The sequence below is a fragment of the Streptomyces sp. NPDC048196 genome (genome assembly GCF_040652715.1).
Lineage (GTDB): Bacteria > Actinomycetota > Actinomycetes > Streptomycetales > Streptomycetaceae > Streptomyces > Streptomyces siderophoricus.
The window spans coordinates 57,672-113,591 of the sequence record NZ_JBEZMM010000025.1 but is presented as its reverse complement, the minus strand read 5'-3'; the positions used below and the strand labels follow the sequence as shown (position 1 = coordinate 113,591).

The window sequence follows — 55,920 nt, the reverse complement described above, 5'->3', positions numbered from 1 at the left end:
CAACAGCGCCACCCGCCGCGACTACCAGGTCGGCTCCACCTTCAAGCCGCTCGTCTTCGCCTCCGCCGTGCAGCACCACGCCACCACCCAGGACGGCGACCCCATCACCCCGAACACCGTCTACGACGGCGACAACAAGCGGATGACCGTCGACCACGGCCACGCCACCGGATTCGCGCCCGCCAACGAGGACGACCGCTCCTACGGGCCGATCACCGTCTCCGAGGCCACCGACAAGTCCGTCAACGCCGTCTACGCCCAGATGGGCATCGACGTCGGCCCGGACAAGGTCAAGGACACCGCCGTCGACCTGGGCATCCCCGCCGACGCCCCCGGCCTCGCCGCCTCCCGCGGCGCGATCGCCCTGGGCACCGCCACCCCCAGCGTCCTGGACATGACCCAGGCGTACACCACCCTCGCCCGGCACGGCGAACGCCGCCCCTACACCCTCATCAACAAGATCACCAAGGGTGACGAGGAGATCGACCTGCCCGACCGCGAGACGACCACGGCGATCCCGCGCGAGGCCGCCGACACCACCACCTCCATCCTGCGCAGCGTCGTCGACGGTGGCACCGGCACCGCCGCCCAGGCCGCCGGCCGGCCCGCCGCCGGCAAGACCGGCACCGCCGAGCAGGACAAGGCGGCCTGGTTCGCCGGCTACACCCCCGACCTCGCCACCGTCGTCGCCGTCCTCGGCCAGCACCCGGAGACCGCCGCCCAGGAGCCGCTGTACGGCGCCGCGGGCCTGGACCGGGTCAACGGCGGCGACTTCCCCGCCCAGATCTGGGCCGACTACACCGCGGCCGCCCTGCGCGGCCGCCCGGCCCGCGACTTCGACCTCCAGCTCGCGGACGGCGCCGAACCCTCGCCCTCGGTGGAACCGTCCGACAGCGAATCGCCGTCCCCCAGCGACTCCGCCCCACCCTCCCTCGAGCCGTCCGCCTCCCCGACGCGGCCCGCCCCGACCACCACCCCGCCGACCCCGCCGACCACCGGGCCGCCCTCCCCCACCTTCCCGACCCCGACCCCGCCGACGACGACCGAGCCCACCCAGGACTTCCCGACCGGGGGCCCGGACGGCGACGCGCTGAGCCGGCGGCTGCGCGCCCGCTGGGGCATGTGACGCACACCGGGAAACCCATCCGGGGTCAGTGGCCGGACGTCGCCTTCAGACCGACCACGGCCACCAGCAGCAGACAGATGAAGAAGATCCGGGCCGCCGTCGCGGGCTCACCGAGCACCACCATCCCGACCACCGCGGCACCGGCCGCCCCGATACCGACCCACACGCCGTAGGCGGTACCGATCGGCAGGGTCCGGGCCGCGTACGACAGCAGCAGCATGCTGACGACGATGCCCCCGCCGGTGAACACGCTCGGCCACAGCCGGGTGAACCCCTCGGTGAACTTCATCCCGATCGACCAGCCGACCTCCAGCAGACCGGCGACCACGAGCAGGACCCACGCCATGACGGCACCTCCGTGAACCTCAGCTTCAACAGGGGTGCGTCGTCTTGTCCTGACCCGGTACGGCGCGTCTCGTCGGGTCTTCCGAGGCTAGCAAAACGGGCAGGTCCGGACAGCGGAACGGGCGGTGACCCCGGTCACCGCCCGCATCCCGTCTCCTGCCCGGCCGCCACCGGCGGCCGGCTACAGATACAGCCCCGTCGCGTCCTCCGCGCCCTCCAGCCGCTCCGCGGCCACCGCGTGCAGATCCCGCTCGCGCATCAGCACGTACGCCACACCGCGCACCTCGACCTCGGCCCGGTCCTCCGGGTCGTACAGCACCCGGTCGCCCACCTCGACGGTCCGCACGTTCTGTCCCACGGCGACGACCTCGGCCCAGGCCAGGCGCCGGCCGACCGCCGCGGTCGCGGGAATGACGATGCCCCCGGACGAGCGGCGCTCGCCCTCGGGGATGTCCGTCCGGACCAGCACACGGTCGTGCAGCATCCGGATCGGCAGCTTGTCGTGGGTGTCCTTGGTGTTATTCGGGCTCACGCCATGACCGTACCTGGCCCGGCGCCCCGATCACGCACCGCAGCCCGCATCGGCCCGGCCACGCGGCACCCCGCGCCGCCGCTCGGTCACCGTCCGGCCCGGCCGCTCGGTCGCGCCGCTCAGTCGCGCCGCCTGGCCCGCAGCGTCAGCAGCCCCACCACGGCCACGCCGACCAGCGCCACCGGAACGATCCGCTCCAGCCGCGGCGCCCCGTCCTCCGACACCAGCTGCCCCCGCACGTCCGCGAGCGCACGGTGGGTGACCACATACGCCCGGCCCGCCGTACGGTCCACCGCCGACATCGCCTTCGCCTTCGCCTCACCCATGATCGTCTTCGGGTGCAGCCGCACACCGATCTCGTCGAGCGTGACGGCGAGCTCCTGCCGCCTGCGGACGATGTCCGCCTCGATCTGCGCCGGGGTCCTGGCCTCCGCCACCGCGCTGCCTCCGTCGTCTCGCGCCATTCGATGATGGACAGTCTGTCAGCTCACACCCGCGCGCGCCCCACAGCACCCCCGTTTCGCGCGCCCGGCACGCCCCACGCACCCCGGCTGTCGGTCCCGGTGGCTAATGTCGAAGGCGTACCGATCCCGCTGACACCGCCGTACGAGGAGAACCATGAGCGAGCGACTGCAGCCCGGCGACACCGCCCCCGCCTTCACCCTGCCCGACGCGGACGGCAAGCAGGTCTCGCTCGCCGACCACAAGGGCCGCAAGGTCATCGTCTACTTCTACCCCGCCGCCCTCACCCCCGGCTGCACCAAGCAGGCCTGCGACTTCACCGACAACCTCGACCTCCTCGCCGGCCACGGCTACGACGTCATCGGCATCTCCCCCGACAAGCCGGAAAAGCTCGCCAAGTTCCGCGAGAAGGAAGACCTCAAGGTCACCCTCCTCGGCGACCCCGACAAAACCGTCCTGGAGAACTACGGCGCCTTCGGCGAGAAGAAGCTCTACGGCAAGACCGTCACCGGCGTCATCCGCTCCACCGTCATCCTCGACGAGGACGGCAAGGTCGAACGCGCCCTCTACAACGTCAAGGCCACCGGCCACGTCGCCAAGATCATCAAGGACCTCGGCCTGTAACCCCTCACCGACCCGACACCGCCGGCCCCACCGCCGCCCGGTCCGGCAACTCCAGCACGGCCTCGGCGCCGCCCCCCGCGGCGGCGCCGAAGTCCAACCGCGCCCCCAGCACCTCCGCCTGCCCCGCCGCGATCGTCAACCCCAGACCGTGCCCGGTCCCCCGCTCCGGCGCCGCCGTACGGAACCGCCGCGGCCCCTCCGCGCACAACTCCGCCGGATAACCCGGCCCGTGATCCCGCACCACGATCCGCGACCCGGCCACCACCACCTCGATCGGCGGCTTCCCGTGCTTGGCCGCATTCGCCAGCAGGTTCACCAACACCCGCTCCACCCGCCGCCGATCCGTCTCCACGATCCGCGGCTCCCCCTCCACGGACACCGACACCTCATCCACCCCACGCTGCCGCGCCGCCCGCTCCACGATCCCCCGCACCAACGACGGCAGCTCACACGCATCAAGATCCGCCCGCTCCACCCCCGCGTCCAGCCGCGACACCTCCAGCAGATCCTCCACCAACCGCCGCATCGCCTGCGCCCGGTCCCGGACCATCTCCACCGCCCGCGGCTGCGGCAACAACTCCGCCGCCGCCACCAGACCCGCCACCGGCGTCCGCAACTCATGCGCCACATCCGCCGTGAACTCCCGCTCGGCCTCCACCCGCGCCGCCAACGACGTCGCCATGTGATGCACACTCCGGCCCAGCTCCGCCACCTCGTCCCGGCCATGGCTCGCCAACGCATCCGCATCCGGCGGCTCCCCCGCCGCGATCCGCCGCGCCGCCGCCGCACTCAGCCGCAACCGCCGCGACAACCGCTGCGCCACGAACCACGACACCACCGCCATCAACCCGACCGTGCCGCACCCCGCGATCAACAACGCCCGGTCCAACGCCAGCTGCGCCGGATCGTCATCCGGATACGCCGCCGACACCGACAACGACCGCGCCGGCCGGCCCCCACCCCCGTCACCGACCCCCGTCGCCGCCCACACCCGCGGATCCTCACCACCACTGACATACGTCCCCGAACGACTCTTGAACACCGCCTCCCGCAACGGCCCCGGCAACGTCGCATCATCCAACTGCGCACCCAGCGCCAGCGTCCCGTCCCGCTCGTAGATCTGCAGCGCAGAACTCAACCGGTCGTCCTGATACGACCGCGCCGAACGCTCCCGCTCCGCATCCGCTATGTGATGCACGGCAAACCCGAGCACCACCACAGCCAGCGCCGTCATACACGAAATGGCCAGGGCGATCCGGCCTCGAATCCCCATCACGCGAGGTTGTACATCTCCGTCGTGTCCCCGAGCGGCGTCGACCCCTCGTACGTCACCTCAAGACCCGTGAACGCCAACCCGCCGTCCACCGACTTCGGGTTGTACAGCCGGAACGTCGCCGGAAAACCCGAATCCGCCCCCACACCGGCACCGGTCTTCTCCACCTGCACCACACCCACCCCCAGCGCATCCCGCGCACCGTACTTCTTCCACGTGATCGCGGTCGCCACCATCCCCGCATCCGCACACGTCAACGTGATCACCTGCGGCTTCACCTCGGGCTCCCCGATACCGCAGTCCCGCACCCCCGGCAGCCCCCCCGACTGCTTGGCGTCCTCCTTGACGTCCTGCACCGCCGCCGTCTTCGGCGCCGCATCCACCGCCGACGCCCGGTCCGACACCTGGCTCCACCACACCCCGCCCGCAGCCAGCGCCGTCACCACGACAAAGGCCACCAGCGCGGTACGCCCCCGCACCCAGCGGGACCCTTCGCGGTCGGTCATCACGATCTCCTCCCGGGGACCACACCCCGTACCCCCACCAGCACACACGACTGCCACGCCCGACCCCGCCACTCTCCCGCCCCCGCGACACAGGCAGATTGCCCGAATACTGCAGTGACCGCGCGGCTGTGTACCAGTCCTGTAACAAGCACCGTCACACCCCTGGCGCACCCCCGATCATCCGCCCCCCACCCTGCCCCCAACGGCCCACCCACACGTGACGTACATCGCTTCGTACCGCCAGAGTGGTTTGATCCGCGCTCCACTGCGCAGGCGCACCTGTCGTATCCGTCGCACCCGCCGCGCCCCGCGCGCCGAACGACCGAGAGGACCGCCTCGTGCCGACCGGTAGCACTGAAGCCGAACGCGCTCCCGACCAGGACCGGGAAGCGCTCAAGCGCCACCGGTGGCTCTTCCGTGCCGTCGCCCGGCGAAGAAACCCCCGACTCCGCCGCACCGACATCACCGTCACCGACGAACGCGTCGTCAAGCGCGCGGTGAAGGCTGCCGCCCTCGGCAACGCCATGGAATGGTTCGACTTCGGCATCTACAGCTACCTCGCGGTCACCATCGGCAAGGTCTTCTTCCCCGGCGGCAGCGACACCACCAGCCTGCTGTCGTCCTTCGCGACCTTCGCCGTCGCCTTCCTCGTACGCCCCCTCGGCGGCGCCTACTTCGGCCCGCTCGGCGACCGCATCGGCCGCAAGAAGGTGCTCGCCCTCACCATGATCATGATGGCCCTGGGCACCTTCTGCATCGGCCTGATCCCGTCCTACGCCACCATCGGCTTCTGGTCCCCGACCCTGCTCATCCTCTTCCGCCTGATCCAGGGATTCTCCACCGGCGGCGAATACGGCGGCGCCTCCACCTTCATCGCCGAATACGCCCCCGACAAGAAGCGCGGCTTCTTCGGCAGCTTCCTCGAACTGGGCACCCTCATCGGCTACACCGGCGCCGCCGGCATCGTCCTGCTCCTGACCACCCTGCTCGGCGACGACGCGATGAACTCCTGGGCCTGGCGCCTGCCCTTCCTCATCGCCGGCCCGCTCGGCCTGGTCGGCCTCTACCTACGGGTCAAGCTCGACGAAACCCCCGCCTTCCAGAAATTCGAGGCGGCCCACACCCACAACGCCACCGGCTCCGTCGTCGAGGCCGAAGCGGAATTCTCCCACCTCTCCGAAAACGCCCCGAAGAAGAAACTGGGCGAAATCTTCGCCCAGCAGTGGCCCACCCTCATCCTCTGCATCGCACTGGTCGGCGCGTACAACATCACCGACTACATGCTGCTCTCCTACATGCCGACCTACCTGACGGACACCCTCCACTACGAGGAGTCCCACGGCCTGCTGATCCTCCTCGGCACGATGGTCGCCCTGATGTGCGTCATCTCCTCGGTCGGCAAACTCAACGACCGCTACGGCCGCAAGCCGCTCCTGATGGCCGGCATGCTCGGTTTCTTCCTCCTGGCCGTCCCGGCCTTCCTCCTGGTCAAACAGGGCACGATCCTCACCGTCTGCCTCGGCATGGCCCTCCTCGGCCTCTCCCTGGTCTGCCTCCTGGGCACCATGTCCGCCGCCCTCCCCGCCCTGTTCCCCACCCACGTCCGCTACGGCTCCCTCTCCATCGGCTACAACCTCGCGGTCTCCCTCTTCGGCGGCACCACCCCGCTCGTCATCACCGCCCTGATGGACGCCTTCGGCCAGAACGTGATGGTCCCCGCCTACTACACGATGGGCGCCGCCCTCGTCGGCGTCATCGCCGTCGCCTGCATGAAGGAAACCGCCCAGCAACCCCTCGACGGCTCCCCACCCTCGGTAGCCACCAAGGAAGAGGCCGTCGAACTCATCACGGCCCAGGTCCAGGAACCCCGCTTCTGACCGGAACCTGCTTTCCCTCTTCCTGACCCTGCGTAACCGCCCCGGCGTTCGACCGTTGTTCTGTTCGAGCGAGCACCGGGGCGGTTCCGGTGCCGGAGGGGATGGCGTCATGCCGGTAAGTCCGTACACCAGGGAGCGACTGGAGGCCGCGGCATCGTCGTCGCGGACGCTGTCGGAGGCGTTGGGGAAGTTGGGGGTGGATCCGAAGGGGGCGTCGCGGCGGTATCTCCATGACCGTATGAGGGCCATGGGGGTTGATACCTCGCACTTTGAACGGGAGGGGGTGCGTTGGACGAAGGAGGTCCTCGAAGCGGCGGTAGCCGGCTCGACGAACATGTGCGAAGTCCTGCGCCGTCTCGGGCTTGAGGTCGTCGGCGGTCACCACACGCACATCAGCCGCCGGATCAAGGCGTACGGGATCGACACCTCGCACTTCGCTTCAACGGCACGCCGTTGGCGTCCTCCGGTGCCGGTTCTGCGTAAGCAGGACCCCGCCGGCAGTCGACGGGTCGCCAGCAGCCGCCTGAAGCGGGCACTGCTGGCCGTCGGTGTGCCCGAACAGTGCGCGCTGTGCGGGACAGAGCCGCTGTGGCGTGGCCGTCCCCTGCCCCTTGAGGTGGACCATATCGACGGCGACTGGCGGGACAATCGCCAGGAAAACCTGCGGCTCCTGTGCCCCAATTGCCACTCGGCGACGGATACGTACCGAGGACGCAGGAAGGCGTCCCGCGCCGCCCGGTCGGGGAGCGACCGATGAGCGACAGCGTGCGCTACACGCGCGAGCTGTTGGCGGAGGCGGCGCCCCGGTGCACGAGTATCGACGAGGTCATCGCCTTCTGTGGCGGCCGCTCGTACCACCAGCTACGGAGGCATCTGACTCAACGCTTCGAGCGCTTCGGCATCGATGTCTCGCACTTCGAACCCGTCGCGCGGCGCGTGATCCACGTCTGCCCCTCCCGGGAGGCACTGCACGAGGCGGTGAGCGCCTCGACATCCATCGCGGCCGCCCTGCGGCACCTGGGGTGCCCCGTCAACTCACGCAGCCGCACGCTCTTCGCCCAGTGGGTCGCCGACCATTCCCTCGACACCAGTCACTTCCTGGGACAGGCGCACCAGCGGGGCAAGGCCGACTTCGACAGGTTGACCCCGACGGACATCCTGGTGAAGCACGAACGTGGACGGCGCACCCCTACCTCACTGCTGCGCCGGGCCCTGCTGGAGAGAGGGACTGCCGAACGGTGCGTGGACTGCGGCACCGGCGCATCGTGGCACGGGCGGTCGATCACCCTGGAGATCGATCACATCAACGGTGACCGTTACGACGACCGTGCCGAGAACCTGCGGTTGCTGTGCCCTAACTGCCATGCCGTGACGGATACTTGGTGCAGAGGCGGGCGACGGCTGCGGTAGCCCTCAGCGAGCTGCACGCCAACCAGTACTATGGCTGTGCGAGCGGCCGTGCTGGAACTGGTGAGACAGGCTGGTCTTAGAAACCAGTGCCTTCGAGGCGTGAGGGTTCGAGTCCCTCCGGCCGCACAGGCTCACGGCCTGCGAATCGAAGGTTTCGGTTCGCAGGCCGTTTCTGTGCGCGCGGGTCCCCGGGCCTCAGCCCAACAACTCCCGCACCACCGGAACCAACGCCCGGAACGCCTTTCCCCGGTGGCTGATGGCGTTCTTCTCGTCGGGGGTCAGTTCGGCGCAGGTGCGGGTCTCGCCGAGGGGCTGGAGGATCGGGTCGTAGCCGAAGCCGCCGGTGCCGGTGGGGGTGTGGCGGAGGGTGCCTTCGAGCTTGCCCTCGACGACACGTTCGGTGCCGTCGGGGAGGGCGAGGGCCGCGGCGCAGGCGAAGTGGGCGGCGCGGTGTTCCTCGGCGATGTCGCCGAGTTGGGCGAGGAGCAGGTCGAGGTTGGCCCGGTCGTCGCCGTGCTTGCCGGACCAGCGGGCGGAGAAGATGCCCGGGGCGCCGCCGAGGACGTCGACGCAGAGGCCGGAGTCGTCGGCGACGGCCGGGTGGCCGGTGGCCCGGGCCAGGGCGTGTGCCTTGAGGAGGGCGTTCTCGGCGAACGTGACGCCGGTTTCCTTGACGTCGGGGACGTCGGGATAGGCGTCGGCGCCGACGAGTTCGACGTCGAGGCCGGCCGCGTCCAGGATGGCGTGGAGTTCGCGGATCTTGCCGGCGTTGCGGGTGGCGAGGATCAGGCGGCGGTGGGTCGCGGGGCGTCCGCCGGTTTCTGGCTGCATGGGAGCGATTATCCCGGCCGTGGTACCAGGAGATCCCTCAGGGCAGGACGCCATCGCCGTGAGCCGGCCGGCTCCCCGGCCCCCGGCCCGCCCTCGTGCCGACGGTTCCGGTCAGCCCGGGGTGCAGATCTTGGTCATCCGGCTGGTGCCGTCGACGATCGGCTGGATGTCGGGGGCCTTGTTGTTCTCGATGTCCTTGCGGGCGTTCTTGATGCCGGCGTTGGTCTTGTCGATGGCCTTGGACAGTTCGGGGTCGTTGGCCTCGTTGCTGAGCTTGCGCAGGTTGCTGTCGATGTTGTCGAGGGCCTGCTGGGTCTTCTGCGGGTCCGTGAGGGCGTTGTCCGCGGCCTGCTGGAGCTTGTCGACGGCGTTGACGACGGAGGTGGCGGTCTTGGCGCAGTCCACGGCCTTCTGGACGGCTCCGCAGGCGGTGAGGAAGGGGACGGTGAGGGTGGCGGCGGCTAACGCGGCGAGGGCGAGGGGGGTGGGTCGGCGGTGGAGGGGGCTGGGGGCCATGGGGTGCGTTTCCTTCCTCGGCGGGGCATGGAGCCGGGGCGGGTGTCCCGGGTCATGTGCAGGCAAAGGAGGAAACGCGGGGCGGGGGGTCTTTGGTTGCCCGGGGGTCCGGCGGCGGCATGATCCGGCCGCCGGACCGCGGGACATTGGCGTGATCCAAGTGATCCGTGTGGTCCACGTGATCCGCGTGGTCCGCGTGGTCCGCGTGGTCCGCGCCATTGACTGATCCGGGCGCGGGGCGACGGCAGGGGCCGCCCCGCCGCCCCTCGGCGTCAGAGTGTGCCGGCCAGTGCCGTCCGCTGGATCGTGTCGAGGTCGGTGCAGCCGCTGACCGCGAGGTCGAGGAGGGCGTTGAGTTCGTCGCGGGCGAAGGGGGCGGCCTCGGCGGTGCCCTGGACCTCGACGAAGCGGCCGTCGCCGGTGCAGACGACGTTCATGTCGGTCTCGGCGCGGACGTCTTCCTCGTAGCAGAGGTCGAGGAGCGGGGTGCCGTCGACGATGCCGACGCTGACCGCGGAGACGGTGCCGGTGAGCGGCTTGCGGCCGTGCTTGACGAGCTTCTTGTGCTGGGCCCAGGTGACGGCGTCGGCCAGTGCCACGTAGGCGCCGGTGATCGCTGCCGTGCGGGTTCCGCCGTCGGCCTGGAGGACGTCGCAGTCGAGGACGATGGTGTTCTCGCCGAGGGCCTTGTAGTCGATGACGGCGCGCAGGGAGCGGCCGATGAGGCGGCTGATTTCGTGGGTGCGGCCGCCGATCTTGCCTCGGACGGATTCCCGGTCGCCGCGGGTGTTGGTGGAGCGGGGCAGCATCGAGTATTCGGCGGTGACCCAGCCCTCGCCGGTGCCCTTGCGCCAGCGGGGGACGCCTTCGGTGACGGAGGCGGTGCAGAAGACTTTGGTGTCGCCGAAGGCGATGAGGACGGAGCCTTCGGCGTGCTTGCTCCAGCCGCGTTCGATGGTGACGGGGCGGAGCTGTTCGGGGGTGCGGCCGTCGATGCGAGACATGGCGTAGACCCTATCGGGGAATGGTGAAGGCCCCGTTCCGGGCGGTGGGCGTCCGGGGGCGGGGCCTTGCGAGGGTGAGCGGGGCGCGGCCTGGGGGGTGGGCCGGCCCGGCGGGCTCAGGTCCTCACATCATGTCTTCGATTTCGGCGGCGATGGGGTCGGCGTCGGTGCCGATGACGACCTGGATCGCGTTGCCCATCTTGACGACGCCGTGGGCGCCGGCGGCTTTGAGTGCGGCCTCGTCGACGAGGGAGGCGTCGGAGACCTCGGTGCGGAGGCGGGTGATGCAGCCTTCGACCTCTTCGATGTTGTCGAGTCCGCCGAGGCCGGCGACGATCTTCTCAGCCTTGCTGGCCATGTCCACTCCTGCTTGTCTCGGCCGCCGGCGGTGCCGCCGTGCGGTTTTCACACCGTAACGCACGTTCAGCCCAACTATGTGGGCGTTTGTCCGCTGTCTGACGAAGGATGGCGATCACCGGGTGGGCGATCACCGGGACGGTGATCACGTGACGGCGGGCGCGCGTTCGGCGACCGCCGCCAAGTGGTCTACACCACCAGTATGCGGTACGCAGCGGGCCGGCCGTCGACGGGGCGGCTGCCGGGAGGACGGCGCGGATGAGTGCGGACGCAGCGGCGGCGGAGCCGAGGAGGAACCGGGCGTCGGACCTCTTCCAGGGGCTGCAGAAGATGGGGCGGAGTCTGCAGCTGCCGATTGCGGTCCTGCCCGCGGCGGGGATCCTCAACCGCCTCGGGCAGCCGGACGTGTTCGGTGCGAAGGGGCTGGGCTGGGACGCGGTCTCCAAGGTCATGATGGGCGCGGGCAGTGCCCTCCTCGACGGTGCCCTGGGGCTGCCCCTTCTCTTCTGCGTGGGCGTGGCCATCGGCATGGCGAAGAAGTCCGACGGCTCCACCGCGCTTGCCGCCCTCGCCGGTTTCCTCGTCTACTACGGCGTCCTGCGGCAGTTCCCCAAGCTTTGCGCCGGCGGCGCGAAGCCCGTGCCAGGGGTCGGCTGTGTGGCTCCGGACGCGACGGCCACGGCGTTCACGTACCAGAATCCCGGTGTGTTCGGCGGCATCGTCATCGGGCTGCTCGCCGCCTTCTTCTGGGCCCGCTACCACCGCACCAGGCTCGTCGACTGGCTCGGTTTCTTCAACGGGCGCCGGCTGGTCCCGATCATCATGGCGTTCGTGGCGATCGCCTTCGCCGCGCTGTGTCTGTGGGTCTGGCCGCCCATCGGGGACGCGCTGGAGAGCTTCAGCCGGTGGCTCAGTGACCTCGGTTCCTGGGGGGCCGGTGTCTTCGGGGTGGCGAACAGGGCGCTGCTGGTGATCGGGCTGCACCAGTTCCTCAACGTGCCCATCTGGTTCCAGTTCGGCAGTTACACCAAGCCGGACGGCACGGTGGTGCACGGCGACATCAATATGTTCCTGGCGGGCGACCCGAACGCCGGTCAGTTCACCTCGGGCTTCTTCCCGATCATGATGTTCGCGCTCCCGGCGGCCGCGCTGGCGATCACGCACTGCGCCAAGCCGCACCGTCGCAAGGAGGTCGGCGGGCTGATGCTCTCGGTGGCGCTGACCTCGTTCGTGACCGGCATCACCGAGCCGATCGAGTACTCGTTCCTTTTCATCGCTCCCCTGCTGTACGCGGCCCATGCGCTGCTCACCGGTGCTTCCATGGCGGTGACCTGGGCGCTGGGGGTGCACGACGGGTTCAGCTTCTCGGCCGGTCTGATCGACTACGTCATCAACTGGGGGCTGGCGACGAAGCCCTGGTTGATCATTCCGATCGGCCTGTGCTTCGCCGCCGTCTATTACTTCCTCTTCCGTTTGGTGATCACGACGTTCGACCTCCGGACGCCGGGGCGCGAACCGGACGAGGTGGGGGAAGCGATGGAGCGGGAGAACGTGAAGTAGGGGCGGGCACGTCCGGGGGCGGAGGGCGCCCGGAGCGCCTTGTGGAGGGCCTCCGGAAGGCGCCCACAGGGGCTTCGGTATGCCCCGGTAGGCCGGTGAGCAGGGCGTTTCGGGGGCCGGTCGCCCTGTGGTCCACACCACTTGGAAGAATGGATTCCTTTATGCCCGGACTACATGCTAAGAATGGTCTAAACCACCGGTGGTGTAGACCAAGGTGTAGACCAACCAGCGGGCCTCCCCCCTGCACATGCCCGCTTCACCAGGAGGAATCCGATGAGTTCGGCCACCGCCGCGAAGGCGGCCCCCGCGAAGAAGCGGGGCTCCGGCCTGTTCCAGGGCCTGCAGAAGATCGGCCGCAGCCTCCAGCTGCCGATCGCCGTACTGCCCGCCGCGGGCATCCTCAACCGCCTCGGCCAGCCGGACGTCTTCGGTGCGAAGGGCCTGGGCTGGGTCGACGTCAGCAAGGTCTTCGCCGCGGCCGGTGGCGCGGTCTTCGACAACCTGCCGCTGCTGTTCTGCATAGGCGTGGCCATCGGCTTCGCGAAGAAGTCCGACGGCTCCACGGCACTCGCCGCCCTGGTCGGCTTCCTGGTCTACAGCAACGTCCTCAAGGCGTTCCCGGTCACCGAGGGCCACATCGAGAAGGGCAAGTGGGTCGAGCCGGTCGTCAACAACCCCGGCGTCCTCGGCGGCATCGTCATGGGACTGCTCGCCGCGGTCCTCTGGCAGCGCTACCACCGCAAGAAGCTGAAGGAATGGCTGGGCTTCTTCAACGGCCGCCGGCTCGTCCCGATCATCATGGCGTTCGTCGGCACCGCCGTCGGCGTGCTGTTCCTCCTCATCTGGGAGCCGGTCGGCAGCGCCATCTCCAGCTTCGGCGAGTGGATGACCGGGCTCGGCGCGGCCGGCTCCGGCCTGTTCGGCCTGATCAACCGGGCGCTGCTGCCGATCGGCATGCACCAGTTCGTCAACACCGTCTCGTGGTTCCAGCTCGGTGACTTCACCGACGCCGCGGGCAAGGTCGCGCACGGCGACATCGGCCGCTTCTTCGCCGGCGACCCGTCCGCCGGCCAGTTCATGTCCGGCTTCTTCCCGATCATGATGTTCGGCCTGCCGGCCGCCGCCCTGGCCATCGCACACGCCGCCCGCCCCGAGCGCCGCAAGGCCGTGCTGGGCATGATGATCTCGCTGGCGCTGACCTCGTTCGTCTGCGGCATCACCGAGCCGATCGAGTTCTCGTTCATGTTCATCGCCCCGGTGCTGTACGCGATCCACGCGGTGCTGACCGCCGTCTCGATGGCGCTGACCTGGGCACTGGGCGTGCACGACGGCTTCACCTTCTCGGCCGGCGCCATCGACTACGCGATGAACTGGTCCCTCGCCACCAAGCCCTGGATGATCATCCCGATCGGTCTGGCCTTCGCGGTGGTCTACTACGTGCTGTTCCGGTTCGCGATCAGCAAGTTCAACCTGACCACCCCGGGCCGGGAGCCCGAGGAGGAGATCGAGGACCTGACGAAGGCGTAGGCCGCCGCGCCCACGGCGTCGGGCCACCACACGGGCGTCACACCGCCACACGGCACAGGGCCCCGGAACCGCAGCTGGTTCCGGGGCCCCGTCGTGTTGTTGTGGCGTGCCGCCCGTGCCGCCCGCTCAGATCTCGTAGACCGCGCCCGCCCGGGCGACCTCGACCGGCCCGTCGTAGACCTTCTGCGCGTCGCGGACGCTGATCTCCGGGTCGGTCCACGGCGGGATGTGGGTGAGCACCAGCCGGCCGACGCCCGCGCGCCGGGCGTGCTCGCCGGCCTCCCGCCCGTTCAGGTGCAGGTCCGGGATGTCTTCCTTGCCGTAGGTGAACGACGCCTCGCACAGGAAGAGGTCACTGCCCGCCGCCAGGGCGTCCAGCGCCTCGCAGGGCCCGGTGTCGCCGGAGTACGTCAGCGACCGGCCGTTGTGCTCGATGCGGAAGCCGAACGCCTCCACCGGGTGGCTGACCCGCTCGGTGCGGATGGTGAACGGCCCGACGGTGAACGTGCCGGGCGTCAGCGTGCGGAAGTCGAAGACCTCGCTCATCGCGCCGTCGTGCGGTACGTCGGCGTGCGCCACGGTGAGCCGCTGCTCGGTGCCGGCCGGCCCGTAGACCGGCATCGGGTCGCAGCGGCCGCCGTCCGGGCGGTAGTAGCGCACCACGAAATAGCCGCACAGGTCGATGCAGTGATCGGCGTGCAGATGCGACAGGATCACGGCATCCAGGTCGTACAGGCCGGAGTGGCGCTGCAGCTCGCCCAGGGCGCCGTTGCCCATGTCGAGGAGCAGCCTGAAGCCGTCGGCCTCCAGGAGGTAGCTCGAACAGGCCGATTCCGTGGAAGGGAACGACCCCGAGCAACCGACGACAGTGAGCTTCATACGGGGGTGAACCTCCGTGGGCGGGGGCGGCGGCCGGCGGTCCGTGCGGGTACTCCCGGCGGGGCCTTTGCCGGGTGCTGCCGGGTCTTGGGCGTTCTGTGCGGTGCCCCCGAGCGTAAGGCGCAAAAGGTCCGGTGGCTCCTCCGGCGGGGCGAGCTGTGGGCGGAATCACCAGTCCGGGCTGACGGCCCGCACGGCCGTGCGACGCCCGCCGCGAGGGCCCGTTGCCGGGCCTGCGACGCCCGCCGGGAGTGCCCCGTCGCCGGGCCGTACGACGCCCGCTGCCCGGGCCGCCCCGGCCCCCGCCGGCGCGGCCCGGTGCCGGGGTCCCGCTACGCCCAGAGCTGCCCGTGCAGCGTGGCGATCGCCGCCTCGGTGGACTCGGCGGTGTAGACGCCGGTCGAGAGGTACTTCCAGCCGCCGTCGGCGACGACGAAGACGATGTCCGCGCTCTGCCCGGCCTTGACCGCCTTCCGGCCCACGCCGATCGCGGCGTGCAGTGCCGCGCCGGTCGAGATGCCGGCGAAGATCCCTTCCTCGGCGAGGAGTTCGCGGGTGCGGCGGACCGCGTCCTCGGAGCCGACCGAGAAGCGGGTGGTGAGCACCGACTCGTCGTACAGCTCGGGGATGAAGCCCTCGTCGAGGTTGCGCAGGCCGTAGACCACGTCGTCGTAGCGCGGTTCGGCGGCCACGATCTGGACGCCGGGGACCTGCTCGCGCAGATAGCGGCCGACGCCCATCAGGGTGCCGGTGGTGCCCAGGCCGGCCACGAAGTGGGTGACCGAGGGCAGGTCGGCGAGGATCTCGGGGCCGGTGGTGGCGTAGTGCGCACCGGCGTTGTCGGGATTGCCGTACTGGTAGAGCATCACCCAGTCCGGGTGCTCGGCGGCCAGCTCCTTGGCGACCCGGACGGCCGTGTTGGAGCCGCCGGCCGCGGGCGAGGAGATGATCTCGGCGCCCCACATGGCGAGCAGCTCGCGCCGCTCGGAAGAGGTGTTCTCCGGCATGACGCACACCATGCGGTAGCCCTTGAGCTTGGCCGCCATGGCGAGCGAGATGCCGGTGTTGCCGCTGGTGGGCTCCAGGATCGTGCAGCCGGGGGTGAGCCGGCCGTCCTTCTCGGCCTGCTCGATCATGTGCAGCGCCGGGCGGTCCTTGACCGAGCCCGTGGGGTTGCGGTCCTCCAGCTTCGCCCAGATACGGACGTCCTCGGAGGGCGAGAGGCGCGGGAGGCGGACGAGAGGGGTGTTCCCGACCGCCGCCAGCGGGGAGTCGTACCGCACGTCAGACCATTCCGCCGGCCACGGCCGGCAGGATCGTCACGCTGTCGCCGTCGGCCAGCTTGGTGGAGATGCCTTCCAGGAAGCGCACGTCCTCGTCGTTGAGGTAGACGTTCACGAAGCGGCGCAGCTGCTCGCCCTCGACGAGGCGCTCGCGGATGCCCGCGTGCCGGCTGTCGAGGTCGGCGAACAGGTCGGCGAGGGTCTCGCCGGTGCCCTCGACGGCCTTCTGGCCGTCGGTGTAGGTGCGCAGGATGGTCGGAATTCGGACCTCGATGGCCATGGGAGTGCTCCTGTGGGAGTGGGTGCGGTGGCGGGTGCGGTGCGTCCCGTTGCACGGCGGCGGGTTGCCGGGTGGGCGGCGGGTGACGCGGGAAGTGCGAAGTGGCGGGGTGCCGGCGGCGGGCGCCGCGGGCCCGGGCGGGCCGGGTCAGCCGGCGGCGCAGCGCGGACAGATGGCGCTGGACAGGCGGCACAGATCGACGTGCAGCCGTGCGGCTCCGCAGCCGAACGCGCCCAGCAGGGCAGATGCGGAGCGACGCGTGGCGAGCGGAGCGAGCAGCAGCATGCCCGGCCTCTTCTCGCTCACGTCGTGGTCAACCATGCGGGCATCGTATCGATTCCCGGTCCGGGTATTGGAACCATGTCCCATCATGCGGACGGTTGGTGTACGCCAGTTGGGACGCGATCTTCCCGGGCCGCCGCACGGCCCGGTGCGCGCCCACCGACCCGGCACCCGCACCGGCTCGAAAGTACCGGGTCAGGGGTACTCCGCAGCGCCAGAATCAGGAGTACTCCGCCACGATCTCGACGTCTTCCTCGGTGACCGTGCCGTCGACGATCCGGAACGAGCGGAACTGGAAGGGCCCGGCGTCGTCGGTGTCGGCGGTGGAGACCAGCACGTAGTGGGCGCCGGGCTCGTTGGCGTAGGAGATGTCGGTGCGCGAGGGGTAGGCCTCGGTGGCGGTGTGCGAGTGGTAGATGATCACCGGCTCCTCGTCCCGGTCGTCCATCTCGCGGTAGAGCTTGAGCAGGTCCGAGGAGTCGAACTCGTAGAACGTGGGCGAGCGGGCGGCGTTCAGCATCGGGATGAACCGCTCGGGGCGGCCGCTGCCGGCCGGGCCCGCGACCACGCCGCAGGCCTCGTCGGGGTGGTCCTGGCGGGCGTGCTCGACGATCTGGTCGTGCAGGGCCTTGGTGAGGGTCAGCATGGCGCCAAGAATAGACACGCGGGCCGGTGCGTACCGAAGAGTGGTACGCACCGGCCCGCATGCTGGACAGCCGGTCCTTTGGGACCGCCGGCGGCGCCGGACGGCCGGTCGATCAGCCCTGGTCCGCCGGGGCGTTGGCGGCCTCGGCGGCGTTCTTGCGCTGGATGCACAGGTAGCCGACGCCCATGATGAGCGCCCACACGGGAGCCGCGTAGAGCGAGATCCGGGCGTCCGGGTCGACACCCATCATCACGATCACCATGGCGATGAAGGCCAGCGCGAACACCGAGGTGTACGGGCTGCCGGGGGCCTTGAACTCGGACTGCGGGAGCTCACCGCGGTTCGCCTTGGCCCGGTAGCGCAGCTGCGAGAGCAGGATGACGATCCAGGCCCACATGCCGGAGATGGTGGCGAAGGAGACGACGTAGTTGAACGCCTCGCCGGGCCACTGGTAGTTGATCCAGACGCCGGCCAGCATCATCGCGACGGAGACGCCGGTGCCCCAGGTGGGCAGGCCGTTCTTGCTGAGCTTGGTGAAGAACTTCGGGCCCTGGCCGTTGAGCGCCAGGTCGCGCAGCATCCGGCCGGTGGAGTACATGCCGGAGTTGGCCGAGGAGAGCGCGGCGGTCAGCACGACGAAGTTGACGATGCCGGCGCCGGCGGGCAGGCCGATCTGCTGGAAGGCGGCGACGAACGGGCTCACGCCCGGCTTGAAGACCGTCCAGCTGACCACGGACAGGATGATGATCAGCGCACCGATGTAGAACAGGCCGATCCGCCACGGCACGGTGTTGATCGCCTTGGGCAGGACCTTCTTCGGGTTCGTCGCCTCACCGGCGGTGACGCCGACGAGTTCGACGGCCAGGAAGGCGAACATCACGATCTGGAGCGTCATCAGCGTGCCGCCGATGCCCTTGGGGAAGAACCCGCCGTGCGACCAGAGCAGGGTGAACGAGGCGGTGTCACCGGCGTCGGAGAAGCCGAGGGTGATCACGCCGATGCCGATCAGGATCATGCCGATGATCGCGGTGACCTTGACCATCGAGAACCAGAATTCGAGCTCACCGAAGAGCTTCACCGAGATCAGGTTGATGCCGAAGAGCGCGACGGTGAAGACCAGCGCCGACACCCATTGCGGTATGCCCTTGTTCCAGTATTGGACATAGGTGGCCGCGGCGGTGACTTCCGTAATTCCGGTGACGACCCAGAAGAGCCAGTACGTCCAGCCGGTCACAAAGCCGATGAACGGACCCAGGAATTCGCGGCCGTATTCCGAGAAGGACCCGGAAACGGGCCGGTACATGAGCAGCTCGCCCAGGGCCCGCATGATGAAGAAGATGACCAGACCGACGATGGCGTAGGCGAGGATGATGCTCGGCCCGGCCATCGAAATGGCCTTGCCCGCTCCGAGGAACAGGCCCGTGCCGATGGCGCCACCAATGGCGATCATCTGGATCTGCCGGTTGCCCAGACCTCGCTGATAGCCCTCTTCGGGGGCCTTTTCAGCTGCCTCGTTGCCGTCGTGCTGCTTGTCGACCTGCACAGAGGTCATGAGTGGTGCGCCTTTCTCCATACCGACCCGGTCTGTCCGGATCGGGTCCCGATCCCCCCGGATGGAGTCCTGCACGCCGACGGTCGGCCGGCTCAGCGCTCCCGCGGCGACAAGGGTGGCGTCACGCGCGGCAGGTCGTGAACATTTATCACGGCGTTAACTTGATCGCCTAGGGATGAGATACGTCACACGCCCGGCAAATACGGACAAGAGGGGTGAATGGCAGCGCACTACCCGGCTGGGTGTGACGCGATCGTTATCCGGATTTGAGCCTCCGCTGAGCGAACACCCAGCCTCCGGCACACCGGGACACGTCGGGCGATATGCCCGACTCCCTCCCCTTCGGTCGGCCTTTCACCCGCCGCCGGCGCCCCGACTCGCGGCCGAAACCGCCCCTACCCACCCCTGCGGGCGGGTTCGCCTGCCGCCGGCAAGCGAACCCCGTGCCCTCTGCAAGTAGATTTCAGGCCGTCAGCGACTCGACGAGCGTCTCCTGCAGCCCGCCCAGCCACAGGTACGCCATCACCATCGGCTTGCGCGGATCACTGTCCGGCAGCCGCAGCAGCTCGCCGCCGTCCTCCTCGTCGGTGACCTCCAGGCGCGTACCGATCGCCAGCCTGAGGTCGTTGAGGGCCCCCAGCCACTGCCGGCACTCGTCGGCGGTCAGCCGCAGCACCGCCGGATCACCACCGGACGGCGAGAGGGTGTCCAGCGCCCGGATCAGCGCGAGGGCGTCCGTCCGCTTACGGGCCCGCAGATCGTTCTCCGTATAGCGGCGGAACTCCGCGGCCGCGGCACGCACGTCGTCGTCCGGAACCAGGTCCGGGCCGCCGTAGGCATCGGGGAAGAGCCGGGCCAGGACCGGGTCGGCGGGCGGCTCGCTGGGGCCGTCGTTGAACACCGACGCCAGCAGGTCCTCACCCTCGTCGTCGGCGGCCTGCTCGCCCGGCCCGATCAGCTCCATCAGCTGCACGGCGAGACTGCGCAGGATCGAGATCTCGACCTCGTCGAGCGGTACCGCCGCGCCGCCGTCGGGCAGCGGCTCGAAGTGTCCGGTCATCGGCGGTCCTGCTGCAGGGTCGCCCACAGGCCGTAGCCGTGCATGGCCTGTACGTCCCGTTCCATTTCCTCGCGGCTGCCGCTGGAGACCACCGCGCGGCCCTTGTGATGGACGTCGAGCATCAACTGGTGCGCCTTGTCCTTGGAGTAACCGAAGTACGTCTGGAAGACATAGGAGACGTAGCTCATGAGGTTGACGGGGTCGTTGTGGACGATCGTGACCCACGGGACGTCCGGCTCGGGCACCTCGAACGGGGCCTCGCTCGACTCGGGACGCTCGATCTCGACCGGCACACTGAGCGTGCAGTGATGCGGCCGGAGCGTGATCGTGGGTGACGGGTGGGCGCTCACAGGCCCCATGCTGCCACCCAGGGGCCTGCCATGCACAAATGCCCCTCACCTGGGCCGCGTCGGGGGATGGGGGTGGGGTGGTGGGGGTGGGCTGGTGAGGGGGGTGAGGGGTGGGCGGTGAGGGGGTGGGGTGGTGAGGGGGAGCGGGGGGCGAGCGGGGGTGGGGGCCCGGGTGGGGGTGAGGGTGAGCCGGGGGGTGGGGTGAGCCGGGGGTGAGGACGTTGCGGGGGCCGGGCGGCTTCGGGGCGGGGGCAGCGCGGGGCCGGGGCGGGAGGCCGGTCGGGGGCAGGGTGGGAGCCCGGGCGGGGACAGTTCGGCGGCCTGGTCGGGTCCAGCGCGGAGGCCCCGGCGGGTCCAGTGCGGGACCCGGCGGGTCCGGCGCGGAAGCCCGGACGGGTCCGGTGGGAGCGGGCCCAGCACCCCTCCACCACTATCGTCAAAGTGACGAGTATTGGGGGTAGCATCTCCCCCATGAACACAGCAGACCTGGGGCTGCCGGTGGCCGTGCCGTCGACTGCGCTCTTCACCGACCAGTACGAACTCACCATGCTGCAGGCCGCGTTGCGGTCCGGCACCGCGGACCGGCGCGCCGTCTTCGAGGTCTTCACCCGCCGGCTGCCCGAGGGTCGCCGCTACGGCGTGGTGGCCGGCACCGGCCGGGTGCTCGACGCAGTGGAGAACTTCCGCTTCGACGCCACGATCCTCGACTTCCTGCGCGAGCGCGGCGTCCTCGACGAGCCGACCCTGGCCTGGCTCGCCGACTACCGCTTCCGCGGCGACATCTGGGGCTACCCCGAGGGCGAGGTCTACTTCCCCGGCTCGCCGATCATGCGCGTCGAGGGCACCTTCGCCGAGGCCGTCCTCCTGGAGACGGTCATCCTCTCGATCCTCAACCACGACTCCGCGGTGGCCGCGGCCGCCTCCCGGATGGCCGTGGCCGCCGGCGACCGCCCCCTGATGGAGATGGGCGCCCGCCGCACCCATGAACTCTCCGCCGTCGCCGCGGCCCGCGCCGCCTACGTCGGCGGCTTCCACGTCACCTCCGACCTGGCCGCCGGCTTCCGCTACAACATCCCCACCGTCGGCACCAGCGCGCACGCCTTCACCCTCCTCCACGACACCGAGCGCGACGCGTTCACCGCCCAGGTGGAGACCCTCGGCAGCGGCACCACCCTGCTCGTGGACACCTTCGACGTCGCCGAGGCCGTGCGCACCGCCGTCGAGGTGGCCGGCCCGGGCCTGGGCGCCGTCCGGATCGACTCCGGCGACCTGCTGCTGATCGCCCACCGGGTGCGCCAGCAACTGGACGAGCTGGGCGCCGCAAAGACCAAGATCGTCGTCACCAGCGACCTGGACGAGTACGCCATCGCCTCGCTGGCCGCCGCCCCGGTCGACGCGTACGGCGTCGGCACCCAGCTGGTGACCGGCAGCGGACACCCGACCTGCTCGATGGTCTACAAGCTGGTCGCCCGCGCCGAGAGCAACAGCCCGGGCGCCCCGCTGCAGCCGGTCGCGAAGAAGTCGATGGGCGCCAAGACCTCGGTCGGCGGCCGCAAATGGGCCGCCCGCCGGCACGATGAGCACGGCGTCGCGGAGGCCGAGGTCATCGGCACCGGGCCGGTCCCGGCCGAACTGGCGGACCACCAGTTGCAGGTCCCGCTGGTGACCGGGGGCGAGGTCGTGGCCCGCGAGCCGCTGGACGCCCCCCGCGACCGCCACATCACCGCCCGCGCCCGCCTGCCCCTGTCGGCCACCCAGCTGTCACGCGGCGAGCCGGTGCTGCCGACGGAGTTCGTGTGACGGTGACGGGGCGAGCGGGCCCGGCGTCGGCCTGACGGGGCAAGCCGGTCGGAGTTCGGGCCACGGGCCGGGGTGAGCCGGCCTGCGGTTCTGTCGGGGTGCGGTCCGTCGGCCCGGCCTGCGGCTGACGGCTTGGCCCGTGGTCCCTGGGCTCGGCCTGTTGTCCGTCAGCTTGGACTTCGGTCCGTCGGCTCGGCCTGTTCTGTCGGGCTCGGTCCTGTCGGCCCTCTTCTGCGGCCCTCAGCCCTGCAGCCCTCATCCCCGCTGGCCTCAGCCCTGCTGGCCTCAGCCCTGCTGGCCTCGGCTCTGTCGGCCTGCTCTGCTGGCCTGTTGAGGGGTCCCGCGAGGGAACTCCTTGAAGGGCGCCCGCTCTTGCTGGGGGGCGCCTGCTCTTGCTCGGGCCGGGCGGGCCTCCTTCTTTTCCGGCAACGATTACGGAGAGTTATTAGTTCCTCGTAAGGTATCACAGTGTGTAGCCGCTGGTGGGCGGGATGGTGGGGCACTCCCGGAAATGCCCGGCAGTGGCTACCCTCGGTCACACCACCGCTCCGCGCTCCGCGCCCTCTTACCGATTCCCAGCCGGAAGGCACGCACCATGCACCGGGCATTGATCGTCGTTGACGTGCAGAACGACTTCTGCGAGGGCGGCAGCCTCGCGGTGGCGGGAGGTGCGGATGTCGCGGCGGCCATCACCGATCTGATCGCCGAGACCGCCGGCAGCTGCTACCGCCACGTCGTGGCCACCCGGGACCACCACATCGATCCGGGCGACCACTTCTCCGACCACCCGGACTACGAGCACTCCTGGCCGGCGCACTGCGTGGCCGGCACGGAGGGCAGCGGCTTCCACCCGAACTTCGCCCCGGCCATCGCCTCCGGCGCGATCGACGCGGTCTTCGACAAGGGCGCGCACTCCGCCGCGTACAGCGGCTTCGAGGGCGCCGACGAGAACGGCACCGGGCTCGGCGAATGGCTGCGGGCGCACGACGTCACCGAGGTGGATGTGGTCGGCATCGCGACCGATCACTGCGTACGGCGTACCGCCCTGGACGCGGTCGGCGCCGGGCTGCGTACGCACGTCCTGCTGGATCTGACCGCCGGGGTGGCCGCCCGTACGACCGAGCGGGCCCTGGAGGAGCTGCGGGCGGCCGGGGCGGAGCTGACGGGCAAGCCCGTCGTTCTGGGCGGGTAGGTCCGGCACCGGCCTGTCGTTCTGGGCGGGCGAGTCCCGCATCGGCCGGCCCGGCCTCCCCGTCGCCCGTCGAGCCCGGTGGGCCGGGCGCCACGCGCCCGGCCCACGGACCGCCGCACCTCAAGCCGCCGCACCCCAGGCCACCCGCCGCACCTCAGGCCACCCGCCGCGCCTCAGGCCGCCGCACTTCAGGCCACCCGCCGCGCCTCACGCCGCCCCACCTCAGGCCCCCGTACCTCACGCCGCCGAGGCCGGGCGGTCGTCCTCGTTCGTGATCAGGGGGGCCGGTTCGGGGGTCGGGTGGGGTGGGCGGGTCGGGTGGACGGGGCGGGGGCGCCAGAGGGCGCGTATGGGGTGCCAGGATTCGGTGTCGTCGTCGGGGGTCTCGCGCCAGACGAGGCCGTCCGGGTGGTGCAGGACGGCCGTGACCTCGTCCGGGGTGGGCGGCTCGGTGTTGCCGCGGAGGTAGACCGCGCGCAGACCGAGGTTGCGCAGCCTGGTCAGGGCGCGCTGGCGGTTCACGGCGTGCACCAGGACCCGGACCCGGCAGCCGCACTCGTACGGGCCGGAGCGCGGGCCGTGGGCCGGTCTGGGCAGGGACAGGGCGACCACCACGCTTCCGCCGGGAAGCCTGGTGAAACCGCCGCCGGACATCTGCATATCTCCCCCGTGAGACTTGGCGTCAACAAGGAACTGTAGTGCGCATCTAAACGCGAATCGGCCGCCGCCCGCTAGGGGGCGACGACCGATCGCGCGTTGACCTGCTGGTTTTATCTTTTATTTACCGGCAGGGGCGACCTTGATCGTCACCGTGGAGCCGTCCCGGGCCTCCTTGGTGATCTTGATCCGGGTGTTGGTGTCAGGAACGATCACACCGCCGGTCGGGTTCGTCTTGTCGTAGTAGACGCCGTGCCGGTCGTCGAAGAGCGTGACGCCCTTCTTCGAGCCGATCTTGACCTCGGCGCCGTCCTTGTGGAGGGTCAGCGCGTCGGTCCGGAAGCGGGTGAAGGTCGAGTCGTAGGTCTGGAAGCGGTTGCGCATCAGCGTGCCGTCGGTCCAGTGCTCGGCCGTCGGGTGCGCGTCGACCGGGAGGATCAGCCCGTGGCCCGGGTGCTGGCCGACGTTGTTGTCCGCCTGCGAGGTGTCCCACAGCCAGATCAGCACACCGTTCTGGAACGGGAAGTGCTCCACCCAGGTCGGCTTGGCCGTCCGCCAGCCGAAGTTGTACGGGCCGACCTTGAGGGTCTTGTCGTACGACACGTACTGGCGGTTCTCGGCGATGTAGTACTGCGGGTAGTCCTTGGTGAAGGACCCGCCGATGCGCGAGAAGCCCTTGGTGGTCCAGCCGTTGTCGTCGCCCTCGGCGTTGTCGCTGAACAGCGGCGTGCCGTCGGCGACCACGCTGATGCTGTCGGCCGCGAAGCCCTTCTGGGCGGCGCCGCCGTCGGTCTGGTAGCGGAAGCGCAGGTCGATCTTCTTGCCCGCGTAGGCGTCCAGCGGGTAGACGAGGTCCTGGTAGGCGGCGACGGTGCCGGTCAGGGCGGGCTTGTCGCTGCCGTCACGCGGGATGGCCTTGCCGCCCGCGGTGCCGTCCAGGGCGGTCCAGTCGGCGCCGCCGTCCGTGGAGACCTCGGCGTAGAGGAAGTCGTAGTCCTTCTCGATGTCCCACCAGCCCTTGAGGTTCAGCGATGCCTTCGCCTTGCCGGTGAGGTCCACGGAGCGGGTGAGGGTGTTCTTCAGGTCGTCGCCCATGCCGCTCCACCACTGCTTGGAGCCTTCCGCGGGCGGGACGACGTCGGTCTTGACGGCCTTGGCGGGCAGTTCGACGACCACCGCCTGCTTGTTCTTGGTGTTGTACTCGGCGACGCCCAGCTTGTGGGCGGACTTCGTCGCGGCCTTCGCCTTGGCGTAGTTGAGCCAGCCCAGCTGGAGCTTGTCCCAGGCGCTCATGTCGCCGGGCAGGTCACCGATGGTGTCCTTGCCGGTGCCGAGCCAGGAGCCGCCCGACATCAGCGACCAGAAGTCGACGGAGGACTCGCCGGTGCCGGTGGTGTCGTACTCGTCCGGCAGGCCCAGGTCGTGACCGTATTCGTGGGCGAAGACGCCGAGGCCGCCGTTCTCCGGCTGCATGGTGTAGTCGCCGACCCAGACGCCGGTGTCGCCGATCTGCGTGCCGCCGGCCTTGTTGTCGGCGGGGCCGGTCTTGCCGGCGTCGCTGCCGTAGGCGTACCAGCGGTGCGCCCAGATCGCGTTGGTCTTCTGGACGCCGCCGCCCGCGGACTCGTCCTCACCGGCGTGCACGATCTGGAAGTGGTCGATGTAGCCGTCGGGCTCGTTGAAGTTGCCGTCGCCGTCGTGGTCGTAGCGGTCCCACTGGTCGTACTTGGCGAGGTCGGCCTTGATCTGGGCGTCGGTGCGGCCCTTGGCCTTCTGGTCCTTGGCCCACTGGTTGACGCCGTCGCGGATCAGGTCCCAGGCGTTGGCGCAGTTGGTCTGGCCGCAGTAGTTGGAGCCGTAACGGGCCTCGTTCCAGTCGACCTTGACCCAGTCGGAGACCTCGCCGTTGACGGAGTAGCGGCCCGAGGACTGCTTCTCGTAGTACTTGGCGAGCGACTGCTTCTTCTTGTCGTGCGAGAAGTACAGGTCCTGGAAGTGCTTCTGGTTGTAGTCCTTCTGCCAGGCCGTGCTGTTGTCCTTGGCACGGTCCGGCTGGGCTATCTGGTTGTGCGCGGGGCCGGCGTCGCCGCCGTACTTCTTGATCGGGGGCTTGGGGCCGTCGCCGTCCGGGTCGAACATCGTGGTGTTGTCGACCTTGTCGCCGAAGTCCACGAGGATGGTGAAGATCTTGTCGGTCTTCTGCCGGGCCAGCTCGACGTACTTGCTGTGGCCGAGCTTGACGACCTTCGAGCCGCCTCGGTCGGTGGCCTTGGCCTCGCCGGAGATGACCTGCTGGAGCGCCTCCTTGCGGGCGGCCTGCTGCCGCTCGCTGTAGGGGCCCTTGAGGTCGTGGTTCACGTTGCGCTCGGGCGCCGGGTCCTGGTGCCGGGCGACGGGCGACGGTCCCTGCGCGTCGGCCGTCGCCACCCCGGAAGACAAAGCGGCCGCCCCGATCACGGCGATCGCCGTGGCCAAGGCGGCCGGTCTGAACGGTCTTCTCTGCTCTCTCACTTGGAGCGGTCCTCCCCTTCGAACACGGTCACTGTTCGAGGGCATTCGACCGGAAGTACGGGGGAAAAGACAGGTCTTGACTTGGTCACGTCACCGAAGTACGTTAACCGGTCCGCCGATTACGGGTATCGGACAGCTGTCCGGATGGTGAACAGGCCGGTCGGGCAGAGGAGTTGGGAGCGGGCCGGAAGGAGTGGGTCCGGATAGCCGGTGCAGAGGCCGGGCGTATATGCCCGCCGGACATGCGCCCCCTTTGTCAACAGCCAGGACGCCCCCGCACATACGTTCACGCGCTCGCCGTGTGCGCCCCCTGTGCCCCCGCCTGGTGGGTTAGGTCACGCTTACTTGCCGTTCCGCTCGGGCAGTAAGGACCGTAGGCTCGTGTGATGGCGCGCCCCTGACCGACCCTCCCTGCCGACCCTCCGAGGACGGATTCCGCCATGCCTCGTCCTACCGCCACCCAGCTCGCCTACGGTTCGGCCACCGTATTTCTCTCCACCCTCGCGATGCTGCTGCTCTCGCAGACGCAGACCGGGATCGGGGTCGCGGTCATCGCCATCGCCGGACTCGGGCTCGGGCTGCTGGTCGCGATGACGGCGCCGATGCCCGGCGTGTCCCGGGTCGTCCGCCGGCACGTCGTACGGGCCAAGTCACCCGCGTCGCCCGCCCCGTTGAGGGCCGTTCCGTCGCCGTACGACCGGGTGCCGCGGAGGCTGACCGGGACGGCCGGCGCGCCGGAGGCCCGGGTCGGCGAGCACTCGCGCTGAACGCCGAACGCCGAACTCCGGGCCCTTGGCTCCTGGTTCCTGGTTCCGGGGCCATGACGGGCCCCCGGTTTCCGGCTACCGCGGCTCCGTGGAGACCACCACCGTTTTGGCCGCCTTGTCGTGCAGGCACTGCTGGTACGGCTTGTCCCAGGTGCACCACAGGACGTTGACCAGCCAGAAGATGAAGCCGCAGCAGGGCACGATCTCCGGCAGGGTGTAGACGGCGGCGCGGATCCAGGCCGCCTGGCCGGTCGGGATCGAGCCGTTCGCGAGCATCGCCACCCGGATCTTCATCGCCATCTTGCCGACGGTCTGGCCGCGGTTGGCGAGCATCAGCCCTTCGTAGATCAGGTAGGCGAGCATCGTCACGCCCGACACCGTGGACTGTCTGCCGGCCTGGGTGCTGCTGGTGGAGAAGTAGTCCACCCCGCCGACGATCACGTACATGATGATGGAGACCGGGACGCCGATGAGGAGGGCGTCGATGATGCGCGCGACCAGCCGGCGGCCGCGGTTCGCCAGCGGCGGCATACCGGCCAGCGGGTCGGCGCCGTACCCGCTGCCGTAGGGGTCACCGTAGGGGCCGCCGCCGTACGGGGAACCACCGTAGGGCGGCGTCCCACCGGGCGGCGGGGTGCCACCCGGGGGCATGCCACCCGGGGGCGTGCCACCGGGAGGCGGGGTCCCGCCCGGGGGCGTTCCTCCCGGCGGCGGGGTGCCGCCCGGGGGAGGTGCGCCGCCTTCGCCGCCACCCGTGCCGCCGCCCTGCGGTGCGTTGTTACGGGGGGAGCCGTTGCCGGGCTGGTCGGTGCTCATGGCCCGAGTCGACCCCTTGTCGCGGCCGGCCGCATCCGGCCAGGCCCGTTCGGGGGACGGATTCCGGTCGGGCGGATCAGCCGGGGCCGGGCGGCGGGCGGATCAGTCGGCGGCGACGAACGTCCGGGCCAGCTTGTCGTGCCAGCACTGCCGCCACGGGCGGTCGAACACGCACCAGACGACGTTCACCACGCCGATGGCGAGGACGCCGAGCACGCTGTAGCAGAACCAGCGCTTGAGCGCGGCGGCGAGCATCGGGGTGTCGTGGCTCTCGATGTCCAGCACCCGTACGCCGCACAGCTTCTTGCCCAGCGTGCGGCCCCACTTGAGGACCGGCAGCACCTCGTAGAGCGCACCGCCGATGAGCAGGACGGCGAGGATCGTGGCGAAGACCGGGGCGGTGGTGCCGTCGATCAGATAGACCGTCACCTGGCGGCCGGACTGCCTGGCCGCCTCGACCTTGGCGTCGATGTGGTCGGTGACGGTGCTCCACATCGGGACGGCTACGACGGCGGTGGCCGCGCCCAGCACGAGGGTGTCGATCAGCCGGGCGGCGAGCCGGCGGCCGAGTCCGGCCGGGTGGCCCTGCGCGGCCTGGGCGGCCGCGAAGAAGGGGTCCGCGGCGCTCGGCGGCTTCCAGGGGATGACGCCCTCGGCGCCGGCGCCCTGGGCGGGCCCGGAGGCCGGCGGCGCGGACGGGGCGGGGGCGGCGGGAGCGGGGGCGTGCTGCGCCGGGAAACCGGCCGCGGGGGCGGACTGCTGTCCGCCGGGGGCCGGCTGTCCCTGCTGCGGGGCCGGGTTCTGCGGTGCCTGGCTCTGCGCTGCGGGGGTCGGCCGGGCGGGGTTCTGCCGGGCCGGGGTCTGCCGGGCCGGAGTCTGCTGGGCCTGGGCGCCGACGGACGGCAGCGACTGCGGGGCGCCGCCGGGCGTCGGGGAGGCGTTGCGGCCGCCGCCCGCCACGCGGATCGACATGGTCTCGTTGCCCTTGGCCGGTTCGGCAGCGCCGGGGCGTACCGCGCGGATCGCCGTGGTGCCGTGGTCGCCGGAATCCGGGCGGCGGGCGGCGGGGTTGACGGCGCGGATGGTGACCGTCCCGTCGGACGGGGCGTCGGGGGTGCGGGGGGCGCCGGGCGCGGGCGTCGTGGTGGAGGGCGTGGCGGGCAGGTCGCCGGACGCGGGGTCGGTGGCGGGCCGGTCGTCGCGCTGCGGCGGCACCGAGCCCCAGGAGGCGCCACCGGACGGGGTGCCGGCGGGGGCCTGGTCGTGGGCGCCCCAGGAGATGCGGCGGTCGGTCTCGTTGCCGAAGCCGCTCTGCCGGGAGGCGTCGGCCTGCCAGGCGGAGGCCGGTGCCGGGCCGGTGCCGTGCAGCCGGGCCGGGTCGTCCCAGCCCGCGGCGGCGGGCCGGGTCTCGACCTCGCCGCTGCGGCGCACCGCGGGGAGCCCGGCGCCGCCGCCGGCCGGCTCGTCCTCGTCGAGGAAGACCGGGCCGGTCTCCTCGACGGCGGGCGTGGGAGCGGCGGCCGGGGTCAGGCCGGGTGGCGGGGCGGGCATCGCCTCGCCCTCGGCGGGGGCGGGGCGGCTGGTGCCCGGCACCCATGCGGCACCGTTCCAGTACCGGATGTAGCCGGGGATGGACGGGTCCGGGTAGAAGCCTGGCGTGGGGCTGCCGCCGGCGGATCCTGAGGTAGGGGCGCTCATGTCCGAAGTCCCGTATCTGTTCTCGGCCTGGTGGGTGTGGGGTGCAGTCTGCCGCAACGCGGCGTCCACATCTATCAGACCCCGGGTCACTGCCGTGCCTGTGCCCGCTCAACGCCACCTGGAAGAGGCCCGGGAAAAAAGTTGTACGAAGTCGCGTAAGAGTCCGGCATCCGGTGCCTCTCTCCTGGTGCGGGCCCGGTTCCGGGGTGTCCGCGGCAGACGGGACGGGAGAGGCGGAGCTCATGCACACCGTGGTGGAACGAGAACTGGAACTGGGCCTGGTGCTGTCACCGGAGCGCTGCGTTGCGGTGCCGGCGCGGCTGACGTACCGGACCGATGACCCCTATGCCGTCCATGTCACCTTCCATGTCGGTTCGGATGCGCCGGTGAACTGGACGTTCGCCCGGGAGCTGCTGGTGGAGGGCGTGTTCCGGCCGTGCGGCGAGGGTGATGTGCGGGTGTGGCCGGTGAAGGTGGACGGCCGGAGCCTGGTGTGCATGGCGCTGGACTCGCCGGACGGGGAGGCGCTGCTGGAGGCGCCGGCGACGGCGGTCTCGGCGTGGCTGGAGCGCACCCTGCGGGTGGTGCCGCCCGGGGCGGAGCAGGGGCATCTGGACCTGGACAAAGGACTGAGCGAGCTGTTCGCGATGGCGTCCCGGGACGAACTGCGGCCGGGCGGCGAGTCGTCCGGCCGGGCGACGGACGACTCGCCGGAGCCGGGGGCGTAGCGGCCGGCCGGGGGTGTGGAAGGCCCTCCCCCGGCGGCCGGGGAGCCGGCCCGGTCGGCCGGTGGGTCAGTCAGCCGCGGTAGGTCTCCAGCAGCCGCAGCCACACCTCGCTGATGGTCGGGTAGGCGGGGACCGCGTGCCACAGCCGCTCGATGGGGACCTCGCCGGCCACCGCGACGGTCGCCGAGTGCAGCAGTTCGCCGACGCCCGGGCCGACGAAGGTGGCGCCGAGCAGCACCTCGCGGTCGAGGTCGACGACCATGCGGGCGCGGCCGCGGTAGCCGTCGGCGTACAGGGAGGCTCCGGCGATCGCGCCGAGGTCCTGGTCGACGACCTGGAAGCGGTGTCCGGCGCGTTCGGCGGCGGCGGCGGTCAGGCCGACGGAGGCGGCTTCGGGGTCGCTGAAGACGACCTGGGGGACGGCGCGGGTGTCCGCGGTGGCGGCGTGCGCGCCCCAGGGGTCGGATTCCAGGATGGGGACGCCGCGGGCGCGGGCGGCGATGGCGGCGCCGGCGATCCTGGCCTGGTATTTGCCCTGGTGGGTCAGGAGGGCGCGGTGGTTGACGTCGCCGACGCCGTAGAGCCAGCCGCCGGTCACGCCGGTCACCCGGCAGGTGTCGTCGACGTCGAGCCAGGAGCCGGGCGCCAGGCCGATCGTGTCGAGGCCGATGTCGGCGGTGCGGGGGGCGCGTCCGGTGGCGATGAGCAGTTCGTCGGCGACGATTTCGGCGCTGTGGGTGCCGCCGGGTCCGCCGGGTCCGGCGGGAGTGTCGAGGGCGACGGTGACCGGGCCGCCGGGGATTTCCCGGCGGACCTCGCGGACCTCGACGCCGGTGCGCAGGTCGACGCCGGCCTCGGTGAGTGCGGCGGCGACGAGGTGGCCGGCGAAGGGTTCCATGCGGGGCAGCAGGCCGTCGCCGCGGACCAGGAGCGTGACGGAGGCGCCCAGGGCGCGCCAGGCGGTGGCCATCTCGACGCCGACGACGCCGCCGCCGACCACGACGAGGTGGCCGGGTACGGCCTGGGAGCTGGTGGCGGCGCGGCTGGTCCAGGGGCGGGCCTCGGCGAGGCCGGGGACGGGCGGGAGGACCGGGCGGCTGCCGGTGCAGACCGCGACCGCGTGCCGGGCGGTGAGGGTGCGTTCCCCGTCGTCGACGACGACGCGGCGGGGGCCGGCGAGCCGGCCGTGGCCGCGGACGAGGTCGATGCCGGCCGAGTCGAGCCAGCGGACCTGGCCGTCGTCCTTCCAGTGGGCGGCGACGGCGTTCCGGTGGGTGAGGACGGCGGGGGCGTCCAGGGGGCCTTCGGCGGCGTCCCGGAGGCCGGGGACGCGGCGGGCGTCGGAGCGGGCGGTGACCGGGCGGAGCAGGGCCTTGCTGGGCATGCAGGCCCAGTAGGAGCATTCGCCGCCGACGAGTTCGCTCTCGACGATGACGGCGCTCAGGCCGGCGGCGTGGGCGCGGTCGGCGAGGTTCTCGCCGGTGGGTCCGGCGCCGAGCACGATGACGTCGTAGGCCTCGTCGGCGGCCGGGGTCGCTGGGGTCGCTGCCATCGGCTCTCGCTCCCTGTGGTGGGCGGGGCGGCCCGGCGGGGCCGCGGGAAGGGCCACGGGGCCCGGGGCCCTTCTGGCCATCCTCTGCCCACGGGGCCGTCCCCGCATCCGCCGCGGAGCCGTCACGGCGCGGTGCCCCACCGCCACCGCGTCCGTCCGGCGGGCCGGCGCCGCGTACGTCGGCAGGCCGGGCGGTGCGTCCGACGGGCCGGCACTGCGTGTGCCACCGGCCGGTCGGTGCGTCCGGCGGGCCGTCACCGGGCCCGGCGTTCGACCGCTTCCTTGGCCTCGGCGAGTCCGGAGCCGGTCAGCTCACGGTGGAGCTTGATCGCCTGGATCTTCTTGCCCTGCACCAGCAGTTCGTCGATCTCGGCCAGCCGGGGGTCCTGCGGCTCCTCGATGCCGGCGTGGGCGAGGAGCAGGTCCACCTTGTTCTCCAGCCGGATGAGCCGCTGCTCCAGCGTTTTGGAGCGGCGGTCGCCGGTGGAGGACCAGACGGCGAGGGCGAGCACGACGAGGGCTATGCCGGGAAGCAGGTTTTCCATGGCGGAAACTCTACGGGCGGGGCGGGAGGCATGGGCACGACAGGGCGGCACCCCCCTTCACGACAGGGCGGCACCCCCGTTGCGGCTTCAGAACAGTTTGCCGGGGTTGAGAATGCCCCTGGGGTCGAAGACCTGCTTGATGTTGCGGTGCAACTCCAGTGCCACGGGGCCGAGTTCGCGGGCCAGCCAGTCCTTCTTCAGCAGGCCGACGCCGTGTTCGCCGGTGATGGTGCCGCCCAGGCTCAGGCCGAGCGCCATGATCTCGTCGAAGGAGGTGTGGGCGCGCCGCTCCTCGTCGGGGTCGGCCGGGTCGAAGCAGACCAGGGGGTGGGTGTTGCCGTCGCCGGCGTGAGCGCAGACGCCGATGGTGAGGCCGTACTTGTCGGCGATGGCGGTGGTGCCCTCCAGCATGGCGGCGAGCTGGGAGCGGGGGACGCACACGTCGTCGATGAGCATGGCGGGCCTGAGGCGTTCCAGGGCGGTGAAGGCGAGCCGGCGGGCCTGCAGCAGCAGTTCGGACTCGGCGGCGTCCTCGGCGGGGACGACCTGGGTGGCGCCGGCGTCCTCGCACAGCGCGCCGACGGCTGCGAGGTCGGGGGCCGGGTCGGGGGTGTCGAAGGCGGCCAGCAGCAACACCTCGGTGGATTCGGGCAGGCCCATCTGCGCCAGGTCGTTGACGGCGCGGACGCTGGTGCGGTCCATGAGTTCCAGCAGGGAGGGGGCGTGGCCGCGGGCCATGATCTCGCAGACGGCCTGTCCGGCGGCGCCGACGGACGGGAACTCGGCGACCAGGGCGAGCTGTCGGGGCGGTTCGGGCTTGAGGGCGAGGGTGGCGCGGACGACGACGCCGAGGCTGCCCTCGGAGCCGACGAAGAGCCGGGTGAGGTCGTAGCCGGCCACGCCCTTGGCGGTGCGGCGGCCGGTGGTCAGGAGGCGGCCGTCGGCGAGGACGACGTCGAGGCCGAGGACGTACTCGGCGGTGACGCCGTACTTGACGCAGCACAGGCCGCCGGCGGCGGTGCCGATGTTGCCGCCGATCGTGCACATCTCCCAACTGGAGGGGTCCGGCGGGTAGTAGAGGCCGTGTTCGTTGACCGCGCGGGAGAGGACGGCGTTGACGACGCCGGGTTCGACCACGGCGAGCCGGTCGGCGGGGTTGATCTCCAGGATGCGGTCCATCTTCACCAGGGACAACACGATGCAGCCGTCGGTGGCGTTGGCGGCGCCGGCCACCCCGGTGCGCGCGCCCTGGGGGACGACGGGGACGCCGAGGGCGGTCGCCGTGCGCATCACGTGCTGGACCTGTTCGACGGTGCGCGGCAGGACGACGACGGCGGGCTTGCCCGCCGCGCAGAAGTTGGCCATGTCGCGGGCGTAGGAGCCGGTGACATCGGGGTCGGTGAGGAGGGCGTCGGCGGGGAGTCCGGCGCGCAGCGCTCCGATGAGGTCCATGCGGTAAGCCTCGCATTCGTGGGCCGTACACGGAAGATCGTGTACGGCCCACGGGGTCAGAGGTTGCCGCGCTTGGCCTGTTCGCGCTCGATGGCCTCGAAGAGGGCCTTGAAGTTGCCCTTGCCGAAGCCGAGGGAACCGTGCCGTTCGATCATCTCGAAGAAGACGGTCGGGCGGTCCTGGACGGGCTTGGTGAAGATCTGCAGCAGGTAGCCGTCCTCGTCGCGGTCGGCGAGGATCTTCAGTGCGCGCAGTTCCTCGATCGGCACGCGGGTGTCGCCGACCCATTCGCCGAGGGTGTCGTAGTAGGAGTCGGGCACGTCGAGGAATTCGACGCCGGCGGCGCGCATCTGCCGGACGGTGCTGACGATGTCGTTGGTGGCCAGCGCGATGTGCTGGACGCCGGGGCCGCCGTAGAACTCCAGGTACTCGTCGATCTGGGACTTCTTCTTGGCGATGGCCGGTTCGTTGATCGGGAACTTGACCTTCTTGGTGCCGTCGGCGACGACCTTGGACATCAGGGCGGAGTATTCGGTGGCGATGTCGTCGCCGACGAACTCCTTCATGTTGGTGAAGCCCATGACCTGGTTGTAGAAGCCGACCCACTCGTTCATCCGGCCGAGTTCGACGTTGCCGACGCAGTGGTCGATCGCCTGGAAGAACCGTTTCTGCGGGGGCTCGACGACCGGGCCCGCGGCGACGTATCCGGGCAGGTAGGGGCCGTCGTAGCCGGTGCGCTCGACGAGGGTGTGCCGGGTCTCGCCGTAGGTGGCGATGGCCGCGAGGACGACGATGCCGTGCTCGTCCTTGAGCTCGTAGGGCTCTTCGAGTCCCTTGGCGCCGTGCGCGACGGCGTACTCGTAGGCGGCCCGGGCGTCGGGGACCTCGATGGCGAGGTCGACGACGCCGTCGCCGTGCGCGGCGACATGGCCGGCGAGGAAGCGGCCCCGGTCCGTCGTGGGCTTGACGACGGAGGTGAACACGAACCGGGCACCGCCGGATTCGAGTACGTAACTCGCGGTCTCGCGGTTGCCGTTCTCCGGTCCGGAGTAGGCGACGCGCTTCATGCCGAAGGCGGTGGAGTAGTAGTGCGCGGCCTGCTTGGCGTTCCCTACGGCGAAGACGACCGCGTCCATCCCCTTGACCGGGAAGGGGTCCGCCTGCCGGGCCGAGCCAGGGATGGTGGGCTGGGTGTGCATCGTGGTGTCTGCCATGGCCGCAGAGTCCCTCCGATCCACAAGATGCGCAATAGTTCGCGGAACTGCTGGGCAGTATGTACAGCGACGGCTCCATCACGCCGGGCTATCTGTACATGATGACCATCGAAAACGAGGGAGCGGACATTGGCGATCGATCATCTTGACGGGGCGCTGCTGGAGCTGCTCGCGATAGAGCCGCGGATCGGGGTGCTGGAGGCGTCCCGGCGGCTGGGGGTGGCGCGCGGCACGGTGCAGGCCCGGCTCGACCGGCTTCAGTCGAATGGAGTGATCCGTGGCTTCGGTCCGGAGGTGGACCCGGCGGCGCTCGGCTATCCGGTGACCGCGTTCGCCACGCTGGAGATCAAACAGGGCCAAGGAAATGACGTACGGGCCCACTTGACCACCGTTCCCGAGGTGCTGGAGCTGCATACAACGACGGGACATGGGGACATGCTCTGCAGGCTCGTCGCCCGTTCCAACGCCGATCTGCAGCGGGTGATCGACCTGGTGGTGGGCTTTGATGGGATTGTGCGGGCCTCGACGGCGATCGTGATGGAAAATCCGGTTCCGTTGCGGATCATCCCGCTGGTGAAGCAGGCATCGGGAGACTGACCGAGCGAGGAGAGCGACGGTGAGCTTCTGGGAGTACATCGGCACCCGGCACGCCCAGCTGCTGACGGATGCGTACCAGCACGCCAGCGCGGTGTTCCAGTGCATGGTGATCGCGACGCTGCTGGGGGTGTTCCTCGGCGTGGTGACCTACCGCAGCGAATGGGCGGGCTCGCTCGCCACGACCACCACCGCGACCGTCCTGACCATCCCCTCGCTGGCCCTGATCGGTCTGCTGATCCCGATCGTCGGCCTGGGCGTCGCCCCGACGGTGATCGCGCTGACCCTGTACGGGCTGCTGCCGGTGGTGCGCAACGCCATCGTGGGGCTGCGCGGGGTGGACCCGGCGCTGGTGGACGCGGCCAAGGGCATCGGGATGTCGCGGGCCGCCCGGCTGTTCCGGGTCGAACTTCCGCTGGCCTGGCCGCCGATCCTCACCGGCATCCGGGTCGCCACACAGATGCTGATGGGCATCGCCGCGATCGCCGCGTTCGCCTCCGGGCCGGGCCTGGGCAACGAGATCTTCCGCGGGATCGCTTCTCTGGGCAGCGCCAACTCGCTCAACCAGGTACTGGCCGGCACGGTCGGCATCGCCGTGCTCGCGCTCCTCTTCGACGCCGCGTACGTCCTGATCGGACGCCTGACCATCTCCAGGGGGATCCGTGCCTGAGACGACCGACCAGCCGGCGACGAACGGCCCGCCGGCGACACCCGCCGCCTCCGGCGCCGGCATCCGGCTGGAGAACCTCACCAAGACCTATCCGGGCAACCCCGCCCCGGCGGTGGAGGACGTCTCCATGGAGATCAAGGCCGGCGAGACGGTGATCTTCGTGGGGCCGTCCGGCTGCGGCAAGTCCACCACCCTGAAGATGATCAACCGGCTGATCGAGCCGACCTCGGGCCGGATCCGGATCGGCGACGAGGACGTCACCGACATGGACCCGGTCAAACTGCGCCGCAAGGTCGGCTACGCCATCCAGGCGTCCGGCCTCTTCCCGCACATGACCGTCGCCCAGAACATCGCCCTGGTCCCGAAGATGCTCGGCTGGTCGAAGAGCCGCACGAAGAACCGGGTCGAGGAGATGCTCGACCTGGTCGGGCTGGACCCCGGCGAATTCCACGACCGCTATCCGCGCCAGCTCTCGGGCGGGCAGCAGCAGCGGGTCGGGGTGGCCCGGGCGCTGGCCGCCGACCCGCCCGTACTGCTCATGGACGAGCCGTTCGGCGCGGTCGACCCGATCACCCGCGACCACCTCCAGGACGAGCTGATCCGGCTCCAGCACGAACTGCACAAGACCATCTGCTTCGTCACCCACGACTTCGACGAGGCCATCAAGCTCGGCGACCGCATCGCGGTGCTCCGGGAGCGCTCGCACATCGCCCAGTTCGACACCCCCGAGGCGATCCTCACCAACCCGGCGGACGACTTCGTGTCCGGATTCGTCGGCGCCGGGGCGGCGTTGAAACGCCTCAACCTCACCCGCGTACGGGACGTGGGCGTGGTGGACTTCCCCACCGCCGGGATCGCCGAGCCGCTGGAGTCGATCTTCGACCGGCTGCGGTCCGGGGCGCACAACGAACTGCTGCTGCTGGACCGCAACCGCCGCCCCTACAAATGGCTGCGCCGCAGCGACCTCGCCCGGGCCAGGGAGACCCTGGCGCGGGCCGGCACCCTGGTCACCGACACCGTCACCCGGGACGCGACGCTGCGGGACGCCCTGGAGGCGGTGCTCACCGACAACGCGGGCCGGGTCGCGGTCACCGGGCGGCGCGGCGAGTACATCGGCGTGGTCGACATGTCGACGCTGATGAACAACGTCCACGAACTGCTGGAGGCCGACCGCCTGGAGGCCGTCGAGCACCAGCACGAGCTCCAGGAGCAGCGTGCCCGCCTCACCCAGCGGGAGCAGGAGGGCCTGGACGAGGGCGGGGGGAGCAGGGCATGAGCACCCCCGACACTCCCGGCACTCCCGGCACTCCCGACGTTCCCGGCGGGCCCCGGAGCGGCAGCCGGCCGCGGCGCGTGGGTGACCGCCCGGGGCCCGGCGAGCACGGGGCGAGCGACCATGAGGGGTTCGCGTTCCGCGACAACGTCGAGATGGAGCAGCGGGAGCTGGCCGCCGGTGAGGCGCCCACCCCCTCCGTGGCCCGCGGCGGGCGGCGGATCAGCTGGCAGAAGTGGACGTTCATGCCGGCGTTCCTGTTCTTCGCGCTGCTGGCCACCTGGCTGTGGTTCCGCGGCGCGCAGCTGGACTCGATCGCCCATCAGGCGGTGGACGACGGCAAGGTGTGGCTGGCGCTGCGCCAGCACATCGTGCTGACCGCGGTGTCCACGTTCTTCGTGCTGATCATCGCGATCCCGCTGGGCATCGCGCTGACCCGGTCGCGGCTGCGCCGGGCCACCCCGTTCGCGATGGCCCTCGCCAACCTCGGGCAGGCCGTCCCGGCGCTGGGCCTGCTGATCCTGCTGGTCATCTGGCTGGGCATCGGCGCCCGTTCGGCGATCGTCGGCATGGTCATCTACGCCGTACTGCCGGTGCTGGCCAACACCATCGCCGGGCTGCGCGGCATCGACCCGACGCTGACCGAGGCGGCCCGCGGGATCGGCATGTCCCCCGCCGGTGTGCTGGGGAAGGTGGAGCTGCCGCTGGCCGTGCCGCTGATCCTGGCCGGGGTGCGGACCGCGCTGGTGCTGAACGTGGGCACCGCGACCCTGGCCACGTTCGGCGGGGGCGGCGGTCTGGGCGATCTGATCTCGGCGGGCATCGTCACCCAGCGGATGCCGGTGCTGGTGCTCGGCTCGGTGCTGACGGTGGTGCTGGCGCTGCTCGTCGAATGGCTGGCGTCGCTCGCCGAACTGCTGCTGCGGCCGCGCGGCCTGGAGGTGGCCGTATGAGGCGCGCGCCCCGCTCCCGCCGGCCGGGACCGTGCTCCGGCGGCCCGGCACTCCGCTCCCGCCGGCCGGGGCCCGGCTCCGGGGGCCCGGGGCCCGGCTCCGGGGGCCCGGACTTCCGCTTCCGCCGGCCCGGGTTGTGCCGGGCCGTGGGCGCCGCGCTGCTGGCCGGCCTGCTCACCGGCGGCTGCGGCCTGGTCAGCGGCAGCGCGATGACCGACACCGTCCTGCCGGGCCCCAAGGCCGGCTACCCGGACCGTCCACTGACCGGGGCGCAGCTGACGGTGACGTCGAAGGAGTTCACCGAGCAGATCGTGCTCGGCCAGATCATGGGCCTGGCCTTCGAGGCCGCCGGCGCCCATGTCATCGACAAGACCAGCATCCAGGGGTCCATCGGCGCGCGGGAGGCCGTGAAGTCCGGCACCGCGGACGCCGCGTACGAGTACACCGGCACCGGCTGGATCACCTACCTCGGCCACACCAAACCGGTCATCGACCCGCAGGAGCAGTGGCGGGTGGTCCGCGACGAGGACCGGAAGAACGGCCTGGTCTGGCTGCCGCCGTCGAAGCTGAACAACACCTACGCGCTGGCGCTCAACCCCGCCAACCAGAAGAAGCTGGGCGTCCACACCCTCTCGGACGTCGCCGCGCTGTCCCACAAGGACCCCGGCGCGGTGACCCTGTGCGTGGAGAACGAGTTCGCGACCCGCAACGACGGCCTGCCGGGCATGGCCCGCGCCTACGGCATGCAGGTGCCGTCCGGCAACGTCCGCAAGATGACCGGCGGGGTCGTCTACACCGAGACGAAGAAGGGCACCTGCGCGCTGGGCGAGGTCTTCACCACCGACGGCCGGATCAAGGCGATGAACCTGCAGGTGCTCGCCGACGACAAGCACTTCTTCCCTAACTACAACGCCGCGCCGGAGATCAACGCGGCGTCGCTGAAGAAGTACCCGGCGATGGCCGAGGTCCTCGCCCCGGTCACCCGCGCGCTGAACAACACCGTCGCCCAGGAACTGAACCGCAAGGTGGACGTCGACGGCGAGGACCCCCACCAGGTGGCGAAGGACTGGCTGCTGAGGGAGGGGTTCATCAGGGAGGGATAGGCGTTTACGAGGCCCAGGTTCGCGGCGCCCAATCGTTCAGCAGCTGGGGACCCGGCCGCCGTTCCGGAGGGACTTGAGTGCCTTGACCGCGCTGTCGAGGGTGGTGACGGAGACCAGCCGCATGCCGCGGGGCAGCTCCGCGCGGGCGTCCGCGCACTCCTTGCGGGGCACCAGGAAGACCGTGGCCCCGTCGCGGCCCGCGGCCTGCGTCTTCAGTGCCACCCCGCCGACCGCCCCGACCTCGCCGTCCGCGGTGATCGTGCCGGTACCCGCGATGGTCCGGCCGCCGGTCAGGTCGTGGCCCGCGCCGTCGCCGGCCAGCTTGTCGACGATGCCGAGCGCGAACATCAGCCCGGCGCTGGGCCCGCCGACGTCCGCGAGGCTCAGTTTGACCTTGACGTCCTTGGGGGATTTGCCGAGCTGCCCGAGCGCCGCCTCGGTGGCGCTGTCCTGCGACTCCTTCATCTGCCGGGCGTTGTGCTCGGCGATCTCCTCGGTGTTGTTGCCCACCGGGTAGACCGCTTCCCTGGGCATGACCGCCTCGTCGGTGCGGAACCAGCCCTTGAGGATGTCCGCCAGATGGACGGAGGCGTCCGGGCCGGTGGCGACGATCGAGGTCATCCGCAGCTGGCCGCTGGTCCTCCGGGACCCCGCCCCACTGATCGTGATCACCGGTTTGCCCTTGTCGTCGCCGAGGACGTTCGCCGTCATGCCCGGATACGCCACCGAGTACGGCAGCGGAGCGAGGGCCGCGGTGACGAGGAGGGCGAGGACGAGGGCGGTGCAGACCGCCAGGGCGCGGGCTCGGGAAGACACCCCGCCACCCTAATTGACCCCCGCCCCACCAGGCCCGTAAGCCGCTGCGGGCTCACCACACGGCCACCGCCCCTTCACACTCCGGGGCGGGCAGCCAGGGTCACACGGGCGGCCCGGGCGGACGGACGGCCCGGGCGGTACGGCTCAGCGCAGTGCCTCGGACACCTCGCGGGCGGCGTCGATCACCCGCGGCCCGACCCGTTCGGAGACGGTGTCGGAGAGCATCACCACGCCCACGCTGCCCTCGATACCGCTCACCCCGAGCAGCGGCGCCGCCGCACCGCTGGCGCCGGCCTCCAACTCCCCGTGCGTCAGGGCGAGTCCGGCGTCCTGGAGGCGGCCCTGGCGGGCCTTGAGGATCGCCCGCCCGGCGGCCCCGCGGTCCAGCGGATGCCGGAAACCGGCCCGGTAGGCCACGTGGTAGTCGGTCCAGGTCGGCTCCACCACGGCGACGGCCAGCGCTTCGGTGCCGTCGACGAGGGTGAGGTGCGCGGTGGCGCCCACGTCCTCGGCCAGTGACCGGAGTGCGGGCAGCGCGGCCTCTCGGACCAGCGGGTGGACCTGCCGGCCCAGGCGCAGCACGCCCAGGCCGACGCGGGCCCGGCCGCCAATGTCGCGGCGCACCAGGGCGTGCTGCTCCAGGGTGGCCAGGAGTCGGTAGACGACGGTGCGGTTGACGCCGAGCTTGTTGGACAGCTCGGTGACGGTCAGCCCGTGGTCGGTGTCGGCGAGGAGTTTGAGGACGCGCAGTCCTCGGTCGAGCGTCTGGGAGGTCTCTGCGGTCACGACGCCCTCCTGGTGTGAGTGGCGGCGCTCGACGCGGTGCGCTGCGAGTCCCGGAGCAGCGCGCGCAAGAGGCCGCCGGCCGCATGGCACCGGCTGCGCTCCGCGGCGGCGCTGCCACGGGGCGTGTGCGTGACCGGGACAGTAGCGAGCCAGTCCGGTCAGCGGAAGAGTCCGTCCAGAATCCGGGCTTTCGCGCCCGCAATATCCCGTTTGGTCCGCTCGGAAGGGCTCCACAAGGGCCTCAGCAGGGCTTCAGCGACGCTTCAGCGGGCGTCCGGTGTTTCAGCGAGGGCTACGACCCGACCTGCCCCGGAAACAACGGCGCGCCACTACGGAGCGCCCGCGAACGACCGCGGAAGACGGCCGGACAGTAAGGACAGCCGGGCCCCGATGCGAAGGGCGGCCGGGCCCCGATGCGAAGGGCGGCCGGGCCCCGATGCGAAGGGCGGCCGGGCCCCGGTAAGAAGGGCGGCCGACCCCCGGCACGAGGGACGGCCGCACCGGGACCCGACGGGCCGCGAAGGCTCACCGGGACCCGAGGGGCCGCGAAGGGCTCACCGCGCCGCCCCGGCCCCGGGGCTCACCGCATCCGCGTGGCCCACTCCCGTACCTTCTTGATCCGCTCGTTCAGCTGCCCGGCGGTGGCCTCCGCGCTCGGCGGTCCGCCGCACACCCGCCGCAGCTCGGTGTGGATCACCCCGTGCGGTTTGCCGCTCTGGTGGACGTACGCCCCCACCAGCGTGTTCAGCTGCTTGCGCAGTTCCAGCAGCTCCTTGTGCGTGACCACCGGCCGCCGCTCGGCCGGGATCTCCAGCAGGTCGGCCTCCGAGTCCGGCTTCTTCCGGCTGTGCGCGATCTGCCGGGCCTGCCGCTTCTGCAGCAGCAACTGCACCTGGTCGGGCTCCAGCAGCCCGGGGATGCCGAGGTAGTCCTGCTCCTCCTCGCTGCCCGCGTGGGCCTGCATGCCGAACTCGGCGCCGTCGTAGAGCACCCGGTCGAAGACCGCCTCCGACTCCAGCGCCTCGAACGAGAACTGCTCCTGCTCCCCGGTGTCCTCGTCCTGCTCCTTGTTCGCCTCCTCCATCTCCTTCTCGGATTCGGCGTACGGGTCCTCCTCGCCGTCCTTCTTGGGCTTGTCGAGCACGTGGTCGCGCTCGACCTCCATCTCGTTGGCGAAGCCGAGCAGCATCGGGACGGTCGGCAGGAACACCGAGGCGGTCTCGCCGCGCTTGCGGGACCGTACGAAGCGGCCCACGGCCTGCGCGAAGAACAGCGGCGTGGAGATCGTCGTGGCGTACACCCCCACCGCCAGCCGCGGCACGTCGACGCCCTCCGACACCATCCGCACCGCCACCATCCAGCGGTCCTGCGACTGCGAGAAGTCGTCGATGCGCTGCGAGGCGCCGGAGTCGTCGGACAGCACCAAGGTGGCGCCGTGCCCGGTGATCTCCCGGATCAGCTTGGCGTACGCCCGGGCCTGCTCCTGGTCCGAGGCGATCACCAGCGCGCCGGCGTCCGGGATGGACTTCCGGACCTCGGTCAGCCGCTGGTCGGCGGCGCGCAGCACGTTCGGCATCCAGTCGCCGCGCGGGTCCAGCGCGGTCCGCCACGCCTGCGAGACCGCGTCCTTGGTCATCGGCTCCCCGAGCCGGGCCGCGATCTCGTCGCCCGCTTTGGTGCGCCAGCGCATGTTGCCGCTGTAGGAGAGGAAGATGACCGGCCGCACGACACCGTCGCCGAGCGCGTTGCCGTATCCGTACGTGTAGTCCGCGGACGACCGCCGGATGCCGTCGTTGCCCTCCTCGTACGTCACGAAGGGGATCGGGTTGGTGTCGGACCGGAACGGCGTACCGGTCAGCGCGAGCCGCCGGGTGGCCGGCTCGAACGCCTCCAGGCAGGCCTCGCCCCACGACTTCGAGTCGCCGGCGTGGTGGATCTCGTCGAGGATCACCAGGGTCTTGCGCTGCTCGATCCGGTTGCGGTGCAGCATGGGGCGGACGCCGACGCCCGCGTAGGTCACCGCGACACCGTGGTACTCGCGGCCCAGCGGGCCCGCGCTGTACTCCGGGTCGAGCTTGATACCTATCCGGGCCGCCGCCTCCGCCCACTGCTTCTTGAGGTGCTCGGTCGGTGCGACGACGGTCACCTGCTGCACGACGTGGTGGTGCAGCAGCCACGACGCGAGGGTGAGCGCGAAGGTCGTCTTACCGGCTCCCGGTGTCGCGACGGCGAGGAAGTCCCTCGGCTGCGTCTGGATGTACCGGTCCATGGCCGCCTGCTGCCAGGCACGCAGCTTGTTCGCGGTACCCCAGGGGGCCCGCCCCGGGAAGGCCGGGGACAGGTGATGACTGTTGGTGGCACTGGTGGTGGTAGTCACGGTCTCCGTCGGCTGAACTCGGCTCTCGGCAACCGCGCCAGCGTACCGGGGGCCGCTTCGCGGTTCCTCCCACGTACCTGTCTGTCCCGCCGCGGTTGTTGCCCGCCGTTGCGCTTTGCGGCGCCTCCCACGTACCTGGCTGTCCCGCCGCGGGTCGTCTCGCCGTCGCGCCTGGCGGCGGGCGTTTGTTTGTCGGGTGCGGTGCCGGCCCTCCGGACTTCGTCCTCCGGTCCAGCCCCTCCCGTGAGTGGAAGTTTTCGTGGGGGCGGGCCTGGTCTCCCCGGTGACTGTGACCTTTTCCACACGCAGTCACCTGACCGACGATGCCCGCCCCCGCCGGCCCTTTCCCACCCACTCACGGGAGGGGACGGGCCGGAGGGGCCGGTTGTGTGGACGTAAAGCGTCAGCAGTCCACACAACCGGCCCCGGAGGTCCGTCACCGCACGCGACACCCACCGGCCCGCCGCAGGCGCAACGGCGAGACGACCCGCGGCGCAGCAGACAGCTACGTGCGAGGCGCCGGAAAGCGCAACGGCGAGGCACCACCACGGCGGGACGGCCAAGTACGTACGGGGCACCGCAAAGCGGTTTGTTGCAGCCTTGTGGCAGAGCGCCCCGCGCCCTTGCCGGGCCCCCCGGCCCGCGGCCTAGAGTCAGGAGCACAGCGCAACTCGGCCGTGTGCCCGAGTGGTTCAGGGGCTCGCCTGCAAAGCGAGTTACGTGGGTTCGAATCCCGCCACGGCCTCCGAGGGACAGCGATGCGGCCCGCCACCTTTGTGGCGGGCCGCTTTCGTGTGGGGCCGTTACTGCTGGATCACCTGGGCGACCGCCGCCTGGGGGCGGATCGGGAGGCGGCCGATGGGGCGGCCGGTGGCGGCGCGGACCGCGGAGGCCACGGCGGCCGGGGAGGTGACCACCGGCACGGCGCTGGCGGGCTTGGCGCCGAACGGGGCGACCACGTCGCGTTCCTCGACGAGTTTGACGATGCGGATGTCGGGGGCGTCGAGCGCGGTCGGCAGGGCGTAGCCGGTCAGGTCGGGGTGGCGGACCTGGCCGCGGGTGGTGCGGAGGTTCTCCATCAGGGCGGCGCCCAGGCCCTGGGTGACGCCCGCCTCGATACGGGCCCGCAGCTGGGCGGGGTTGAGGATCCGGCCGACGTCCTGGGCGACGGTCATCTCGACGACCCTGATGGTGCCCAGTTCGATGTCGACGTCGGCGACGCAACGGATGGCGCAGAAGGCGAGGCCGACGAAGGCGTCGCCCTGGCCCTCGTCGTCGAGCGGCTCGGTGGGGTGCGGGCGGCACTGGGCGGTGGCCCAGAGTTCCTTGCCGTCCAGGGCCTCGGCGACGGTGGTGCTGAGTACGCCGTCGTACGAGGTGATCTTGCCGTCGCTGATCTGGAGGAGCTCGGTGGACATGCCGAACTTGTGGGCCAGCGGCTGGAGGAGCTGGGTGCGGACCATCTTGGCGGCGCGCTCGACGGCGCCGCCGGAGACCCAGGTGTGCCGGCCGTGGCAGGCGGCTCCGGCCGGGGGCTGGTCGGTGTCGACGCCGGCGACGTGCACCTCGTCGACCCCGAGGGTCTCCTGGACGATCTGCCGGGCCAGGGTGGAGAAGCCCGAACCGGTCTCCACCGCGGCGCAGATGACGGTCGCGACCGAGCCGCTGACCTTGACGGTGGCGGTGGAGACCTCGTCGGTGCCCTCCGCGCCCAGCATGTGCACCATGCCCAGCGCGTAGCCGACGCCGCGGCGCACCGCGCCCGGTTCGCCCGCGCCCTCCGGCCCGCCCGGCAGCAGCCAGTCCGCTTCGGGGGCGTCCTTGGGCAGTTCGGGCAGCGGCGCCTCCTTGACGGCGAGCAGGAGCTCGGCCACCGGGGCGGGGCAGGTCACCGTCTGGCCCGTGGGGAGCAGATCGCCGGTGGCCATGACGTTGCGCAGCCGGATCTCGTGCGGCTCCAGGCCCAGAGCGGCGGCGAGCTTGTCCATCTGCCCCTCGTAGGCGGCGCAGACCTGCATCGCGCCCTCGCCGCGGACGTGGCCGGACGGCGGGTTGTTGGTGCGCACCGCCCAGCCGTCGACGACCGCGTGCGGGACGACGTACGGGCCGCAGGCGAAGGAGACGGCGGCGGCCAGCGCGTCGGCGGAGGTGTCCGCGTACGCTCCGGCGTCCATCAGGATCTGCGCCTCGACCTTGACCAGCTTGCCGTCGGCGTCCGCGTGGTGGCGGTAGCGCAGCAGCGTGGGGTGGCGGTGGGCGTGCGCGAGGAAGGACTCCTCACGGGTGGCGGCCAGTTTGACCGGGCAGCCGGTGCGCAGCGCCAGCAGGCCGAGCGGGAGCTGGATGCCGGGGTCCTCGCGGTCGGCGGTGGCGCCGGGGACACCGGTCACCACGACCTTGACCTGCTCGGGGGTCAGGCCGAAGGACGCAGCGGCCAGGTCGCGGTCGGTGTGCGGGTCCGTGGAGGCGGTGTAGATCTCCACGCCGCCGTCGGGGCGGGGCACGGCGAGTCCGGCCTCGGCCCCGATGGGCGCCGGGTCCTGGCGGCCGATCCGGTAGAGGCCCTCGACCATCACCTCGCCCATGGCGTCGGCGTCACCGAAGCGGAGCGGGATGTGCCGGATGAGGTTGCCGTCGGGGTGCAGCGGCTCGGCCTCGAAGGCGAGCTGGGGGTCGGTGACCGGCTCCAGGACCTCGTACTCGACGGCGATGGCGGCCGCGGCCAGCCGCGCCGTGTCGGGGTGGTCGGCGGCGACCGCGGCGATCGGCTCACCGTGGTGGCGGACCTCGTCCTTGGCGAACACCGGGCGGTCGGCGGTGCCCCGGCCGTGCCCGGCGTCCCCGGGTACGTCCTCGTGCGTGACGACGACGCGGACGCCGGGCATCTCGGCCGCGTGCTTGGTGTCGACGGACAGGATCCGGGCGCGCGGGTGCGGGGAGCGCAGCACCGCCGCCCACAGCAGGCCCTCGGCCCACAGGTCGGCCGCGTACGGGAAGGTGCCCTCGGTCTTCGCCGGCGCGTCCGCGGACGGCAGGGAGACGCCCAGGCCGTGCAGCGGCGCCTCCGCGGGCATCTCGACGCCCGCGGCGGGGGTCGCGGTGACGGCGCCGGCGCCCTCGGACGTTCCGGTCATGCCGAACCTCCCGGGTACGGATCCTGGTCGTGCGGGGCGTGGCCCATGGGGTCGGCGGGGCCCGCCTGGTGGGGGATGCGTGCGGTGTCCGCCGGGGGCGCCCCGGCCCCGTCGTCCGCCTCGTAGGCGGCCGCGGCGGCCTCCGCACGGGACTTGACGACCTCTTCGACGGCGTCCAGCACGCCCCGGTAACCGGAGCAGCGGCACAGATTGCCGCACAGCGCCTTACGGGTCTCCAGTTCGCTGGGGGCGTGGTTGCCCTCCAGGAGGTCGTGGACGGTCATCGCCATGCCCGGTACGCAGAAGCCGCACTGCACGGCACCGGAGGCGGCGAGCGCGCGCTGTACGTCGGAGGGCACGCCGTTCTCCGCGAGCCCCTCGACCGTGCGGACCTCGCTGCCGGCCGTGGTGGCGGCGGGCACCAGGCAGGAGGCCACCAGGCGTCCGTCCACCTGGACCGAGCAGGCGCCGCACTCCCCCTGGGAGCAGCCGTCCTTGGCCCCGGCCAGACCGAGCCGCTCGCGCAGCACGTAGAGCAGCGATTCGCCGATCCAGGCGTCGGTGACCGGCCGGTCGATGCCGTTGACGCGCAGCACGTAGGAGGCGGCGGGGTGTTCGTCGTGCGGGGCGGGCTCGTCCGCGGGGTGGGAGGGGATGGCGGCCGGGTCGTCGTCGCCCGGGGTGGCCGGGGCGGCGGCCGTGTCCTCGGGGGCGGGCCGGTCGTCGTCGGCGGCGGCGGCCGGTGCATCGTCCGGGGCCGGGGCTTCGGAGGGCGCGGGGGCCGTGGCCTCGCCGGCGGGGGCGTCGGGCAGCACGTCCGGCGAAGGTGACGAAGCGGGCGCGGCGGCCGGCTCCTGGGCGGCGCCGTCCGCGGCCGCGGCGAACTCCGCGGTGTGCTCCGGCTGTTGGGCGGTCCGCTCGGGCTGGTGGGCGGCGTGGTCCGGCCGCTGTGCGGTGTGCTCCGGCCGCGTCGCGGGTGCGGCGGCCGCGGGGGCCGTCCAGGCGTCGGCGGCGGCCGGGGGTGCGGGCGCGTCCGCCGCGGCGTCGTGGTGGTCCGTCACCGCGTCGTCGTGCGGCGGCCGCTCCGGCTCCGCGGCCGGCGGCCACTGGGCGAGCGCGTCGGCCGGCAGCGACCAGTGGCCGGTCGCGCCGGCGGCGGGGTCCGGTCCGGTGTCCTGGTCGTGGCCCGGCGCCCGGCCGTGGTCCGCGAGGCCGTGGTCGGGCGCGTAACCGCCGTTCAGGGAGCCGCTGAAGGGTTCGTCCGCCGACGGTGCCGGGGCGGGCCCCTGGGGGTCCTCGGCGGCCGCGGGGGAGCCGCTGGTGGCGCTCAGGCCGGCGGTGAAGTTCCAGTGGCCGGTGCGGGCGGCGTCGGCGGTCTCCGCCGTGGTGGCGGCGCTCTCGTACGCGCCGGAACCCGGGTAGCCACCGCCCTGGTAGCCGCCGGTGCCCGTGAGGCCCTGGTGTCCCGGGTGGCCCGACGGATGCGGCTGGCCGGCCGGGTGGCCCGTCAGCCGGTCGTCGCCGACCAGGTACTCACCGGACTCCTCCAGTCCGTCGTCCGCCGCCGGGATGCTCCAGGAGGCGGCGGCCTCGGCGCTGCCCGCCACCGGCCACTCCACGGTGTCCGGGCCCCACGGCCGGGCGGCCTCGGGTGCACCGCCCTGGTAGACCGCGGAGCCGCCCTGGTGGGCGGGGTCGTGCGCGGGCGCGCCGTATCCGGTGGAGGGGTCGGCGTAGCCGTCGGCCCGGTCGGTGAACGGCATGGTCCACTGGCCGGTGGCCGCGGGGTCGGCGCCCGCTTCGGGGGCGTGCGGCGCGGCCGGGTGCGGGGTGAAGGACGCCGGCGGGGTGTAGCCGTGGCCGGGTGCGGCGAGCGGGTCGGCCCCCGGGGTGGGGTAGCCGGGCGTCCGGCCGCCGTAGACCCCGGTGGTGAAGCCCTCCGGGAGCTGGACGAAGGCCGTGGCCTCGGACTCGTACTCGCCGCCCTGCGGCAGTGGCTGCCAGCCCTGGTCGGCGTGCGGCTGCTGCGGATGACGGTGGTCTTCGCTCACGAGAGCGCCCTCCCAAGTGCGCGGCGGGCCAGGGCTGCCACCGTACGGCGCAGGTGAAGCGCGGCCGGCGGCAGGGTCGCCGGTTCGGAACCGTCCTCCGGCGGGGCCGGGTCGGGGATGCAGGCGGCGGCGACGTAGTCCCCGAAGGCCGTCAGGGCCTCGGGCACCAGGCCGCGTTCGCCGTCCCAGTCGATGAGCGAGGCCACCCACTGCTCGGCCTCCAGTGGGCGCAGCGGCATCGCGGCGACCGCGCCGACCGCGCAGCGCACCCCACGCCGGGCGGGGTCGAGGACCAGCGCCACCGACGCGGTGGCCCGGCCGGGGCCGGTGCGGCCGGTGGCCTTGAGGAAGGCCTGCGGGGCGTGCAGCAGCGGCACCCGTACGAAGCCGACGAGTTCGCCGGGGTGCAGCATCTCGTGGCCGGCCAGGAGGTGGCTGACCGGGATCTCACGACGGGCGCCCCCGGGGCCGGCGATGATCACCGTGGCCTCCAGGGCGGCGAGCACCGGGAGCGTGTCGCCCGTGGGGGCGGAGGTGACGATGTTGCCGCCGAGCGTGCCGGCGTTGCGGATCTGCGGCGGGCCGGCCGCGCGCGCGGCGGCGGCCAGACCGGGGATGAGGGCGGCGAAGTCGGGGCGTCCCATACGGGCGAGGGTCAGGCCGGCGCCGAGCAGCGCATGGCCGTCCAGGTACTGCCAGCCGCGGATCTCGCTGATCCGGCCGAGGCCCACCAGGGCCGCGGGTCTGAGGAGTCCGGCGTTGACCGCCGCCATGAGGTCGGTGCCGCCCGCGACGGGCACGGCGGCGGGCATGGCGGTGAGTGCCGCCACGGCCTCGTCGAGCGAGGCCGGCAACGTCACCGTGTGCGACGCGTGCGGTGCGTGCGTGGTCAAGCCAGCTGCCCCTTCCCCGGTGGTGTCCCGGCAGTTCCGCTCCGCCGTACGGTACGTGCTCACAGCCCGGACGTGGCAACTCTGGCACATCTTCCCGGACCCTCGGCGCGAGGGTCCGCGAAGGGACGATCCGTCCCCGGACAGGGTGCTGGTCCGGATTCGTCCGCCACCGCCGGTGAAGTCCGCGGTCGGGCCCGCCGGCGGGGCGTGCTGCGGGTGCGGGGTGCGCCCGGGCGGGGCGCACGCCGTCGTACGGCGGTGCTCGTTACGGCGGTGCGGGGAGGAACCGCCGTGTGTACCACCGTCCCAGGGTCCGGCCGTACGGGCGCCCTCCTTGCACCGGGGCTCACACGTTTGGGGGCGCCCCGTCGATCGGGCGTCCGAGCACCCCGGGGCGTTTCTGCCAGGGGCGGGGGCCGCCGGGTGGCCGGTAGTCGACGCCGAGGGCGTCGAGACGGCCGTAGTGGGCGGCCATCCGGCGCAGGAAGTCCTGGTGGTCGCGGTCGGCCGGCGCGGGCAGGTGGGACCAGGCGACCTCGGCGAACGCGGCGAGCCGGGGGAAGACCTGGTAGTCGAGGCGCTGTTGACTGTCCATGACCTCGGTCCAGGCGTTGGCCTGGGTCCCCAGGACGTGCGCGGCCTGCTCGGGCGTCAGCTCCGGTGGCACCGGCTCGAAGCGGTGGACGTCCTCCAGGGTCCGTACGTAGCCGATCGGCACCGGCTCGTCCGGGGACGGGTCCTGACGGTGGTCCAGGTAGACCTGCTGTTCGGGGCACATGACGACGTCGTGGCCGGATTTGGCGGCCGCGACCCCGCCGGCGTAGCCCCGCCAGGAGGAGACGGCCGCTCCCTCGGCCAGGCCGCCTTCGAGGATCTCGTCCCAGCCGATGAGCCGCCGGCCGCGGTCGGCGAGCCAGCGGTCGAAGTGGCGGACGAACCAGCTCTGCAGTTCGTCCTCGCCGGCCAGCGAGAGTGCGGCGATCCGGGCCTGGGCGGTGGCGGAGGCCCGCCACTGGTCCTTGGGGCACTCGTCGCCGCCGATGTGCACGAAGCGGGACGGGAAGAGTGCGAGGACCTCTTCGAGGACGTGCTCGTAGAACCGCAGGGTGGTGTCGGTGGGTGCCAGTACGTTGGGGTTGACGCCCCAGGTGTCCCAGACCTTCAGGGAGGTGGTGTCGATGACGTCGGTGTTGCCGAGTTCCGGATACGCGGCGATGGCGGCCTGCGAGTGTCCGGGGACGTCGATCTCGGGGACGACGGTGATGTGCCGGCGGGCGGCGTAGGCGACGATCTCGCGGATGTCGTCCTGGGTGTAGTAGCCGCCGTGCGGGCGCTCGTCCCAGAGCGGGGAGGCCCGGTGGCCGAGTTTGGTGCGGGCGCGCCAGGCGCCGGTTCCGGTCAGCTTCGGGTAGCGCCGGATCTCGATGCGCCAGCCCTGGTCGTCGGTCAGGTGCAGGTGCAGGACGTTGAGTTTGTGCGCGGCGAGCAGGTCGAGGTAGCGCAGCACGCCGTCCTTGGGCAGGAAGTGCCGGGCGACGTCGAGCAGCATGCCGCGCCAGCCGAAGCGGGGGGCGTCCTCGACGGTCAGTTGCGGGAGGGCGGCGGGCCGGCCGGGGGTGAGCGGGGCGCGGCGGAAGGCGTGCGGGCCGAGGAGCTGACGGAGCGTCTGGGCGCCCCAGAAGACACCGGCCGGGCCGCCGCCGGTGATCCGGACGCCCCAACGGGCGTCGGCCTCCAGGCGGTAGCCCTCCGCGGGCAGGGCCGGGTCGAGGGCCAGCGCGAGGGTGTCGGTGGCGTCGGCGGAGCCGGGCGGCAGCGGCAGGCCGAAGGCGTCGCCGAGGGTGGCCCGCAGCCACAGCGCGGTGTCCTCGGTGCCGGGTGCGGCGGCGAGCGCGGTGTCCGGGCCGAGCCGGACGGCGCTGCCGGAGGGCGCGTCGATGCTCAACGGCGCAGGAATCAGACCGGCGCCCGGTAGGTGCGGGACACCGGGGTCGGGCACGGAAGCGGTGCCGGGGGCCGGTGGTGCCGCGGGGGCGTCCGGGTGGTGCGTGGGGCCGTCGGTGTCCGGCATGCCGTCTGTCCTCCACCGCGCCCCCGGGCCCGGGACCGGCCGGCGCTGTCGGCGTACGGAGAGCACCCGCCCGTGCCGCGGGCGATGGCACGGACGTGCCGCGGGCGGTGTCGGGGTCGATGCTGCCATCTGCCGGTCCGGCAGGGCCGGTGATCCGGCCAACTCGTCGTCCGGCCAACTCGTCGTCCGGCCTGCCGTCACATTGCGTCAGCAGCCGTCCCGTGATGCCGCAGGCGGGTGCGTGGGTCCCCCCGCCAGGGCCGTTCCGTCGATCCGCCGTCGTCCCGCGCATCCCAGGAGGACGGGGGTCAAGTGTCGGCGCGCGGGTGTGCGGGCACGACGGCGGGCCCGGGCCCCGAAAGGTCCGGACCCGTGCCCGCGGCGGGCCGGTGGGCGGCGGTTACTTCTTGCCGCCGTCCTTGCCGCCCTTGTCCTTGTCGCCACCGGCGCCCATGGACTCGTAGATCTCCTTGCACATGGGGCAGACCGGGTACTTCTTCGGGTCGCGGCCCGGGACCCAGACCTTGCCGCAGAGCGCCACGACGGGGGTACCGTCGAGCGCGCTCGCCATGATCTTGTCCTTCTGGACGTAGTGGGCGAAGCGCTCGTGGTCGCCGTCGCCGTGCGACACCTGCGGTGTCGGCTCTACGAGGGTCCCCGTACCTGCCCCGCGCTCGGGCTCAAGAGTGCTCATAGCTGCCAAGGGTACTCACGCCCGCGACGACCCGGGAGCGACGGCCCGCCGCCGCGACACCCGCCGCCGGACCCGTCCGGGCGTCCGCCGGGTCCGCCTTCTCAGGAAGCCGAAGCCACCGCCAGCCCACCGCGGTCGCCGGAGGTCAGGCCCAGCTTCTCGGCGAAGGCGAGCGCGGCCTCCGGCCGGACCTCGTACCAGGAGTCCTGGTCGCAGACCGCGTCCAGCAGCGCGGCGATCTCCGGCCCGCCGACCGCACGGGCCTCGGCGGCGGCGATGAACGTACGGACCGCGTCCGCCGCGTCGACCTCGGTCTCCGTACGGGCCACTAGGTCATCGACGATCCGGCCGATCGACGCGTCACCGGGGGCGGCCCAGCTCATCGCCATCTCCAGGCCGTCGTCCGGCAGCTTCTCGGGATACGGGGCACGGGCCCAGGCACCGTCCTGCCACCAGTAGACGAATCCGAAGAGGTTCCCCTGGGCGTCGTCGGTCAGCTGCTCCCAGGGCAGCCACCCGGGCCCGCCGGCCAGGAAGTCGATCTGGCGGTCGCCGCTGTGGGTGTAGCTGCCGTCCGAGTCCTGGCCGCAGAGCAGCGCCCGGCCGCCGTCGTACAGCTTCAGCCGCCACCAGTAGCTGCCGCCGCCGTTCCAGCACTCGAGTCCGTGCTTCCCCCAGGAGAACTCGTCCCAGTCGTCGACCGCCGCGGCGACCACCGCGAGCGTCGCGGCCCGCGCCCACAGCCGCTCCGGATGGTCCAGATCCCCGGGCACACTCGGCCTGTGCATAGGCACTCTCCCCCGCTGTCCTGCGCGGCCCCGCCGACGCGGCCGCACACCGTCCCCTGTCACTCGAACCATAGCGACGGGCACTGACAATTCCTCATGACGAAGCCGTCACAATAATCCAGCGCTCAACAAAAATCCGGCGTTCCGCGGGACCTCCCCCGTGACCGGCCGGCCGGTCGTCGCGATCAGTTCAGCGACGGGTCGTCCGGGTACGTGGCCACCATCGCCAGCTCGTTGCGCTGCCGCCGCAGGACCGCGCGCCACAGCTGTTCCGGGTCGGGCGAGGAGACGTCGCCCGGTTCGGACTCGACGACGTACCAGGCGCCCTCGACCAGCTCGTCCTCCAGCTGGCCCGGGCCCCAGCCCGCGTAACCGGCGAAGATCCGCAGGCTGCCGAACACCGCCGCGAGGAGCTCGGGCGGGGCCTCCAGGTCAACCAGGCCGATCGCGCCGTGCACCCGGCGCCAGCCCAGCGGCTCCTCGGCCGGCTGCACGCCCGCGCGGTCGGCGACCTGCGCGCCGGCGGTCTCCCCCGCCTCGGCGCCGGGACCGGCACCCGTACCCATGGGCGGCATGCCGCCCTCGCCGGAGGCCCCGCCGGGCACCACCGCCACCCCGAGCGCCGAATCCAGCGAGACCGGGCCGCCCTGGAAGACCACGCCCGGCTCACCGGTCAGCGCGGCCCAGGGCGCGAGGATGTCCGCGACGCCCACCGGGGTGGGGCGGTTGAGGACCACGCCGAGGGAGCCCTCCTCGTCGTGGTCGAGGAGCAGCACCACCGCGCGGTCGAAGTTCGGGTCCGCAAGCGCGGGCGTCGCGACGAGCAGCCGGCCTGTGAGCGAGGACACCTCGGTCATGGCCACATGATCCCGCACTTCCGCCCCGAGCGGGGGGTCAAAGCCGTGACCGGTGCGAGCGCAGGGCAGGGCGTACGGCGGCAGCCCCGGCGCACGGCACCGGCCCCTGAAGAGCGCCGGCCCCAATCCGGCTTCGTCACAGTGCATTTAAGACAATCTGCAACTTTTCCGCCAAAGGGCGATTACAGATCAAAGGGTGACCGTAGCCGAGCGTGTTGTGACAAAGCCATTACATGCTCAGAGGCTGCACGGGCTTACGGGCACCCCCTCGGACGCCCTTACCATTTCAGCTTGGCCCTGCCCGTCTCCAGGAACGCGAGATCCATGACCGTCTCTACTGACGACGTACTGCTTGTCCACGGCGGCACCCCGCTGGAGGGCGAGATCCGGGTTCGCGGTGCGAAGAACCTTGTGCCCAAGGCCATGGTCGCCGCCCTGCTCGGCAGCGGACCCAGCCGGCTGCGCAACGTGCCCGACATCCGCGACGTACGCGTGGTGCGCGGACTGCTGCAGCTGCACGGCGTCACGGTCCGCCCGGGCGACGAGCCCGGCGAGCTGGTCCTCGACCCGTCGCACGTGGAGAGCGCCAACGTCGCCGACATCGACGCGCACGCCGGCTCCTCGCGGATCCCGATCCTGTTCTGCGGCCCGCTGCTGCACCGCCTCGGCCACGCCTTCATCCCGGGCCTGGGCGGCTGTGACATCGGCGGCCGCCCGGTGGACTTCCACTTCGACGTGCTGCGCCAGTTCGGCGCGAAGATCGAGAAGCGCGCCGACGGGCAGTACCTGGAGGCGCCGCACCGGCTGCGCGGCACCAAGATCCGGCTGCCGTACCCGTCGGTCGGCTCGACCGAGCAGGTGCTGCTGACCGCCGTACTGGCGGAGGGCGTCACCGAGCTGTCGAACGCCGCGGTGGAGCCGGAGATCGAGGACCTCATCTGCGTGCTGCAGAAGATGGGCGCGATCATCTCCATGGACACCGACCGGACGATCCGGATCACCGGTGTCGACAAGCTCAACGGCTACACCCACCGGGCCCTCCCGGACCGCCTGGAGGCCGCCTCCTGGGCGTCCGCGGCGCTCGCCACCGAGGGCAACATCTACGTCCGGGGCGCCCAGCAGCGCTCCATGATGACCTTCCTCAACACCTTCCGGAAGGTCGGCGGCGCCTTCGAGATCGACGACGAGGGCATCCGCTTCTGGCACCCGGGCGGCTCGCTCAACGCCATCGCCCTGGAGACCGACGTCCACCCCGGTTTCCAGACCGACTGGCAGCAGCCGCTGGTCGTCGCCCTCACCCAGGCGTCCGGCCTGTCCATCGTCCACGAGACGGTCTACGAGTCCCGGCTCGGCTTCACGTCCGCCCTCAACCAGATGGGCGCGCACATCCAGCTCTACCGGGAGTGCCTGGGCGGCTCGGCCTGCCGCTTCGGCCAGCGCAACTTCCTGCACTCCGCGGTGGTCTCCGGGCCGACCAAGCTGCAGGGCTCCGACCTGGTCATCCCGGACCTGCGCGGTGGCTTCTCGTACCTGATCGCGGCGCTGGCGGCGCAGGGCACCTCCCGGGTGCACGGCATCGACCTGATCAACCGCGGCTACGAGAACTTCATGGAGAAGCTCGTCGAGCTGGGCGGCCATGTGGAGCT

Annotated in this window: 52 protein-coding genes, 2 tRNA genes and 1 riboswitch (2 of these 55 running past the window's edge); of the genes, 19 read left to right on the top strand and 35 right to left on the bottom strand. The window is 71.7% G+C overall.

All coding sequences use genetic code 11. The annotated features are described in order from the left end of the window. A protein-coding gene (locus AB0E02_RS23585) for a transglycosylase domain-containing protein (protein WP_362142324.1) crosses the window boundary here: on the top strand, positions 1-1,126 show its 3' portion. The gene continues 1,079 nt to the left of window position 1, outside the view; 1,126 of the gene's 2,205 nt are visible here — the last part of the coding sequence; the start codon falls outside the window, past its left edge; its stop codon occupies positions 1,124-1,126. Positions 1,127-1,151: 25 nt separating this feature from the next. On the opposite strand, the gene AB0E02_RS23580 is transcribed toward AB0E02_RS23585, so the two are convergent. The 3 genes from AB0E02_RS23580 to AB0E02_RS23570 form a co-directional block, all read right to left on the bottom strand. Then, a complete protein-coding gene (locus AB0E02_RS23580; RefSeq protein WP_310728378.1) occupies positions 1,152-1,472 on the bottom strand; it encodes an SMR family transporter in 321 nt (106 codons plus the stop codon). A gap of 33 nt (positions 1,473-1,505) precedes the next feature. Further along, positions 1,506-1,573, bottom strand: a riboswitch (guanidine-III (ykkC-III) riboswitch). Positions 1,574-1,652: 79 nt separating this feature from the next. Then, entirely contained in the window at positions 1,653-1,955 is a 303-nt protein-coding gene (locus tag AB0E02_RS23575; RefSeq protein ID WP_048828920.1) for a co-chaperone GroES, read from the bottom strand. Between the two features lie 167 nt (positions 1,956-2,122). After that, positions 2,123-2,440, bottom strand: coding sequence for a DUF3618 domain-containing protein (locus tag AB0E02_RS23570; protein ID WP_362142342.1), 318 nt, complete (start codon positions 2,438-2,440; stop codon positions 2,123-2,125). Between the two features lie 181 nt (positions 2,441-2,621). Here AB0E02_RS23570 and bcp point away from each other — a divergent pair, with 181 nt between their 5' ends. Further along, the gene (gene bcp, locus AB0E02_RS23565; protein ID WP_362142322.1) at positions 2,622-3,089 is read left to right on the top strand and encodes a thioredoxin-dependent thiol peroxidase; all 468 of its coding nucleotides are present in this window, start codon (positions 2,622-2,624) and stop codon (positions 3,087-3,089) included. A gap of 4 nt (positions 3,090-3,093) precedes the next feature. On the opposite strand, the gene AB0E02_RS23560 is transcribed toward bcp, so the two are convergent. Both AB0E02_RS23560 and AB0E02_RS23555 read right to left on the bottom strand, forming a co-directional pair. Then, entirely contained in the window at positions 3,094-4,362 is a 1,269-nt protein-coding gene (locus AB0E02_RS23560; protein WP_362142320.1) for a HAMP domain-containing sensor histidine kinase, read from the bottom strand. Beyond that, entirely contained in the window at positions 4,362-4,868 is a 507-nt protein-coding gene (locus AB0E02_RS23555) for a hypothetical protein (protein ID WP_362142318.1), read from the bottom strand. The genes AB0E02_RS23560 and AB0E02_RS23555 overlap by 1 nt, the downstream gene beginning before the upstream one ends. A 338-nt stretch (positions 4,869-5,206) precedes the next feature. Here AB0E02_RS23555 and AB0E02_RS23550 point away from each other — a divergent pair, with 338 nt between their 5' ends. From AB0E02_RS23550 to AB0E02_RS23535, 4 genes are all read left to right on the top strand, one after another. Beyond that, entirely contained in the window at positions 5,207-6,745 is a 1,539-nt protein-coding gene (locus AB0E02_RS23550; protein ID WP_362142316.1) for an MFS transporter, read from the top strand. A 109-nt stretch (positions 6,746-6,854) separates the two neighbouring features. Then, positions 6,855-7,502, top strand: coding sequence for an HNH endonuclease signature motif containing protein (locus tag AB0E02_RS23545; protein ID WP_362142314.1), 648 nt, complete (start codon positions 6,855-6,857; stop codon positions 7,500-7,502). Next, positions 7,499-8,155, top strand: a complete 657-nt coding sequence (locus AB0E02_RS23540) for an HNH endonuclease signature motif containing protein (protein ID WP_362142312.1) — start codon at positions 7,499-7,501, stop codon at positions 8,153-8,155. Before AB0E02_RS23545 ends, AB0E02_RS23540 begins: the two co-directional genes overlap by 4 nt. 42 nt (positions 8,156-8,197) lie before the next feature. Next, positions 8,198-8,281 (top strand) — tRNA-Leu (locus AB0E02_RS23535). Positions 8,282-8,350: 69 nt separating this feature from the next. On the opposite strand, the gene rdgB is transcribed toward AB0E02_RS23535, so the two are convergent. The 4 genes from rdgB to AB0E02_RS23515 all read right to left on the bottom strand — a co-directional run bounded on the left by rdgB (position 8,351) and on the right by AB0E02_RS23515 (position 10,864). Then, positions 8,351-8,986, bottom strand: a complete 636-nt coding sequence (rdgB, locus tag AB0E02_RS23530; protein ID WP_362142310.1) for an RdgB/HAM1 family non-canonical purine NTP pyrophosphatase — start codon at positions 8,984-8,986, stop codon at positions 8,351-8,353. A gap of 111 nt (positions 8,987-9,097) precedes the next feature. Then, complete coding sequence (locus AB0E02_RS23525; RefSeq protein WP_362142309.1) at positions 9,098-9,502, bottom strand: hypothetical protein; 405 nt, start codon at positions 9,500-9,502, stop codon at positions 9,098-9,100. A gap of 272 nt (positions 9,503-9,774) precedes the next feature. After that, positions 9,775-10,506: a ribonuclease PH gene (gene rph / locus AB0E02_RS23520; protein WP_362142307.1), complete on the bottom strand. Its 732-nt coding sequence runs from the start codon at positions 10,504-10,506 to the stop codon at positions 9,775-9,777. Between the two features lie 124 nt (positions 10,507-10,630). Next, on the bottom strand, positions 10,631-10,864 hold the full coding sequence (locus AB0E02_RS23515; RefSeq protein ID WP_030414504.1) for a PTS glucose/sucrose transporter subunit IIB: 234 nt from the start codon (positions 10,862-10,864) through the stop codon (positions 10,631-10,633). Positions 10,865-11,121: 257 nt separating this feature from the next. Here AB0E02_RS23515 and AB0E02_RS23510 point away from each other — a divergent pair, with 257 nt between their 5' ends. Together AB0E02_RS23510 and AB0E02_RS23505 are read left to right on the top strand one after the other, a co-directional pair. After that, positions 11,122-12,423, top strand: a complete 1,302-nt coding sequence (locus AB0E02_RS23510; RefSeq protein ID WP_362142305.1) for a PTS transporter subunit EIIC — start codon at positions 11,122-11,124, stop codon at positions 12,421-12,423. Between the two features lie 273 nt (positions 12,424-12,696). Then, the gene (locus AB0E02_RS23505) at positions 12,697-13,950 is read left to right on the top strand and encodes a PTS transporter subunit EIIC (protein WP_362142303.1); all 1,254 of its coding nucleotides are present in this window, start codon (positions 12,697-12,699) and stop codon (positions 13,948-13,950) included. A 126-nt stretch (positions 13,951-14,076) separates the two neighbouring features. On the opposite strand, the gene AB0E02_RS23500 is transcribed toward AB0E02_RS23505, so the two are convergent. From AB0E02_RS23500 to clpS, 8 genes are all read right to left on the bottom strand, one after another. Beyond that, a complete protein-coding gene (locus AB0E02_RS23500; protein WP_362142301.1) occupies positions 14,077-14,829 on the bottom strand; it encodes an MBL fold metallo-hydrolase in 753 nt (250 codons plus the stop codon). 332 nt (positions 14,830-15,161) lie between these two features. Then, the gene (locus AB0E02_RS23495; protein ID WP_362142299.1) at positions 15,162-16,112 is read right to left on the bottom strand and encodes a cysteine synthase; all 951 of its coding nucleotides are present in this window, start codon (positions 16,110-16,112) and stop codon (positions 15,162-15,164) included. 1 nt (position 16,113) lies between these two features. Then, entirely contained in the window at positions 16,114-16,392 is a 279-nt protein-coding gene (locus AB0E02_RS23490; protein ID WP_030414509.1) for a MoaD/ThiS family protein, read from the bottom strand. Between the two features lie 147 nt (positions 16,393-16,539). After that, a complete protein-coding gene (locus AB0E02_RS23485) occupies positions 16,540-16,713 on the bottom strand; it encodes a putative leader peptide (protein WP_199816418.1) in 174 nt (57 codons plus the stop codon). Positions 16,714-16,894: 181 nt separating this feature from the next. Then, positions 16,895-17,320, bottom strand: a complete 426-nt coding sequence (locus AB0E02_RS23480; RefSeq protein WP_362142296.1) for a M67 family metallopeptidase — start codon at positions 17,318-17,320, stop codon at positions 16,895-16,897. Between the two features lie 112 nt (positions 17,321-17,432). Next, positions 17,433-18,872: an amino acid permease gene (locus AB0E02_RS23475; RefSeq protein ID WP_362142294.1), complete on the bottom strand. Its 1,440-nt coding sequence runs from the start codon at positions 18,870-18,872 to the stop codon at positions 17,433-17,435. A 463-nt stretch (positions 18,873-19,335) separates the two neighbouring features. Beyond that, entirely contained in the window at positions 19,336-19,932 is a 597-nt protein-coding gene (locus AB0E02_RS23470) for a DUF2017 domain-containing protein (protein WP_030414512.1), read from the bottom strand. Then, positions 19,929-20,225, bottom strand: a complete 297-nt coding sequence (gene clpS, locus AB0E02_RS23465) for an ATP-dependent Clp protease adapter ClpS (RefSeq protein ID WP_030414513.1) — start codon at positions 20,223-20,225, stop codon at positions 19,929-19,931. The genes AB0E02_RS23470 and clpS overlap by 4 nt, the downstream gene beginning before the upstream one ends. Positions 20,226-20,753: 528 nt before the next feature. Here clpS and AB0E02_RS23460 point away from each other — a divergent pair. Together AB0E02_RS23460 and AB0E02_RS23455 are read left to right on the top strand one after the other, a co-directional pair. Next, positions 20,754-22,082, top strand: a complete 1,329-nt coding sequence (locus AB0E02_RS23460; protein WP_362142292.1) for a nicotinate phosphoribosyltransferase — start codon at positions 20,754-20,756, stop codon at positions 22,080-22,082. A 595-nt stretch (positions 22,083-22,677) separates the two neighbouring features. Beyond that, the gene (locus AB0E02_RS23455; protein WP_362142290.1) at positions 22,678-23,274 is read left to right on the top strand and encodes an isochorismatase family protein; all 597 of its coding nucleotides are present in this window, start codon (positions 22,678-22,680) and stop codon (positions 23,272-23,274) included. A gap of 237 nt (positions 23,275-23,511) precedes the next feature. Here AB0E02_RS23455 and AB0E02_RS23450 read toward each other — a convergent pair whose 3' ends face one another. Both AB0E02_RS23450 and AB0E02_RS23445 read right to left on the bottom strand, forming a co-directional pair. Then, complete coding sequence (locus AB0E02_RS23450; protein WP_362142288.1) at positions 23,512-23,928, bottom strand: hypothetical protein; 417 nt, start codon at positions 23,926-23,928, stop codon at positions 23,512-23,514. A 123-nt stretch (positions 23,929-24,051) separates the two neighbouring features. Continuing rightward, on the bottom strand, positions 24,052-26,442 hold the full coding sequence (locus AB0E02_RS23445) for an immune inhibitor A domain-containing protein (protein ID WP_362142286.1): 2,391 nt from the start codon (positions 26,440-26,442) through the stop codon (positions 24,052-24,054). A 440-nt stretch (positions 26,443-26,882) separates the two neighbouring features. Here AB0E02_RS23445 and AB0E02_RS23440 point away from each other — a divergent pair, with 440 nt between their 5' ends. Beyond that, a complete protein-coding gene (locus AB0E02_RS23440) occupies positions 26,883-27,209 on the top strand; it encodes a hypothetical protein (protein ID WP_362142284.1) in 327 nt (108 codons plus the stop codon). A 75-nt stretch (positions 27,210-27,284) separates the two neighbouring features. Here the strand turns inward: AB0E02_RS23440 and AB0E02_RS23435 are convergent, their stop codons facing one another. Beyond that, positions 27,285-28,025 carry an RDD family protein gene (locus AB0E02_RS23435; RefSeq protein WP_362142282.1) on the bottom strand — a complete coding sequence of 247 codons (741 nt, stop codon included), beginning with the start codon at positions 28,023-28,025 and terminating at the stop codon, positions 27,285-27,287. 102 nt (positions 28,026-28,127) lie between these two features. After that, entirely contained in the window at positions 28,128-29,723 is a 1,596-nt protein-coding gene (locus AB0E02_RS23430) for an RDD family protein (RefSeq protein ID WP_362142280.1), read from the bottom strand. A 242-nt stretch (positions 29,724-29,965) separates the two neighbouring features. Between AB0E02_RS23430 and AB0E02_RS23425 the strand changes: the two genes are divergently transcribed. Then, a complete protein-coding gene (locus tag AB0E02_RS23425) occupies positions 29,966-30,451 on the top strand; it encodes an SsgA family sporulation/cell division regulator (RefSeq protein ID WP_362142278.1) in 486 nt (161 codons plus the stop codon). A gap of 70 nt (positions 30,452-30,521) precedes the next feature. Here the strand turns inward: AB0E02_RS23425 and AB0E02_RS23420 are convergent, their stop codons facing one another. The 4 genes from AB0E02_RS23420 to hppD form a co-directional block, all read right to left on the bottom strand. Beyond that, positions 30,522-32,003, bottom strand: a complete 1,482-nt coding sequence (locus AB0E02_RS23420; RefSeq protein WP_362142276.1) for an NAD(P)/FAD-dependent oxidoreductase — start codon at positions 32,001-32,003, stop codon at positions 30,522-30,524. Between the two features lie 254 nt (positions 32,004-32,257). Next, positions 32,258-32,548 (bottom strand): ribosomal protein L7/L12, encoded by a 291-nt coding sequence (locus AB0E02_RS23415; protein WP_362142274.1) that lies wholly within the window; start codon positions 32,546-32,548, stop codon positions 32,258-32,260. Between the two features lie 87 nt (positions 32,549-32,635). Further along, positions 32,636-34,000: an FAD-linked oxidase C-terminal domain-containing protein gene (locus tag AB0E02_RS23410; RefSeq protein WP_362142273.1), complete on the bottom strand. Its 1,365-nt coding sequence runs from the start codon at positions 33,998-34,000 to the stop codon at positions 32,636-32,638. Between the two features lie 56 nt (positions 34,001-34,056). Further along, the gene (hppD, locus tag AB0E02_RS23405) at positions 34,057-35,214 is read right to left on the bottom strand and encodes a 4-hydroxyphenylpyruvate dioxygenase (protein WP_362142272.1); all 1,158 of its coding nucleotides are present in this window, start codon (positions 35,212-35,214) and stop codon (positions 34,057-34,059) included. Positions 35,215-35,343: 129 nt separating this feature from the next. On the opposite strand from hppD, the gene AB0E02_RS23400 reads away from it, so the two are divergent. From AB0E02_RS23400 to AB0E02_RS23380, 5 genes are all read left to right on the top strand, one after another. After that, positions 35,344-35,811 carry an Lrp/AsnC family transcriptional regulator gene (locus AB0E02_RS23400; RefSeq protein WP_030414526.1) on the top strand — a complete coding sequence of 156 codons (468 nt, stop codon included), beginning with the start codon at positions 35,344-35,346 and terminating at the stop codon, positions 35,809-35,811. A gap of 19 nt (positions 35,812-35,830) precedes the next feature. Further along, entirely contained in the window at positions 35,831-36,478 is a 648-nt protein-coding gene (locus tag AB0E02_RS23395) for an ABC transporter permease (RefSeq protein ID WP_362142270.1), read from the top strand. Next, entirely contained in the window at positions 36,471-37,754 is a 1,284-nt protein-coding gene (locus AB0E02_RS23390) for a betaine/proline/choline family ABC transporter ATP-binding protein (protein WP_362142268.1), read from the top strand. The genes AB0E02_RS23395 and AB0E02_RS23390 overlap by 8 nt, the downstream gene beginning before the upstream one ends. 152 nt (positions 37,755-37,906) lie before the next feature. Further along, on the top strand, positions 37,907-38,704 hold the full coding sequence (locus AB0E02_RS23385) for an ABC transporter permease (RefSeq protein ID WP_362142339.1): 798 nt from the start codon (positions 37,907-37,909) through the stop codon (positions 38,702-38,704). A 209-nt stretch (positions 38,705-38,913) separates the two neighbouring features. Next, positions 38,914-39,807: a glycine betaine ABC transporter substrate-binding protein gene (locus AB0E02_RS23380; protein WP_362142338.1), complete on the top strand. Its 894-nt coding sequence runs from the start codon at positions 38,914-38,916 to the stop codon at positions 39,805-39,807. 36 nt (positions 39,808-39,843) lie between these two features. On the opposite strand, the gene AB0E02_RS23375 is transcribed toward AB0E02_RS23380, so the two are convergent. From AB0E02_RS23375 to AB0E02_RS23365, 3 genes are all read right to left on the bottom strand, one after another. Beyond that, positions 39,844-40,623, bottom strand: a complete 780-nt coding sequence (locus AB0E02_RS23375) for a S16 family serine protease (RefSeq protein ID WP_362142266.1) — start codon at positions 40,621-40,623, stop codon at positions 39,844-39,846. Positions 40,624-40,767: 144 nt separating this feature from the next. Then, complete coding sequence (locus tag AB0E02_RS23370; protein ID WP_261951189.1) at positions 40,768-41,409, bottom strand: helix-turn-helix domain-containing protein; 642 nt, start codon at positions 41,407-41,409, stop codon at positions 40,768-40,770. A gap of 580 nt (positions 41,410-41,989) precedes the next feature. Next, positions 41,990-43,786: a DEAD/DEAH box helicase gene (locus tag AB0E02_RS23365; RefSeq protein ID WP_030805817.1), complete on the bottom strand. Its 1,797-nt coding sequence runs from the start codon at positions 43,784-43,786 to the stop codon at positions 41,990-41,992. Positions 43,787-44,459: 673 nt separating this feature from the next. Here AB0E02_RS23365 and AB0E02_RS23360 point away from each other — a divergent pair. Then, positions 44,460-44,531 (top strand) — tRNA-Cys (locus tag AB0E02_RS23360). A 58-nt stretch (positions 44,532-44,589) separates the two neighbouring features. Here AB0E02_RS23360 and AB0E02_RS23355 read toward each other — a convergent pair. The 7 genes from AB0E02_RS23355 to AB0E02_RS23325 all read right to left on the bottom strand — a co-directional run bounded on the left by AB0E02_RS23355 (position 44,590) and on the right by AB0E02_RS23325 (position 54,274). After that, entirely contained in the window at positions 44,590-46,920 is a 2,331-nt protein-coding gene (locus tag AB0E02_RS23355) for a xanthine dehydrogenase family protein molybdopterin-binding subunit (protein ID WP_362142263.1), read from the bottom strand. After that, positions 46,917-48,971: a 2Fe-2S iron-sulfur cluster-binding protein gene (locus AB0E02_RS23350; RefSeq protein WP_362142261.1), complete on the bottom strand. Its 2,055-nt coding sequence runs from the start codon at positions 48,969-48,971 to the stop codon at positions 46,917-46,919. Before AB0E02_RS23350 ends, AB0E02_RS23355 begins: the two co-directional genes overlap by 4 nt. Further along, positions 48,968-49,864, bottom strand: coding sequence for an FAD binding domain-containing protein (locus AB0E02_RS23345; protein WP_030805807.1), 897 nt, complete (start codon positions 49,862-49,864; stop codon positions 48,968-48,970). Before AB0E02_RS23345 ends, AB0E02_RS23350 begins: the two co-directional genes overlap by 4 nt. A 346-nt stretch (positions 49,865-50,210) precedes the next feature. Then, the gene (locus tag AB0E02_RS23340; RefSeq protein WP_362142260.1) at positions 50,211-51,935 is read right to left on the bottom strand and encodes a beta-N-acetylhexosaminidase; all 1,725 of its coding nucleotides are present in this window, start codon (positions 51,933-51,935) and stop codon (positions 50,211-50,213) included. Positions 51,936-52,335: 400 nt separating this feature from the next. Next, positions 52,336-52,629 carry a DUF3039 domain-containing protein gene (locus tag AB0E02_RS23335; RefSeq protein ID WP_037809130.1) on the bottom strand — a complete coding sequence of 98 codons (294 nt, stop codon included), beginning with the start codon at positions 52,627-52,629 and terminating at the stop codon, positions 52,336-52,338. Between the two features lie 101 nt (positions 52,630-52,730). Continuing rightward, on the bottom strand, positions 52,731-53,417 hold the full coding sequence (locus tag AB0E02_RS23330) for a hypothetical protein (RefSeq protein WP_362142258.1): 687 nt from the start codon (positions 53,415-53,417) through the stop codon (positions 52,731-52,733). Between the two features lie 185 nt (positions 53,418-53,602). Then, the gene (locus AB0E02_RS23325; RefSeq protein WP_362142256.1) at positions 53,603-54,274 is read right to left on the bottom strand and encodes a YqgE/AlgH family protein; all 672 of its coding nucleotides are present in this window, start codon (positions 54,272-54,274) and stop codon (positions 53,603-53,605) included. A 324-nt stretch (positions 54,275-54,598) separates the two neighbouring features. Here AB0E02_RS23325 and murA point away from each other — a divergent pair, with 324 nt between their 5' ends. Next, positions 54,599-55,920 carry the 5' portion of a UDP-N-acetylglucosamine 1-carboxyvinyltransferase gene (gene murA / locus AB0E02_RS23320; RefSeq protein WP_201807702.1) on the top strand. Its footprint extends 25 nt past the window's final position, so the window shows 1,322 of its 1,347 coding nt (coding positions 1-1,322); it begins with the start codon at positions 54,599-54,601; the stop codon falls past the right edge of the window.

Coding starts and splice junctions, on each gene's coding strand:
- AB0E02_RS23580 (WP_310728378.1), bottom strand. CDS start 1,472: ATGGCGTGGGTCCTGCTCGTGGTCGCCGGTCTGCTGGAGGTCGGCTGG.
- AB0E02_RS23575 (WP_048828920.1), bottom strand. CDS start 1,955: ATGCTGCACGACCGTGTGCTGGTCCGGACGGACATCCCCGAGGGCGAG.
- bcp (WP_362142322.1), top strand. CDS start 2,622: ATGAGCGAGCGACTGCAGCCCGGCGACACCGCCCCCGCCTTCACCCTG.
- AB0E02_RS23560 (WP_362142320.1), bottom strand. CDS start 4,362: ATGGGGATTCGAGGCCGGATCGCCCTGGCCATTTCGTGTATGACGGCG.
- AB0E02_RS23555 (WP_362142318.1), bottom strand. CDS start 4,868: ATGACCGACCGCGAAGGGTCCCGCTGGGTGCGGGGGCGTACCGCGCTG.
- AB0E02_RS23545 (WP_362142314.1), top strand. CDS start 6,855: ATGCCGGTAAGTCCGTACACCAGGGAGCGACTGGAGGCCGCGGCATCG.
- AB0E02_RS23540 (WP_362142312.1), top strand. CDS start 7,499: ATGAGCGACAGCGTGCGCTACACGCGCGAGCTGTTGGCGGAGGCGGCG.
- rdgB (WP_362142310.1), bottom strand. CDS start 8,986: ATGCAGCCAGAAACCGGCGGACGCCCCGCGACCCACCGCCGCCTGATC.
- AB0E02_RS23525 (WP_362142309.1), bottom strand. CDS start 9,502: ATGGCCCCCAGCCCCCTCCACCGCCGACCCACCCCCCTCGCCCTCGCC.
- rph (WP_362142307.1), bottom strand. CDS start 10,506: ATGTCTCGCATCGACGGCCGCACCCCCGAACAGCTCCGCCCCGTCACC.
- AB0E02_RS23515 (WP_030414504.1), bottom strand. CDS start 10,864: ATGGCCAGCAAGGCTGAGAAGATCGTCGCCGGCCTCGGCGGACTCGAC.
- AB0E02_RS23510 (WP_362142305.1), top strand. CDS start 11,122: ATGAGTGCGGACGCAGCGGCGGCGGAGCCGAGGAGGAACCGGGCGTCG.
- AB0E02_RS23505 (WP_362142303.1), top strand. CDS start 12,697: ATGAGTTCGGCCACCGCCGCGAAGGCGGCCCCCGCGAAGAAGCGGGGC.
- AB0E02_RS23500 (WP_362142301.1), bottom strand. CDS start 14,829: ATGAAGCTCACTGTCGTCGGTTGCTCGGGGTCGTTCCCTTCCACGGAA.
- AB0E02_RS23490 (WP_030414509.1), bottom strand. CDS start 16,392: ATGGCCATCGAGGTCCGAATTCCGACCATCCTGCGCACCTACACCGAC.
- AB0E02_RS23485 (WP_199816418.1), bottom strand. CDS start 16,713: ATGGTTGACCACGACGTGAGCGAGAAGAGGCCGGGCATGCTGCTGCTC.
- AB0E02_RS23480 (WP_362142296.1), bottom strand. CDS start 17,320: ATGCTGACCCTCACCAAGGCCCTGCACGACCAGATCGTCGAGCACGCC.
- AB0E02_RS23475 (WP_362142294.1), bottom strand. CDS start 18,872: ATGACCTCTGTGCAGGTCGACAAGCAGCACGACGGCAACGAGGCAGCT.
- AB0E02_RS23470 (WP_030414512.1), bottom strand. CDS start 19,932: ATGACCGGACACTTCGAGCCGCTGCCCGACGGCGGCGCGGCGGTACCG.
- AB0E02_RS23460 (WP_362142292.1), top strand. CDS start 20,754: ATGAACACAGCAGACCTGGGGCTGCCGGTGGCCGTGCCGTCGACTGCG.
- AB0E02_RS23455 (WP_362142290.1), top strand. CDS start 22,678: ATGCACCGGGCATTGATCGTCGTTGACGTGCAGAACGACTTCTGCGAG.
- AB0E02_RS23450 (WP_362142288.1), bottom strand. CDS start 23,928: ATGTCCGGCGGCGGTTTCACCAGGCTTCCCGGCGGAAGCGTGGTGGTC.
- AB0E02_RS23440 (WP_362142284.1), top strand. CDS start 26,883: ATGCCTCGTCCTACCGCCACCCAGCTCGCCTACGGTTCGGCCACCGTA.
- AB0E02_RS23435 (WP_362142282.1), bottom strand. CDS start 28,025: ATGAGCACCGACCAGCCCGGCAACGGCTCCCCCCGTAACAACGCACCG.
- AB0E02_RS23430 (WP_362142280.1), bottom strand. CDS start 29,723: ATGAGCGCCCCTACCTCAGGATCCGCCGGCGGCAGCCCCACGCCAGGC.
- AB0E02_RS23425 (WP_362142278.1), top strand. CDS start 29,966: ATGCACACCGTGGTGGAACGAGAACTGGAACTGGGCCTGGTGCTGTCA.
- AB0E02_RS23420 (WP_362142276.1), bottom strand. CDS start 32,003: ATGGCAGCGACCCCAGCGACCCCGGCCGCCGACGAGGCCTACGACGTC.
- AB0E02_RS23415 (WP_362142274.1), bottom strand. CDS start 32,548: ATGGAAAACCTGCTTCCCGGCATAGCCCTCGTCGTGCTCGCCCTCGCC.
- AB0E02_RS23410 (WP_362142273.1), bottom strand. CDS start 34,000: ATGGACCTCATCGGAGCGCTGCGCGCCGGACTCCCCGCCGACGCCCTC.
- hppD (WP_362142272.1), bottom strand. CDS start 35,214: ATGGCAGACACCACGATGCACACCCAGCCCACCATCCCTGGCTCGGCC.
- AB0E02_RS23385 (WP_362142339.1), top strand. CDS start 37,907: ATGGAGCAGCGGGAGCTGGCCGCCGGTGAGGCGCCCACCCCCTCCGTG.
- AB0E02_RS23380 (WP_362142338.1), top strand. CDS start 38,914: ATGACCGACACCGTCCTGCCGGGCCCCAAGGCCGGCTACCCGGACCGT.
- AB0E02_RS23355 (WP_362142263.1), bottom strand. CDS start 46,920: ATGACCGGAACGTCCGAGGGCGCCGGCGCCGTCACCGCGACCCCCGCC.
- AB0E02_RS23340 (WP_362142260.1), bottom strand. CDS start 51,935: ATGCCGGACACCGACGGCCCCACGCACCACCCGGACGCCCCCGCGGCA.
- AB0E02_RS23335 (WP_037809130.1), bottom strand. CDS start 52,629: ATGAGCACTCTTGAGCCCGAGCGCGGGGCAGGTACGGGGACCCTCGTA.
- AB0E02_RS23330 (WP_362142258.1), bottom strand. CDS start 53,417: ATGCACAGGCCGAGTGTGCCCGGGGATCTGGACCATCCGGAGCGGCTG.
- AB0E02_RS23325 (WP_362142256.1), bottom strand. CDS start 54,274: ATGACCGAGGTGTCCTCGCTCACAGGCCGGCTGCTCGTCGCGACGCCC.